The sequence below is a fragment of the Pontibacter litorisediminis genome, from assembly GCF_029360645.1.
In the GTDB taxonomy this organism is placed as follows: domain Bacteria; phylum Bacteroidota; class Bacteroidia; order Cytophagales; family Hymenobacteraceae; genus Pontibacter; species Pontibacter litorisediminis.
The window spans coordinates 1-57,671 of the sequence record NZ_JARDUA010000001.1 but is presented as its reverse complement, the minus strand read 5'-3'; the positions used below and the strand labels follow the sequence as shown (position 1 = coordinate 57,671).

Annotated in this window: 51 protein-coding genes and 1 tRNA gene (1 of these 52 running past the window's edge); 38 read left to right on the top strand and 14 right to left on the bottom strand. The window is 52.8% G+C overall.

The window, feature by feature from the left end; translation table 11 throughout:
- From yidC to PXG97_RS00195, 14 genes are all read left to right on the top strand, one after another.
- A protein-coding gene (gene yidC / locus PXG97_RS00260) for a membrane protein insertase YidC (protein WP_276495702.1) crosses the window boundary here: on the top strand, positions 1–660 show its 3' end. The gene continues 1,176 nt to the left of window position 1, outside the view; 660 of the gene's 1,836 nt are visible here — the last part of the coding sequence; its start codon lies off the left edge, out of view; it ends in the stop codon at positions 658–660.
- 145 nt (positions 661–805) lie between these two features.
- The gene (locus PXG97_RS00255; RefSeq protein WP_276495701.1) at positions 806–1,402 is read left to right on the top strand and encodes a hypothetical protein; all 597 of its coding nucleotides are present in this window, start codon (positions 806–808) and stop codon (positions 1,400–1,402) included.
- A 7-nt stretch (positions 1,403–1,409) separates the two neighbouring features.
- A complete protein-coding gene (locus tag PXG97_RS00250; RefSeq protein ID WP_276495700.1) occupies positions 1,410–1,907 on the top strand; it encodes a DUF6438 domain-containing protein in 498 nt (165 codons plus the stop codon).
- A 68-nt stretch (positions 1,908–1,975) separates the two neighbouring features.
- Positions 1,976–3,637: a beta-N-acetylhexosaminidase gene (locus PXG97_RS00245; protein WP_276495699.1), complete on the top strand. Its 1,662-nt coding sequence runs from the start codon at positions 1,976–1,978 to the stop codon at positions 3,635–3,637.
- Between the two features lie 257 nt (positions 3,638–3,894).
- Positions 3,895–4,398 (top strand): YsnF/AvaK domain-containing protein, encoded by a 504-nt coding sequence (locus PXG97_RS00240; RefSeq protein WP_276495698.1) that lies wholly within the window; start codon positions 3,895–3,897, stop codon positions 4,396–4,398.
- Positions 4,399–4,445: 47 nt separating this feature from the next.
- Positions 4,446–5,258 (top strand): YsnF/AvaK domain-containing protein, encoded by an 813-nt coding sequence (locus tag PXG97_RS00235; protein WP_276495697.1) that lies wholly within the window; start codon positions 4,446–4,448, stop codon positions 5,256–5,258.
- 398 nt (positions 5,259–5,656) lie between these two features.
- Positions 5,657–6,337: a metal-dependent hydrolase gene (locus PXG97_RS00230; RefSeq protein WP_276495696.1), complete on the top strand. Its 681-nt coding sequence runs from the start codon at positions 5,657–5,659 to the stop codon at positions 6,335–6,337.
- 7 nt (positions 6,338–6,344) lie between these two features.
- A complete protein-coding gene (locus tag PXG97_RS00225) occupies positions 6,345–7,124 on the top strand; it encodes a ParA family protein (RefSeq protein WP_276495695.1) in 780 nt (259 codons plus the stop codon).
- Between the two features lie 18 nt (positions 7,125–7,142).
- Positions 7,143–8,057: a ParB/RepB/Spo0J family partition protein gene (locus PXG97_RS00220; RefSeq protein WP_276495694.1), complete on the top strand. Its 915-nt coding sequence runs from the start codon at positions 7,143–7,145 to the stop codon at positions 8,055–8,057.
- Between the two features lie 5 nt (positions 8,058–8,062).
- A complete protein-coding gene (locus tag PXG97_RS00215; protein ID WP_276495693.1) occupies positions 8,063–8,737 on the top strand; it encodes a DUF5683 domain-containing protein in 675 nt (224 codons plus the stop codon).
- Positions 8,734–9,450 carry a 4-hydroxy-tetrahydrodipicolinate reductase gene (dapB, locus tag PXG97_RS00210; RefSeq protein WP_276495692.1) on the top strand — a complete coding sequence of 239 codons (717 nt, stop codon included), beginning with the start codon at positions 8,734–8,736 and terminating at the stop codon, positions 9,448–9,450. Before PXG97_RS00215 ends, dapB begins: the two co-directional genes overlap by 4 nt.
- A 15-nt stretch (positions 9,451–9,465) precedes the next feature.
- Complete coding sequence (lepB, locus tag PXG97_RS00205; protein WP_276495691.1) at positions 9,466–10,572, top strand: signal peptidase I; 1,107 nt, start codon at positions 9,466–9,468, stop codon at positions 10,570–10,572.
- A 254-nt stretch (positions 10,573–10,826) separates the two neighbouring features.
- A complete protein-coding gene (locus PXG97_RS00200) occupies positions 10,827–11,270 on the top strand; it encodes a hypothetical protein (protein WP_276495690.1) in 444 nt (147 codons plus the stop codon).
- A 140-nt stretch (positions 11,271–11,410) separates the two neighbouring features.
- A complete protein-coding gene (locus PXG97_RS00195; protein ID WP_276495689.1) occupies positions 11,411–11,824 on the top strand; it encodes a hypothetical protein in 414 nt (137 codons plus the stop codon).
- Between the two features lie 54 nt (positions 11,825–11,878).
- Here the strand turns inward: PXG97_RS00195 and PXG97_RS00190 are convergent, their stop codons facing one another.
- Complete coding sequence (locus tag PXG97_RS00190) at positions 11,879–14,275, bottom strand: endonuclease MutS2 (RefSeq protein WP_276495688.1); 2,397 nt, start codon at positions 14,273–14,275, stop codon at positions 11,879–11,881.
- Between the two features lie 200 nt (positions 14,276–14,475).
- Here PXG97_RS00190 and PXG97_RS00185 point away from each other — a divergent pair, with 200 nt between their 5' ends.
- The 11 genes from PXG97_RS00185 to PXG97_RS00135 all read left to right on the top strand — a co-directional run bounded on the left by PXG97_RS00185 (position 14,476) and on the right by PXG97_RS00135 (position 26,102).
- Positions 14,476–14,925 (top strand): NanQ anomerase/TabA/YiaL family protein, encoded by a 450-nt coding sequence (locus PXG97_RS00185; RefSeq protein ID WP_276495687.1) that lies wholly within the window; start codon positions 14,476–14,478, stop codon positions 14,923–14,925.
- Between the two features lie 277 nt (positions 14,926–15,202).
- On the top strand, positions 15,203–16,126 hold the full coding sequence (locus PXG97_RS00180) for a hypothetical protein (protein WP_276495686.1): 924 nt from the start codon (positions 15,203–15,205) through the stop codon (positions 16,124–16,126).
- Between the two features lie 37 nt (positions 16,127–16,163).
- Entirely contained in the window at positions 16,164–17,558 is a 1,395-nt protein-coding gene (locus PXG97_RS00175) for an MATE family efflux transporter (protein ID WP_276495685.1), read from the top strand.
- A 94-nt stretch (positions 17,559–17,652) separates the two neighbouring features.
- Positions 17,653–18,147, top strand: coding sequence for a GNAT family N-acetyltransferase (locus PXG97_RS00170; protein WP_276495684.1), 495 nt, complete (start codon positions 17,653–17,655; stop codon positions 18,145–18,147).
- Positions 18,137–18,937, top strand: a complete 801-nt coding sequence (locus PXG97_RS00165; protein WP_276496873.1) for a HipA family kinase — start codon at positions 18,137–18,139, stop codon at positions 18,935–18,937. Before PXG97_RS00170 ends, PXG97_RS00165 begins: the two co-directional genes overlap by 11 nt.
- Positions 18,915–19,298, top strand: coding sequence for a DUF3037 domain-containing protein (locus PXG97_RS00160; protein ID WP_276495683.1), 384 nt, complete (start codon positions 18,915–18,917; stop codon positions 19,296–19,298). The genes PXG97_RS00165 and PXG97_RS00160 overlap by 23 nt, the downstream gene beginning before the upstream one ends.
- Before the next feature lie 83 nt (positions 19,299–19,381).
- Positions 19,382–19,906 (top strand): hypothetical protein, encoded by a 525-nt coding sequence (locus PXG97_RS00155; RefSeq protein WP_276495682.1) that lies wholly within the window; start codon positions 19,382–19,384, stop codon positions 19,904–19,906.
- 99 nt (positions 19,907–20,005) lie between these two features.
- Positions 20,006–20,422 carry a PaaI family thioesterase gene (locus PXG97_RS00150; RefSeq protein ID WP_276495681.1) on the top strand — a complete coding sequence of 139 codons (417 nt, stop codon included), beginning with the start codon at positions 20,006–20,008 and terminating at the stop codon, positions 20,420–20,422.
- A 122-nt stretch (positions 20,423–20,544) separates the two neighbouring features.
- Positions 20,545–21,045, top strand: coding sequence for a DinB family protein (locus PXG97_RS00145; protein ID WP_276495680.1), 501 nt, complete (start codon positions 20,545–20,547; stop codon positions 21,043–21,045).
- 507 nt (positions 21,046–21,552) lie between these two features.
- Positions 21,553–24,672: a SusC/RagA family TonB-linked outer membrane protein gene (locus PXG97_RS00140; RefSeq protein ID WP_276495679.1), complete on the top strand. Its 3,120-nt coding sequence runs from the start codon at positions 21,553–21,555 to the stop codon at positions 24,670–24,672.
- A gap of 11 nt (positions 24,673–24,683) precedes the next feature.
- A complete protein-coding gene (locus tag PXG97_RS00135; RefSeq protein WP_276495678.1) occupies positions 24,684–26,102 on the top strand; it encodes a SusD/RagB family nutrient-binding outer membrane lipoprotein in 1,419 nt (472 codons plus the stop codon).
- 81 nt (positions 26,103–26,183) lie between these two features.
- On the opposite strand, the gene PXG97_RS00130 is transcribed toward PXG97_RS00135, so the two are convergent.
- From PXG97_RS00130 to PXG97_RS00115, 4 genes are all read right to left on the bottom strand, one after another.
- A complete protein-coding gene (locus PXG97_RS00130; protein ID WP_276495677.1) occupies positions 26,184–27,431 on the bottom strand; it encodes a glutamate-5-semialdehyde dehydrogenase in 1,248 nt (415 codons plus the stop codon).
- Between the two features lie 4 nt (positions 27,432–27,435).
- A complete protein-coding gene (proB, locus tag PXG97_RS00125; RefSeq protein ID WP_276495676.1) occupies positions 27,436–28,527 on the bottom strand; it encodes a glutamate 5-kinase in 1,092 nt (363 codons plus the stop codon).
- 266 nt (positions 28,528–28,793) lie between these two features.
- A complete protein-coding gene (gene proC / locus PXG97_RS00120; protein ID WP_276495675.1) occupies positions 28,794–29,624 on the bottom strand; it encodes a pyrroline-5-carboxylate reductase in 831 nt (276 codons plus the stop codon).
- Between the two features lie 364 nt (positions 29,625–29,988).
- Positions 29,989–30,768 carry a TIGR02757 family protein gene (locus PXG97_RS00115; protein WP_420851735.1) on the bottom strand — a complete coding sequence of 260 codons (780 nt, stop codon included), beginning with the start codon at positions 30,766–30,768 and terminating at the stop codon, positions 29,989–29,991.
- A gap of 233 nt (positions 30,769–31,001) precedes the next feature.
- Between PXG97_RS00115 and PXG97_RS00110 the strand changes: the two genes are divergently transcribed.
- From PXG97_RS00110 to PXG97_RS00090, 5 genes are all read left to right on the top strand, one after another.
- Complete coding sequence (locus tag PXG97_RS00110; RefSeq protein ID WP_276495674.1) at positions 31,002–32,255, top strand: glycosyltransferase family 87 protein; 1,254 nt, start codon at positions 31,002–31,004, stop codon at positions 32,253–32,255.
- Between the two features lie 140 nt (positions 32,256–32,395).
- Entirely contained in the window at positions 32,396–32,959 is a 564-nt protein-coding gene (gene efp / locus PXG97_RS00105) for an elongation factor P (protein ID WP_276495673.1), read from the top strand.
- A 3-nt stretch (positions 32,960–32,962) separates the two neighbouring features.
- Positions 32,963–33,463: an acetyl-CoA carboxylase biotin carboxyl carrier protein gene (gene accB, locus PXG97_RS00100; RefSeq protein WP_276495672.1), complete on the top strand. Its 501-nt coding sequence runs from the start codon at positions 32,963–32,965 to the stop codon at positions 33,461–33,463.
- 129 nt (positions 33,464–33,592) lie between these two features.
- The gene (gene accC, locus PXG97_RS00095; RefSeq protein WP_276495671.1) at positions 33,593–34,939 is read left to right on the top strand and encodes an acetyl-CoA carboxylase biotin carboxylase subunit; all 1,347 of its coding nucleotides are present in this window, start codon (positions 33,593–33,595) and stop codon (positions 34,937–34,939) included.
- Positions 34,940–35,042: 103 nt separating this feature from the next.
- Entirely contained in the window at positions 35,043–35,981 is a 939-nt protein-coding gene (locus PXG97_RS00090; RefSeq protein WP_276495670.1) for a DUF6340 family protein, read from the top strand.
- Between the two features lie 149 nt (positions 35,982–36,130).
- Here the strand turns inward: PXG97_RS00090 and PXG97_RS00085 are convergent, their stop codons facing one another.
- Complete coding sequence (locus PXG97_RS00085; RefSeq protein WP_276495669.1) at positions 36,131–36,712, bottom strand: DUF3109 family protein; 582 nt, start codon at positions 36,710–36,712, stop codon at positions 36,131–36,133.
- 164 nt (positions 36,713–36,876) lie between these two features.
- Positions 36,877–38,553: an ankyrin repeat domain-containing protein gene (locus PXG97_RS00080; RefSeq protein ID WP_276495668.1), complete on the bottom strand. Its 1,677-nt coding sequence runs from the start codon at positions 38,551–38,553 to the stop codon at positions 36,877–36,879.
- Positions 38,554–38,817: 264 nt separating this feature from the next.
- Here PXG97_RS00080 and PXG97_RS00075 point away from each other — a divergent pair, with 264 nt between their 5' ends.
- The 3 genes from PXG97_RS00075 (at position 38,818) to murA (ending at position 43,222) form a co-directional block, all read left to right on the top strand.
- Positions 38,818–41,067, top strand: coding sequence for an ATP-dependent helicase (locus PXG97_RS00075; protein WP_276495667.1), 2,250 nt, complete (start codon positions 38,818–38,820; stop codon positions 41,065–41,067).
- A gap of 193 nt (positions 41,068–41,260) precedes the next feature.
- Complete coding sequence (locus PXG97_RS00070) at positions 41,261–41,914, top strand: DUF4290 domain-containing protein (protein ID WP_276495666.1); 654 nt, start codon at positions 41,261–41,263, stop codon at positions 41,912–41,914.
- Positions 41,915–41,917: 3 nt separating this feature from the next.
- A complete protein-coding gene (gene murA / locus PXG97_RS00065; RefSeq protein WP_276495665.1) occupies positions 41,918–43,222 on the top strand; it encodes a UDP-N-acetylglucosamine 1-carboxyvinyltransferase in 1,305 nt (434 codons plus the stop codon).
- A gap of 78 nt (positions 43,223–43,300) precedes the next feature.
- On the opposite strand, the gene arsC is transcribed toward murA, so the two are convergent.
- Complete coding sequence (gene arsC / locus PXG97_RS00060; protein ID WP_276495664.1) at positions 43,301–43,642, bottom strand: arsenate reductase (glutaredoxin); 342 nt, start codon at positions 43,640–43,642, stop codon at positions 43,301–43,303.
- Between the two features lie 120 nt (positions 43,643–43,762).
- Between arsC and PXG97_RS00055 the strand changes: the two genes are divergently transcribed.
- On the top strand, positions 43,763–44,533 hold the full coding sequence (locus tag PXG97_RS00055) for a LolA-like protein (RefSeq protein WP_276495663.1): 771 nt from the start codon (positions 43,763–43,765) through the stop codon (positions 44,531–44,533).
- A 401-nt stretch (positions 44,534–44,934) separates the two neighbouring features.
- Complete coding sequence (locus PXG97_RS00050; protein ID WP_276495662.1) at positions 44,935–46,479, top strand: hypothetical protein; 1,545 nt, start codon at positions 44,935–44,937, stop codon at positions 46,477–46,479.
- 135 nt (positions 46,480–46,614) lie between these two features.
- Here the strand turns inward: PXG97_RS00050 and ung are convergent, their stop codons facing one another.
- Positions 46,615–47,277 carry a uracil-DNA glycosylase gene (ung, locus tag PXG97_RS00045; RefSeq protein ID WP_276495661.1) on the bottom strand — a complete coding sequence of 221 codons (663 nt, stop codon included), beginning with the start codon at positions 47,275–47,277 and terminating at the stop codon, positions 46,615–46,617.
- A 91-nt stretch (positions 47,278–47,368) separates the two neighbouring features.
- On the opposite strand from ung, the gene apaG reads away from it, so the two are divergent.
- Complete coding sequence (gene apaG / locus PXG97_RS00040; protein WP_276495660.1) at positions 47,369–47,755, top strand: Co2+/Mg2+ efflux protein ApaG; 387 nt, start codon at positions 47,369–47,371, stop codon at positions 47,753–47,755.
- A gap of 81 nt (positions 47,756–47,836) precedes the next feature.
- Positions 47,837–48,622, top strand: coding sequence for an O-methyltransferase (locus PXG97_RS00035; protein ID WP_276495659.1), 786 nt, complete (start codon positions 47,837–47,839; stop codon positions 48,620–48,622).
- A 139-nt stretch (positions 48,623–48,761) separates the two neighbouring features.
- Here PXG97_RS00035 and kdsA read toward each other — a convergent pair whose 3' ends face one another.
- Both kdsA and PXG97_RS00025 read right to left on the bottom strand, forming a co-directional pair.
- Positions 48,762–49,574 carry a 3-deoxy-8-phosphooctulonate synthase gene (kdsA, locus tag PXG97_RS00030; RefSeq protein WP_276495658.1) on the bottom strand — a complete coding sequence of 271 codons (813 nt, stop codon included), beginning with the start codon at positions 49,572–49,574 and terminating at the stop codon, positions 48,762–48,764.
- 171 nt (positions 49,575–49,745) lie between these two features.
- Positions 49,746–50,354, bottom strand: a complete 609-nt coding sequence (locus tag PXG97_RS00025; protein WP_276495657.1) for a class I SAM-dependent methyltransferase — start codon at positions 50,352–50,354, stop codon at positions 49,746–49,748.
- 110 nt (positions 50,355–50,464) lie between these two features.
- On the opposite strand from PXG97_RS00025, the gene PXG97_RS00020 reads away from it, so the two are divergent.
- Positions 50,465–51,406 carry a hypothetical protein gene (locus PXG97_RS00020; protein WP_276495656.1) on the top strand — a complete coding sequence of 314 codons (942 nt, stop codon included), beginning with the start codon at positions 50,465–50,467 and terminating at the stop codon, positions 51,404–51,406.
- 189 nt (positions 51,407–51,595) lie between these two features.
- On the opposite strand, the gene cphA is transcribed toward PXG97_RS00020, so the two are convergent.
- The 3 genes from cphA to rpsA form a co-directional block, all read right to left on the bottom strand.
- Positions 51,596–54,223 (bottom strand): cyanophycin synthetase, encoded by a 2,628-nt coding sequence (cphA, locus tag PXG97_RS00015; protein WP_276495655.1) that lies wholly within the window; start codon positions 54,221–54,223, stop codon positions 51,596–51,598.
- A gap of 381 nt (positions 54,224–54,604) precedes the next feature.
- A tRNA-Cys gene (locus PXG97_RS00010) sits at positions 54,605–54,675 on the bottom strand.
- 513 nt (positions 54,676–55,188) lie between these two features.
- Positions 55,189–57,072 carry a 30S ribosomal protein S1 gene (gene rpsA / locus PXG97_RS00005; protein WP_276495654.1) on the bottom strand — a complete coding sequence of 628 codons (1,884 nt, stop codon included), beginning with the start codon at positions 57,070–57,072 and terminating at the stop codon, positions 55,189–55,191.
- Positions 57,073–57,671 lie beyond the last annotated feature (599 nt).

Genomic DNA, 57,671 nt, shown 5'->3' with positions numbered 1-57,671 from the left:
ATGAAGGTGCTGAAGCCGGAGATTGACGCCATCAAGGAGCGCAACGAGGGCGACATGCAGAAGACGCAGATGGAGACCATGAAGCTGTACCAGGAGATGGGTGTGAACCCGCTGAGCGGCTGTATCCCTATGCTGCTGCAGATCCCTATTCTGTTCGCGATGTTCAACTTCTTCCCGAACTCTATTGAGCTGCGCCAGGAGGCTTTCCTTTGGGCGGATGACCTCTCAACTTACGACGTGTTCATGCGCCTGCCGTTCACCATCCCGTTCTATGGCGACCACGTAAGTATGTTCACGCTGCTGATGACGGCTTCCACCATACTTTATACCTGGTCTAACAACCAGATCAACACCTCTATGCAGGGCCCGATGAAGTTTTACAGCTACCTGATGCCTGTGATCTTCATGTTCGTACTGAACTCCTTCCCTGCCGGCCTTTCGTTCTACTACTTTGTGTCCAACATCGTGACCTTCGGCCAGCAGGCTGCTATCCGTTACTTTGTGGATGAGTCTAAGATCAGGACCAAGCTGGAGGACAACAAGCACAAGATTAAGGAGAAAAAGGCAAAAGGCGGCCCATCGTTTACAGAGCGTATGCAGGAGGCGATGCGTCAGGCACAAGACCGTGAGCAGCAAAAGCGCAACAAAGCCAAGAAATAAGCCCCTTGCTTCGACTAAAAAAAGCCTTTCCTAAACCGGAAAGGTTTTTTTTTGCCCCTGCCTTGTCCAACAACATCTATCAAAATTCGTGCTGCACACCTGTGATTTATACTTCAGGCGGCTTACGTGCGTATGTATACTATATATGAAGAAACACATCAAACGACTGACCCCGTACTTGCTCTTGCTGCTGCTGGCAAGCTGCCAGGAGCGCACAGAGCAGGAAAAGGGCTTGGCTGGCACACACCCGAAGCTGGCCGAAGACCTGGCCCAGGACTCGCTAACGGTTCCTTACAGCGACAGCAGCAAAGACAAAGACCTGTACAACCGCTACCTGATTACTACCGAACAGTACAGGAACAGCGGCAGTTATGATGTCAGCGACATGTACCGTGGCAACCTGGCACCGCTGGACGAAAGCAGCCATAACGATGCCCGCACCTACCGCACCATGCTTCGAAAAGGATTAGAGGAAGGGGTAAACTTTGCCAGGAAGTACACAGTGGTCAGCATCGGCTGCGGCACCGGCTGCCAGCAGCATCTTGTAGTGGACCGCGAAACCGGAAAAGTACTGGACAAAGTGCAGAGCAGCATGGGGGCCAGCTACAGCGCCGACAGCCGCCTGTTCATCATCAACCCACCCGACTCTGCCGTGAATTACGAAGCATGCAACAGCTGCACCCCGGAGGCTTATGAGTTTATTGGCGGGAAATTTCGTAAACTGGAGCAGGAACAGAACTAAAAGAAGCATGCAGCAGCCTCTGCCCTTATACTTGTTGATCGCCATCACCCTGCTCGGAACCGCAGTCTTAAGCAACTGCGCCACTGGCAGTGCGCAAAGCAGCCATCGGCAGGGGCCGCCGCAAAAGCTGCTGCTTTTCCAGAAAACTCCCTGCTACGGCACCTGCCCCACCTACAACGCCACCTTTTACAGCGACGGCACCGTGCTTTACGAGGGCTTCCGCTATGTACCCGTGCAGGACACGCTCCGCCTGCAGCTCTCGGAGAAGCAGCTAAAGCAAGTAGAAGCTACCCTTCAGGGCCTGGATTATACTGCGCTAGATAACAGTTATTTATCGCCTTACACAGATCTGCCTTCCTCCTACCTCACCTTCTATAAGCAAGGCAAGGAGGTGAAGCGGGTGAAGCACCAGCAGGGCGGGCCGGAGAAGCTACAGCAGGTCATCAAGCAGTTGCACGAGCTGGTCATCCCGTTGGTGGAGGCAGAGGCGCCGGAGAAGCAATAACCCATTGGGTGCTGTGCGCACCTCAAAAGTATTGCTTATACTTGCGCGTTACAACATCATTACCCAACATGAAGCACTACCCTGTCCGACTGCTGCTCCTGCTCTGCCTTGGCTTCTTTTCGGTTGCATGCCAGGCACAAAGCGCAGCCAACATTGTACCCAAACCGCAACAAGTAACACCGTTGCGCCTGAAACCTGTAAAGCTGACGGGCAAGAGCCACATTTACTACGATGCCACTTTTGTGCAGCAGGCGTCCTACCTAAAGGATTTGTTGAAGGCACAAACCGGCCTAGACCTGGCACTTAGCACGTTACCGAACAGTACATCCTTGCCAGAAGGCATCGTGCTACTCCATGACTCTGTGGCAGCCACCCGCCCTGAGATGTATGTGCTGCACTCCGGAAACGGAACCGTGAAATTACAGGCACGCGATAAGAACGGCATCGTGTACGGCATCCAAACCTTATTGCAGCTCTTGCCCCTAAAGCAGAAAAACCGGCTAAGCGTGGAGGCAGTTGAGATAAAAGATTACCCACAGTACGCCTACAGGGGGATGCACCTGGATGTGAGCCGCCACATCTTCCCACTGGCGTTCATCAAAAAGTATATAGATTACCTGGCCTTCCACAAGTTCAACAACTTCCACTGGCACCTGACCGACGACCAGGGCTGGCGCATCGAGATCAAGAGTTACCCGAAGCTTAACACCGTTGGCTCCTGGCGCGAGGCCACGCTTATCGGCCATTTTAAGGACGAGCCCGCCCGCTACGACTCCACCCGCTACGGTGGCTACTACACCCAGGATGAAATCCGCGAAGTGATTGCCTATGCCGCACAGCGGGGAATCAACATCATTCCAGAGATTGACATACCCGGTCACAGCCGCGCCACCATAGCCGCTTACCCGGAGTTTAGCACACACCCCGACACCACCTGGAACGTGGCTACCACCTGGGGCATGTACAACCGCCAGAACAACGTGCTGGCGCCGAGGCCGGAGACCTTCCAGTTCCTGCAAACTGTTTTTGAGGAAGTGGCCGACCTGTTCCCCTCCCCATACATCCACATCGGGGGAGACGAGTGCAGCAAGATGTGGTGGAAAGCCAGCCCTCAGGCACAGGAGTTCATCAAGACGCACAACCTAAAAGACGAGAAAGGCCTGCAGACCTACTTTATCGAGCAGGTGTCCGATTACCTGTCCGCTAAAAACAAAAAGGTTATTGGCTGGCATGAGATCCTGGAAGGAGACCTTGACTCCACTGCCATCGTCATGAACTGGTCCGACAGTAAAAACGGGGCAAATGCAGCCCTGCGCGGGCACCACGTGATCATGACGCCCGGCAAGCCAATGTACTTTGACCATTACCAGTCGCAGGACCCGAACGATAGCCTTGCCATCCACGGCTTTAACCCCCTGGATGCCGTGTACAACTTCAATCCTATGCCGGACGAGCTTCAGGGCAAACCGGAGAGCCGGTACATCATGGGGGCACAGGCCAATGTATGGACTGAGTACATAGGCTCGCCCGCCAAAGTAGAGTACATGGTCTTCCCGAGGATGACGGCCCTCAGCGAGGTACTGTGGTCTGACCCGCAGCAGAAGGATTACGAGAACTTTAAGCGCAGGCTGAAGAAAAATATCATTCCAAGGTATGAGCGCTGGGGAGCAGCCTACTTTAAGAAGTATGAGGACTGGACCACAGACAGCAAAAAAGAGCTGGCCCAATAACCAGCAAGAAGAAAAGAGCCGGAGCAGCAACTCCGGCTTTTTTATGCACTGCCCTGAAATGCTGCCCACCACTGATCAGTGGCCGTTCGCAATAGTTTAAGCCAGGTTCGCCAACAATACTCACCCTGCCGATAGCTTGGCTATGTTCCGTAAAAGCGGGAAAAAACTAACTACTCCGTGGGTACGCCGTAGGACTTACTAGGGATGAGAGACGAAATCTCCATCGGAAAAACTATATTCTAATATGGTTATAAACTATGAAAAAAGCTAAATCAGAAGATAAAGTACTAAAATCAGAATTTGAGCAGCACTACCGTAACACCAGCTCTGCTGCCGGAGTGGGGACTCCTCACGAGCCCTTGGCCCAGCGCGAAGGAGGAACTATTCCGGTGATAGAGGAACAGGTGCAGATCGGGAAAAAAGAGGTGGAAACAGCCAAAGTGCACATCTCCAAGCGGGTGCACGAAGAGTTGAAAGACGTAGACATCCCGGCGATGCATGAAGAGGTGGAGGTGGAACGGGTGGCCATGAATAAGATTGTGGAGGAAGCCCCGCCCCCAGTGCGCTACGAGGGCGATAAAATGATCATCTCCGTGCTGAAAGAAGAAGTGGTAGTGCAAAAGAAACTAGTGCTGGTAGAGGAGCTACACGTGACGAAGAAGCAGGTGGAAACTCACCGCACAGAAAAGATGCCGCTCCGCAAGGAGGAGGTGACGATTGAGCGGGTGAAACCACACCCAAACAACTCCAAGCAGGCCTAAACGCTAGGTTTGCCTTTATTTTTCACACTAAATAAATTTTATAAACTATGAAACAACAAACAGTAGTAGGAATATTCGACTATGGCGTAGACGCCCAAATGGCTGCGCAGCAACTAGAGAAAGCAGGTATCCCAAGCAATAAAATCGACGTGGCCGTGCATGGTGCCCGAGACAAATCAGGCGGCCACACACCGCAGCCCACAGCAGATAGAGACAACGATAGCCGCGTAGGCAATTTTTTCAATTCACTTTTAGGAAACCGTAACGAGTCGGCGATGTATTCTGAGGCAGCACGCAATGGCTCTGTAGTGACAGTGCACACTACCTCAGAGGAAGAATCCCGTAAAGTTTGCCAGATTCTGGACAAGGCTGGTGCCATAGACGTGAACGAGCGTGCAAGCCAGCAACGCGGCATGGCCTCCTCCAGCAAAGGTAACTGGACAGACTCTAAGGCCTCCATTCCTGTGGTAGAGGAAAACCTGAATGTTGGCAAGCGCGAGGTAGAGACCGGCGGCGTGAGAATACGCAGCCGCATTATTGAGCGCCCGGTAGAGGAAAACCTGCGCCTGCGGGAGGAACATGTAAATGTGGAACGTAGGCCAGTGAACCGCCCTGCCAATGAGCGTGACCTGCAGACCTTCAAGGATGGTGAGAAGACCATGACCGAGCATGCTGAGATCCCTATGGTGAACAAGGAAGCACGCGTAGTGGAGGAAGTAAGGCTAAACAAGGAAACCACTGAGCACACAGAGAAAATCCAGGACAAGGTGCGCAAGCAGGATGTAGAGGTAGATAAACTGAACCCGCGAAACGAGCGGCCAAACCCAACACAGCCTGACAAGGACACCGATCGACCCTAGACTTTGATTCTTTAGACAGCAAACATAAAGGCGCTAACTATAAATAGTTAGCGCCTTTATTTTACATCTTTACTTTAGCCTCCGACAAAGATTTAGAGGCGGAAACTTGCCCCTTCTAGCGCAAACGCTAGCCTATACTAAGCATCATGATTATGCGTTACCTGTAAAGCAGCAACTACAAACTCCGCCCCTACTCATGCCTTTCTTTCCTGCCCTGCCTGAGGCAAAAAAGGAATAGCCAAAACACGGCATTAACACGAATAAAAAACCTACAGTAATGTGGATAAATAAAGGATAACTGCCGTGGAACGTTCCGATAAAAGTGGCCAGAAAAGTGTATCTTTGTAGAAGTTTAAATTATCTTGCATAGCTATAGAAAAGCTAATTCTGATAAAATTATGAAAATAACGTACTACGGCCAGTCTTGCTTTTTATTCGAAATCGGAGAGAGTCGCGTGTTGTTCGACCCCTTCATCTCCCCTAACGAGTTAGCATCCAGCATCAACGTAGACGATATCAAAGCTGACTATATCCTGCTTTCGCACGGGCACCAGGACCACGTGCACGACGCGGAGCAGATTGCACGGAATAACAACAGCAACATTGTGGCTAACTTCGAGATCGTACAATGGTATGGCGCCAAAGGTATGGAGAACCTGCACCCGATGAACACTGGCGGTAAGGTTACACTGCCTTTCGGCACAGTGAAGATGGTGAACGCTGTTCATTCCAGTTCCCTGCCCGATGGCTCGTATGGCGGAACTGCCGCAGGATTCGTGGTGGAGACAGAGGACACGACGTTCTATTATGCCGGAGACACAGCCCTGACCTACGACATGAAGCTGATACCGGAGCAGTTCGATGTGGATTTTGCCTTGCTGCCGATTGGCGATAACTTCACCATGGACATCCACGATGCCATGATAGCCGCCGACTTTGTGCAGGTAGACAAGGTGATTGGAATGCACTTTGACACCTTCCCTTACATTAAGATCGACAAGGAGGAGGTTTTGGAAGTGGCGCAGATGGCAGATAAGGAACTTATTTTAATGGAGATAGGTCAAACTATTGAACTATAAGTATAGCATGGGAAAAATTATTGCGGTTGCCAACCAGAAAGGTGGCGTAGGCAAAACCACTACGGCCATTAACCTTGCAGCAAGCCTGGCAGCCCTGGAATATAAAACGCTTTTGGTGGATGCCGACCCGCAGGCAAATGCTACCTCCGGCCTGGGGTTTGACCCGGCCACTATTACCAGCAGCATTTACGAGTGCATGGTAGAGGACGTGAAGGCTGAGGAGATCGTGCTGCAGTCGCCTAACATTGAGTTTCTGGACCTGATCCCCTCGCACATCGACCTGGTTGGTGCCGAGGTGGAGATGATCAACATGCCTAACCGCGAGGAGAAGATGCGCGAGGCGCTGAAGGACCTGAAGCAGAAGTATGATTACATTATCATCGACTGCTCCCCTTCGCTGGGCCTGATCACAGTGAACTCCCTTACCGCCGCCGATTCCGTGGTGATCCCGGTGCAGTGCGAGTATTTTGCACTCGAAGGCCTGGGCAAGCTCCTGAACACGATCAAGATCATCCAGTCGCGCCTGAACACGGAGTTGGCCATTGAGGGAATCCTGCTGACCATGTATGACGTGCGCCTGCGCCTGAGCAACCAGGTGGTGGAAGAGGTGAAGACGCACTTCCAGCAAATGGTGTTCGACACCATCATTCCGCGTAACGTGAAGCTGAGCGAGTCTCCGAGCTTTGGCATTCCTGCCCTGCTGCACGACGCCGACAGCAAAGGTGCCCTGAGCTACCTGAACCTGGCGCGCGAGATTGCAGAGAAGAACAGCGTAGCGCTGGCTTAACAACAATTACGAGAGTACATGTCTGATAACAAGAATTCTGCAGCGAAACGTAAAGGCGGCCTCGGCCGCGGCCTTGGCTCTCTTCTGGAGGGCAACAAGTATACCGGCAAAACTGAGTCATCCACTACAAACGACGTTAATACCATCGCAGACATAGCCATTGACCACATACAGACCAACCCTTACCAGCCCCGCACCCATTTTGACCAGGCGGCGCTGGAAGAGTTGGCAGAGTCTATTAAAGTACAGGGCATCATTCAGCCCATCACGGTAAGGCAGCTGGGCCCGAACAGCTACCAGTTGATATCGGGTGAGCGCCGCTACCAGGCCTCCAAGATTGCCGGCCTTACCGTTATACCTGCCTACATCCGCAAGGCAGACGACCAGCAGATGCTGGAGATGGCCCTGATCGAGAACATTCAGCGCGAGAACCTGAATGCCATCGAGATCGCCCTCTCCTACCAGCGCCTGCTCACAGAGTGCAGCCTGAAGCAGGAGGAACTAGGCGACCGCGTGGGCAAAAAGCGCACGACCGTTACCAACTACCTGCGCCTGCTCAAGCTCCCACCGGATATCCAGATCGCCCTGCGCGACAACGTGATCAGCATGGGGCATGCCCGCGCCCTCATCAACATCGACACTATTGAGCAGCAGCTGGATGTGTTCAAGGAGGTGGTGGCCAAGGAGCTGTCGGTGCGGAAGGTGGAGGAGCTGGTGCGCAACCTGCAGAACGCGAAGAAAAAGCCGGATGCGCAACAAAAACTGCAGTTCAACAAGTATGAGGAGGAGCTGAAAACAGTGGAGAGCAAGCTTACCTCTCAGTTCGGCACCAAGATACAGGTAAAGGCCAACAACGATGGCAAGGGCGAGATCAAAATCCCGTTTGTGTCGGTGGATGAATTAAACCGTATCCTGGAAATACTAAACTACTAAGGCGAATGAAGCTGAAAGTGAGCGCGGCGGCATGGCTTGTGGGCATGGTCTTATACTTTGCCCCGGTACAAACCCAGGGGCAGGTCATAACCGCTGGCCCCGACTCGGTGCGTGTGCCGCTTACTCCCGTTGCCGATACCGCCGCAGCTGAACGCAAAGGTTTCTTTTTGAGCACGTGGGACAGACCAGCCAAAGCCGCTCTCTTCGCGGCGGTACTTCCCGGCGCAGGGCAGATTTATAACAAATCTTACTGGAAGCTGCCGATCGTGTACGGCACTGGCGCTGTGCTAACCTACTTCTTCATCGACAACAACAACAACTACCAGGATTACCGGAAGGCCCTGCTGCAGCGAACAGACGGTGACCCCAGTACGGTAGACAAGTATGCCAATAACCCAGACTACCCTTCTTTAAATGTGCAGTACGGCCGGGATGCCGAGAGCAACCTGCGCTACCGCCGCGATTATTACCGCCGCAACCGCGACCTGACGGTAATTCTTTCTGCGGCAGCCTATGCCTTGCAGATCGCAGAGGCCTATGTGCATGCCCACCTGAAGGAGTTTGACGTGGGGGAAGAACTGGCACTGCGCGTGCAGCCAAATCTGATGCATCTCCAGTCACAACCAGGCAGCTATACCCCCGGCGTGTCTCTAACACTATTCACACGTTTCAGCAAATGAGAATTCTTTTGATAGGCTACGGCAAAATGGGCAAAACCATTGAGCAGACAGCCATGGCCAAAGGCCACCAGATCGTCGGCAAAATCACCCACAGCAACGCCCACGAACTACAAAACTATACGGCTGCCAACACCGACGTAGCCATAGAGTTCACGCACCCCGACTCCGCCTTCGGCAACATCACCTATTGCCTGAAAAACGGCATCCCGGTTGTGTCCGGCTCTACCGGCTGGCTGGACAAGTATGAGGAAGCCAAAGCGCTCTGCGCTGAAAATAATGGGGCTTTCTTTTACGCCTCCAACTTTAGCGTGGGCGTGAACCTGTTCTTCCATTTTAACGAGTACATCGCCAGTAAAATGAAGGACTACCATGAGTATGGTGTGGCCATACGCGAGGTGCACCACCTGCAGAAGGTAGACAAGCCAAGCGGCACAGGCATCACAACGGCCGAAGGTATACTGGCCAGCTATAAAGATTTAAGCGGCTGGGTTAGCGATAATCCCGAAGAAAAAACTAAATTAAACATCGCTTCGGAGCGAGAGCCAGAGGTAGTAGGCACACATATTGTTACCTATGCCTCCGAAGTGGATACCCTTGAGTTAGGACACATTGCCCACACCCGTGCCGGTTTTGCAGATGGCGCCGTGATGGCCGCCTCGTGGCTGCAAGGCCGCCAAGGTGTGTACGGCATGAAGGACATGCTGAACCTGTAACCCATAGCTTAGCAGATGAACGTAAAATTTTGGGAAAAGAAGCCCGAGACGAAGGAGCCTAAGAAAAAGAAAAGTTTTGCCCGCGAGTGGGGCGATGCCATTCTTTTCGCCGTAATTGCCGCCAGCCTTATCCGCTGGGCTACTTTCGAGGCTTACACGATTCCTACCCCATCCATGGAGAAGTCCTTGCTGGTCGGCGACTTCCTCTTTGTGAGCAAATTGCATTATGGCCCGCGCACCCCCATGACGCCGCTGCAGGTGCCGCTCACGCACCAGACCATCTGGGGAACCAACATCCCCTCCTACTCCGATGCCATACAGCTGCCTTCTTACCGCCTGCCGGGCTTTTCCGAAGTAAAGCGCAATGACGTGGTGGTTTTTAACTATCCGCCAGAGGATGAGCACCCCGCTGACCTGCGCACCAACTACATCAAGCGAGCCATTGGCATGCCCGGCGACTCGCTGGAGATCCGGGACGCACAGGTGCTAATCGATGGCCAGGCCATTGAGAACCCGGAAGAGATGCAGTTTAAGTACGTGGTTATTCCCACCATGCAGCTTTCCGACAAGTTCTTCCAGGACCGCGACATCAGGCTAAGCGAGGTGCAGATGTTTGACAACGGGTATGTGATAGACATAACCCCTGCAATGGCCGAGGAAATCTCCAAGCTGGACTTCATTAAGGAGGTGATCATGTACAAAGGCACCGCAGGTGAGGCTGAAGCTGGCGTTTTCCCGCACGTGCCAAGCAAGTATAAGTGGAACAAGGACTTCTACGGTCCCATCTATATACCACAGGAAGGCGCCACGGTGGCTATTACACCGGAGTCCTTGCCGTTTTATGAGCGTGTGATCCTGGAGTATGAGCACAACGAAAACGCGGAAGTGCGTGATGGCAAGCTCTACCTTGACGGGCAGGAGGTGAAGGAGTATACCTTTAAGCAGAACTACTACTTTATGATGGGCGACAACCGCCATAATTCCCTCGACTCGCGCTACTGGGGCTTTGTACCGGCAGACCACATTGTAGGAAAGGCCGTGATGATCTGGATGTCGACCAATCCGGAAGGCAGCATGTTCAGCAAGGTTCGCTGGAACCGCCTCTTCAACATCATCGACTAAACGCTTTCACAGGAAGTATAAAATAACAAAGCCAGCCTCTCAAGGGCTGGCTTTGTTATTTTATACTTCCTGTGCTTGGATAGCCTCGCTTACCCTGCGTCTCCTGCCCCAGCTTTTAGTCCAATAAAAACTCACCCTATATTGCTAAATCTCATTTTTATAGATAACACAGAAGAAAATACAGTGCAACTCTCATTGCAAGTATACATGAGCCTATATATTTGCAACATCTAAATATTAAAACCTTTTTATTTATGAACAAACTTAAACTCCTTACGCTTTTCTTCGCCTCCCTTTCCCTGCTGACACTGGTTAGCTGTGATAAAGATGATGACCAGGATTTATCAAAAACTGAAATGCTCACCGGAGGTGAATGGACTGGTAACCAGGTTTACTCCGGGGGCGTTAACGTCACCACGCAAGTAGAAGCGCTTCTTGAAAGTGACATAAGCAGTGCAAAGTTCAACTTCGCGAAAGACGGCTCTTACACCATAAAGTTTGACGGAAATACCATATCTTCTGGTGATTGGCAATTTGGCAGTAGTGAGAAAACCATTGTGCTTGATGAAGGGACAGAAGATGAAAACACCTATACGGTAAACAAGCTTACTCCCTCTGATTTGTACTTAGAAGGTGATCTTCCGGTTGACGAAGAAGGCTTCATGACAATTGAAGGAGAGATCCGATTGAAACGATAAAGTTCTTCCTCATATCAGAAACAGCAAAGGCTCCTACCTATAGGAGCCTTTGCTGTTTCTGAAACGCATCTTTTATCGTAGCAGGCGTAAACCTTTCAGCCATTTATACTTATAACAAGAAAATACTTATGTATATCTCTATGCACAAATTTAAACTCCTGAATTTAATATTTGCGGCCATGTGTATGGTAGCCTTCACGAGCTGCAAAGACGATGACGACGATGTATCGCCGAACGTATCGCTGCTAACAAATGGCGAATGGACTGGTAATGCGGTCTATTATCTAGGTCAAGACGTTTCAGCCGAGTATGAAGAACAAACGGGGATGGATATTTTGCAATACACCTCCCTATTTAATAGAGACGGCACTTACTCGGACCAATATGCTGGTGCCCCATTAGTAGATGGAACCTGGGAATATGGCAACGATGAAAGGGTCATCATATTCGATGAAGGAACACGAAATGAGTATACCGTAGTTATCTCAAAGTTGGAGGAGAACGAGCTATGGTACCTGCAGGGCGGAATCGAATACAGGTTTACGAGGCAGTAAAACAGCGAAGGCTCCCAAATTTCGGGAGCCTTCGCTGTTTCGACTAACACATGCTTACTTCAGCACAGCCAGGGTAGCGCCGTCGCCGCCACGTTCCTCGGCTTCGTTACCCAGGCTGGCCACCTCCGGAACTGAGTACAGGTAATCGCGCACCACCTGGCGCAGCACCCCGTTGCCGCGGCCGTGTATGATCTTGATCTCCGGAATACCGAGCATCAGCGCCTCGTCGGTAAAGTTCATCACTTTCGTGAGGGCATTCTCGGCATACTCGCCGCGGATATCGAGCGTACTGGTAAAGTCAGCCATGCGTTGCGTCATGTTCATGCCACGGCTGTAGCCACCAACGTTGCTTTCTGCTTTAGCTTTTTTCTGCTTGGCCACCTGCCCCTCTACCCGCTCCAGGTTGTTTACCTTCACAATGGTCTTGAGACCTCCGAAAAGCACTTCCGCGGTTTTACCTTTTATACTTACCACCTGCCCGATCGAGTCCTGCCCTACCAGCGCCACGTTATCGCCTTCTTTTATACTTCCGTTGGCAATGCGCTTGTGCGCCGGGCGGGGCTCCTCTTTACGCACCTCCTGTGCAAACTCCTCCAGCTCGCGTCTGGCCTCCTTCGTTTTCTCTTTCTCGGCCTGGCTCTGCTTGATCTGCTGGATCGTGGATTCGATCTTCTGGTTTGCATCCTTCAGAAGCAGCTTGGCTTTGCCTTTGGCCTCACGCATAATCTCCTGCTTGCTATCTTCCAGGAAGTTCTTCAGGTCGCTATAATCCTTTACCTGGCGCTTTAGTTTCTCTTCCAGCTTGGCCGCCTCACGTGTCTTCTTCTCCAGCTCCTGCTTCTCCGTCTCCAGCTCTTCCAGCAGACGGTCGTAGCGAATCTTATCCTTACCCACCAGCTTGCTGGCCCTGTCGATAATATGCTTAGGCAGACCGATTTTCTGCGCGATCTCTATAGCAAAGGATGAACCTGGCTTACCGATCTCCAGCTGGTATAGCGGCTGCAGGTGCTTATGGTCGTATCGCATGGCACCGTTCACAATACCCGGTGTGCGCTCGGCATAGTTCTTCAGGTTCGTATAGTGCGTCGTGATGACGCCATACACATGGCTGTCGTTCAGGTTCTGCAGCACCGCCTCGGCAATGGCCCCACCTAGTATAGGCTCCGTACCGGTGCCGAACTCGTCTATCAGCACCAGGCTCCGCTTATCGGCCACCGTAACAAACTTCTTCATGTTGGTCAGGTGCGAGCTATACGTACTCAGGTCGTTCTCTATCGACTGCTCATCCCCAATATCAATAAAGATATCATGGAAGATACCGGCTTCAGAGCCATCCGCGGCCGGAATCAGCAAACCGCACTGCAGCATGTACTGCACCAGGCCCACAGTTTTCAAGCTGACAGACTTACCGCCGGCATTGGGCCCCGAGATAAGCAGGATGCGCTGCTCCCGGTTCAGCTCCAGGTCCATAGGCACCGTAGGCTTATTTGCCTGCTTGTGCGCCAGGTACAGCAGCGGGTGGAAAGCCTGCTTCCAGTTAATGAGAGGGTATTTGTGCAGCGTCGGCTTGCTGGCCTCTATGCGGCGGGCAAACGCCGCCTTGGCACGGATAAAATCCAGCAGCCCCAGGTATTGGTAAGCTTTGCGAAGCTCCGGTATGTGGTGGCGCAAAGTGTTCGTCAGCCCCATCAGGATACGGATCAGCTCGCGATGGTACGCATTCTCCAGGTCCTTGATGTCGTTGTTAAGCTCAAAAATAGACTCTGGTTCGATGTACACCGTTTGGCCCGTGTTCGACTCATCATGGATCAGGCCTTTGATGCGGCGCTTGTGCTCGGCGATAACCGGTATCACCAGGCGGCCGCCACGTATAGTTGGCTCCACGTCTGACGGTGTCCAACCTTCTTTTTTGGCGTGGCGCAAGATAGAGCTGATCGTTTTCCGGAGTACCGCCTGCTGGGCGATCAGCTCCCGCTTCAGGCGCTGCAGCTCCGGAGTGGCATCGTCGCGGACGGCGCCGGCGTCGTCTACCACTTTATCCAAAGCAGCCAGCAGCGAGCGCTCTACGCTCACGTTGGCACCTAATTCTTTCAGTGCCTCGTACTTCCCTTCCTCCGCCTCCGAAATAAAGCGAAGCGAGTCACGGATCGTGCGCAACGACATCTTGATCTCGAAAAACTGCGTCACGTCCAGGTAGGTGCCTTCAATGGCCGCACGGTCAAGAGAGGTGGTCGGGTCATAATAGTGCTGAAGCGGAATCTCAGCGTCCGACTCCAGCAATTGTTTAAATTCGTCTGTCTGTTGCAACAGCCTCTCTACCAGGTCGTGGCGGTTCAGGAATTGCATGCGGTTTACAAAGTTGCGTCCCAGCGGGCTCAGACATAGGTCCAGGAGCATTTCGCGCACTTGTGCAAAGCCGATTTTTATTTCAAAGTTTTCTGGGTAGATCAATGCTTATGGTTTAATTTACTGCAAAATTAGCAATATCTATAACAAGTATGCAGGGCAGTTTTGTTCGTTTTGTTCAATATATGTAGCAGCTGTGGAAAGGATCAGAATTCACTTTCTTTTGGCGCTTTTTATGCCGGCAAATCCTGAAAGCATAGCTTGTCCACACCACCTGTAACCCTTTTGTACTTAACACATTCAACATGATTCTAGACAAACTAACCAACGCCACGCGCTACACTTGCCTACACCCGCTCTTCGAGCAAGCCTTCCGCTACCTGCAGGAGACTGACCTGCTTAACGAGCCAACGGGTGTGCATGAGCTAAACGGGAAGCAGCTGCTTGCGATCGTTTCGGAAGGCAAAGGGATTACAAAGCAGGAGGCGAAGCTGGAGGTACACCGCAAGTATATCGATATCCAGTACATCATCTCCGGCACAGACCACATGGGCTGGAAAGACCTGGCGCTGTGCAGCGAACCAAACGACCCCTATACCGAAGAGCGGGATGCCGCCTTCTTTCCCGACAAGACGGACAACTGGTTCCATGTTCCAACAGGATCCTTCACGATCTTCTATCCCGATGATGCCCACGCTGCCATGGTAACAGAAGAGGTGGTGCGGAAAGTGGTGCTGAAGATCGCAGTGCTGTAGGTAGTGTAGAGGCTTATCAGGGATCTGCAGGTGAAGCCAAGGCTTACTTTAGTTCTCGCTTCCTAACCGGTTGCTCATTAAAGCGAAATAGTACCTAAAAATTCTAAAAATACTGCTTAGCTTCGCGCTCCAATCTCAAGTTAAGCTTAGTAGTTATTAGATGTTTAAGTCTGCAATCGTTGCGCTGGCGCTTTGCTTAGGTGCATTACATGGTTATGGCCAAACCGAGAATGTTGTTTTTGGTCCTGAGCCTATAGAAGGAATCGGTAAAGTTGCTTTGCCCTTCTACAAAATCAACTTCTCAAAAGAGCAGCAGGAACTGCTCCAGGAGAAGGAAATCGAGCTCATATTCTTTATTGATGTAGACGGGACGCCTGTACTGGAAGATGTGAAGGGTATAGACGATGCAGCCATCCTGGACAGCCTGCAGCAGGCCGCCACCAGCGTGCCCATGTTTTATCCTCGTACGGTGAATGGCGTAAAGGAAAGCGCTCTGTACTTTCTCCAGTTCCAGTTGCCCAAGTATGAGACAAAGGAGGTAAGCATACAGCACCAGGGCATCTTTCGAACAAAGTATAAAGAGCCGACCTACGAAGATTTTGAATACATCCACAAGTCCGGCCAAAGGTTAGATGTGCTTCTTGGGCTGACGGGCAACGCTTTCCTTGGCAAGCCAGGAGAGTACCTACACCCAGGCGGCGGCATGAAGGTGGACCTGATGTACACCGGGAAAAAAGGCATTGGCGGCGGCATGGTGATGAGCTTCTACGGCAACAAGCTAAAACAGAGCTACCCCATTAGCTCCAGCAGAGAGCAAAACAGCGCACCTCCAACGCTGCTCTTAGGCCTTGCCGCGAACAAGGCCTTTGCTGTAAAAGACCGTACCGAATTTAAGGCGCAGGTGGAGCTCGCCTACGCGATACAAAACGTGACACCCAAACTGGAAAACGAAGATAAGGACTGGGTACAACTGGAGGGGTTCAGCCCGGGCCTAGTGCTGAGTTATCTTGTCAAGTTGGGCAAAGACAAGCCAAGTATCAACTATGGCACCCCCTCTATCACGAACCATTACCTCAACATCCATGCGGCACTCCGGCCGGTTATCTTTAACCTGAAGCAAGCTACCGGTGTCATGGCAGAGGTAGGCGTGTCGTACAGGCTCAGCAGCCACTTTGTGGATGAGTACCGCCTCAAACCGTAAGGCCATCCGATAGTTTATAAAGACAACCCGTGCTCCTATGGCTAACTTTCAGAACTTTATGCAGCTCGTCTGGTCTGCCGTGAAGGGCAAGGAGCAGGATTATACCACCCTGGGTATCAGGCACAGCGTAATCCTGCTGGCTATCCCCATGATCCTGGAGATGCTGATGGAGTCGCTGTTCGCGGTGGTGGACATTTTCTTTGTGGGCCGGCTGGGCGCCAACGCACTGGCCACCGTGGGGCTGACTGAGTCTATCCTGATGATCATCTACTCGGTGGGCATGGGCATCAGCATTGCGGCAACGGCCATGGTGTCGCGGCGGGTTGGCGAGAAGAATTTCCGCGAGGCTGGTAGCATTACTTTTCAGCTGATCGTGACGGGCGTGGTGCTTTCGCTGCTGATGGGTGGCGTGGCCACCTACTTTGCGGAAGAAACATTGACCCTGATGGGCGCCGCACCGGAGGTCATCAACGAAGGGCTAAGCTACGCCCAGATCATTTTCGCCGGGAATGTGGCCATAATCCTTCTCTTCCTGATCAACGGTGCCTTCCGCGGGGCAGGGCAGCCGCACCTGGCCATGCGGGCGCTCTGGCTTGCCAATGGCGCCAACATCATCCTGGACCCGCTCCTGATCTTCGGCATCGGCAACTGGGAGGGGCTGGGGCTGGCGGGCGCCGCCTGGGCCACCTCCATTGGCAGAAGCCTGGGCGTGGTATATCAGCTCTACCACCTGTTTAATGGCAGGAACATCCTAAAGATCACAAAGGATAACCTGGTGGTAAGCCTCTCCGTGATCTACCGCATCCTGAAATTATCCTCCGGGGGCATGGGGCAATACCTCATCGACTCCGCCAGTTGGATCTTCCTTACCCGCATCATCGCTGAATTCGGAAGCAATGCACTGGCCGCCTACACCATTGCGTTCCGGGTCATCATTTTTACCCTGCTGCCTGCCTGGGGCTTATCGTCGGCGGCCGCTACGCTGGTGGGGCAGAATTTAGGTGCGCTAAAGGCAAAGCGCGCCGAGCTGGCGGTGTGGCTTACGGCCCGCTACAACATGGTGTTTATGGCGTCCGTCACGGTCGTTTACCTGGTCTTTGGCGAGCAGCTGTCGCGCTTATTCACAGACGACCCGGAGGTGATTGGCATTACTGCGGAAGCGCTCCGGATCATCACGCTGGGCTATATCTTCTTTGGGCTGGGCATGGTGATGGTGCAGGCCTTTAATGGCGCCGGCGACACCCGCACCCCTGCCCTCATCAACATCGTGGTGCTGTGGCTGATCGAGATTCCGTTGGCGTACCTGCTGGCCATGCATTTGGGCTTTGCCTCCACAGGTGTGTTTATCGCCATCGCTTTTTGCCACTCCTTCCATGCCCTGGTAAGCTGGCGCCTCTTCCGGCGGGGCACCTGGAAAAAGGTGAGCGTATAACCGTGCTTTACACCCTGCAGCCTTGGGGTTTGGCGGCATTTTACACATTTCTGCTTATACTTGCCTATCCAAAGTATAAGCAGCGTAGCCAAATATGATCAACCTTCTCCGCACCGATTCAGATAACCCCGACTTCCGGGAGCTGGTGGCCCTACTCGACCAGGACCTGCAGCGCCGGGATGGCGACGAGCACGCCTTTTATGCCCAATATAACAAGCTCGACAAGATCCGGCATGTTGTGGTGGCATACCTTGATGGAAAGGCCGTGGGTTGTGGCGCCATTAAGGAATACGAACCGGATACTGCGGAGGTAAAGCGTATGTTTGTGCGGGAACAGCACCGCGGTAGAGGCATTGCCGGCCAGGTGTTGCAGGAGTTGGAGCATTGGGCAAGGGAGCTGGGGTTTGCTGCCTGCATCCTGGAAACAGGTGTAAAACAGCCGGAGGCCATACGGCTCTACCAGAAAAGCGGCTACGGCACCATCGCCAACTACGGGCAGTATGCCCGTGTCGAAAACAGTGTATGTATGCAGAAAACCCTTACCGCGTATACCGCAAAGGCATCAAAAGAAAGAAATGATGAAGTATAATCCACCAGATATAAGGACCGTGGAGGTAACACGCTACGTGACGCCGCTGCGGGAAGGCGGCTCGTTACCTGCCATTGTGGAGGCCGATGACGAGTTCATGTACGTGCTCAAGTTTCGGGGTGCCGGCCAGGGTATCAAAGTGCTGATCGCCGAGCTGTTGGTGGGTGAGATTGCCCGCGCCCTAGGCTTTAAGCTTCCGGAGATTGTTTTTGCCACCCTCGATGAAGCCTTTGGAAGAACAGAGCCGGATGAGGAGATACAGGACCTGCTGCGCGCCAGCGAGGGGCTAAACCTGGCGCTGCACTACCTCTCGGGCGCCATCACCTTCGACCCTGTCGTGACGACGCTCGACGCTCGGCTGGCCTCGCAAATTGTGTGGCTCGATAGCCTGGTGCTGAACGTGGACCGCACCGCCCGCAACACCAACCTGCTCATGTGGAAGAAGGAACTGTGGCTTATAGACCATGGCGCCGCCTTATACTTCCATCACTCCTGGAGTAACTGGGAAGAGCAGGCAAAGCGGCCATTCCCGCAGGTAAAAGACCACGTGCTGCTGCCGCTGGCCACCGAGCTGGACGCCGTGGACGAGGCGTTCCGCACTATACTTACCCCGGAGGTGATACGCGCTATACTTGCCGCCATTCCGGATGCCTGGCTCCTGGAGGCAGAGTCGCCGTTTGCCACGGCCGAGGAGCACCGGCAAGCCTACGCCACGTTTTTAGAGACACGTCTCGCCCATTCTGAAACCTTTGTCAAAGGAGCGCAACATGCCAGAAAAGCACTTATTTGAATACGCCGTCATCCGGGTGGTGCCGCGGGTGGAACGGGAGGAGTTTCTGAATGTGGGCGTTATACTTCTCTGTGCATCGCAGGGCTTTCTGCAGACAAAGTTTGTACTGGATGAAAACCGCCTGCGCGCCCTCTGCCCTGCCATTGACATGGAAGAACTGCAGCAGCGGTTAGGAGCATTCGAGAAAGTGTGCGCCGGCCGGAAAGAAGGCGGGCCCATCGGGCAGCTGGGCACGGCCTCTCGCTTCCGCTGGCTTACGGCCAACCGCAGCACCATCGTGCAGACATCACCGGTGCACCCTGGCCTGTGCCGCAACCCGCAGGAGACCTTGGAAAGGCTGATGCAGCAACTCGTTTTATAGCATCGTGAATCATGTTAACTTTAACAAGACCGAATCAGACTGTTTCTGCTGAGGCACTTATATCGTTCCCTTAACCTTTATTTATGAGATCAACTTTACTATTTGCATTGCTGTTCCTGGCCACCGTCACCACCTCCCTTGCGCAAAAGGCCGACCTTACCAAAAGGCCATCGGCGGCTAAAATTCAGGAGGCAAAAAATATGGCCACCACCATTTTTGCCGACTTGAAGAACGAGCGCCACGACAAGATCGCTGATTTTATGGTCGAGAGCCTGGGCAAAAGCTGGGACTCCTCCACCCGTATCAAGAACAAAAACGATTACAAGGGCAAAATGGAGATCATCAGCATGAGCCCGCCCAACGGTGTGTATGGCGACATGGGCGGCTACGACCTGATTGAGGAGGCGTACCTGCCTGGCAGCGACAGGTACTTCCGCCACACCTACATCACCTACCACGAGGGCAGCAAGCTGGTGTGGGAGTTCCGTTTCTACATCAACAACAAGCAAGAGGTAACCTTGGATTACATCGGCTGGAGCGAGAAGAATCCGTTTGAGTACCTGAGCACTTCAGACATGCTTGTGCCGCGCTACTATAACAATTACTAGAGGCACGAGTTGCTTTACGGTCCCACCCTGTTTGGTTAAAACTAGTATAAACCAATACTGGGTGGGGCTTTTTTGCAAGTATGAGAAACCTTAGATGATATGAGCCTGAAGAAAGAGCTAGCGGACTTCCTGGCCAGGGAGTTTCCGCAGACCAAGGTAACTGTGGAGGAGGTTGCGCCTATGGCAGCCACGGTGCGGCACAAGATCGGTATAAATGAGCTAAGGCCTGGAGGCACTGTGTCCGGCCCGGTGCTGATGGCTGTGGCGGACGTGGCGCTTTATGTGGCGATACTAGGGGAGATTGGCCTGGAGCCGCTCACCGTTACCACTAACCTCAGTATGAACTTTCTGCGGAAGCCGTCAGCGGATAGTGACATTATTGGGGAGTGCCGCCTGCTGAAATTGGGCAAGCGGCTGGCCGTGGGCGAGGTTACCATTTATTCCGAAGGCATGGCAGAACCTGTAGCCCATGCCGTTGGAACCTACTCCATACCTTCCACAAGTAGTAATACTTGAGCTGCAGCACCTAAGGCTTACCCCCACCCCGGCTGGCATCTCCACAGTGCCCCTGCAACACAACCAATCCACTTGCAGTACAAAGCTTTGCATCAGTGTTTAAGTCACCTTAAGTTAAAGCTATGGAGATCGTATCGGTATCGTCTTTTCTTGACTACTATACCCGTATCCGGGAGCGCACCAACCGGATTATTCAGGTTATCCCTCCCGACAAGATGGACTGGAGCTACAAGAAAGGCAAATTTACCATAGCAGATGTGGTGCGGCACATTGCCTGCATTGAGCGCTACATGTATGCCGAAACCGTGTTGGGTAATCCCAGCCGCTACCACGGCTGCGGAAAAGAACTGGCAGACGGCTATGAGCAGGTGCTATCTTTGTTTGAGGAGCTGCACCAGGAGTCCATGGCCATCTTTGGAAGCCTGCATGATAGCGACCTGAACCGGAAATGCATGACGCCGGCGGGCGTGCAGATTACGGCCAGGAAGTGGCTGCGCGCCATGGTGGAGCATGAAGTTCATCACCGGGCACAGCTGTACATCTACCTGAACTTGCTGGATGTGGCTACCCCTCCCATTTTTGGCCTCACGGCAGAAGAAGTGCAGGCAAACTCGCAGCAATAGTACCGTTCATACCACAACCCGTCGCAGCTCTCCAGCTTTGACTACACCGCACCAGTTATTTCTGCTTCTGCCCCCTTCCTTTGTTGCCAACCCGCGTCTGTCACAGGTCATTTAAACCAGCACCTCAGGCGCTTACCTAAATTTCCCTAATCACTTTGGCAGCTTTCGCTCAGGGTGATTGGTGCATGCAAACGGCTGCTAAGTACAGTAAGTGCAGCCAAAACCTGCCACTGTTGGCTTCTTACCCTTAAATATATCAATATAAATGCAACTTTATTCTGTCATCATGCTATAAATACCGTATAAAGATTGCAAGTATAAATCAGATATTAACAATACTTGTCCGCCCGGTATTGCCTTACATCACCCTTCATTTAGCCGTGCCACCTTACATTAGGGGCTTCATGGGCTATTGCTTCACCCTCTGTAGGCCGGTGCTTAATGCCCGCAAGGCTTTGTCGCACCAGCAGGTTTGCATATCCTAATCATCATTAAGCATAGATCCATATGAAAAACAGTTTTACCCTGCTTGTTTTGCTGCTGATGTGTTGCTGGGCACCTGCCATGGCCCAAGACAACATAGTGAGTGGCCAGGTTACGGGGGCCGACGCGGGAATGCCGCTGCCAGGCGTTAGCGTAACCATAAAAGGGACCACCACCGGCACCACCACCGATGCGAATGGCAATTACCAGATAAGGGTACCGGACAGCGAGGCCGTGCTCGAGTTCCGCTTCCTGGGTTACCAGGACCGCGAGGTACGGGTGGGTAACCAGCAGCAGATTAATGTTACGCTCAGCACCGATACCCAACAGTTAAGTGAAGTTGTGGTGACGGCCTTGGGCATTACCCGCGAGAAAAAGGCCTTGGGCTACGCAGCGCAGGAGGTACAGACGGAGGAGCTGGTGCGAAACCGGCAGCCAAACGTGCTGAACGCGATGCAAGGCAAGGTAGCGGGGGTAACCATCTCCAGTACCGGCGGCGCACCCGGCCAGGGCTCCAGCATCCAGATACGGGGTATCAACTCTATCGACCCCAGCCGGCCTAACCAGCCGCTCTTTGTCATCGATGGCATCCTGATGGACAACTCCACCTCAACTTTCGGCGATGGGGCCGAGCTGCGGGGCATGAGCAACCGTTTGGCCGACCTGAACCCCAATGACATTGAAAGCATCAACATCCTGCGCGGGGGTGCGGCCACGGCGCTCTACGGCCTGCAAGGTGCCAACGGGGTGGTAGTCATCACCACGAAGTCGGGCAGGCAGGGCGAGATGCGGGTTAACTTCACCTCTACTGCTGGTTTTGAAGAGGTAAACAAGTTTCCGAAGATACAGGACACCTATACACAAGGCTACGCTGGAGAATATGACCCGGAGAGTTTCTGGCCATCCTGGGGACCAACCGTGGAGGAGGCAAGGCAGCTAGACCCGACGCACCCGGCAGAACTCTACAATCATTTTGAGGATGCCTACGAGAAAGGCCATCAGGTTCGGAACACCATATCGTTCTCCGGCGGCGGCGAGGCCCTTAGCTTCTTCACCTCCCTCTCCCACCTTTACCACGAAGGCGTGCTTCCGTTCACCGATTACCAGAACATATCAGCCCGTTTGAATGCCGACGCGAAGATAAGCGAGCGGATACGCATTGGTGGTAACTTTAACTACGTGAACTCCGGCGGCGACCGCTACAATGCCGACCGCTTCAACGAGATGCTCAGCTACTGGTCGCCGCGGTGGGATGTGACGGATTACGTGAAGCCGGACGGCACCATGAAAACCTACGGCAACGACAACCCGATCTACGCGGCATCAACGAATAGAATGGAGGACGAGGTGAACCGCTTTATCGGCGGCCTTACCTTCGGCTATGATCCCCTGGATTGGCTGAACTTTACTTACCGCATCGGCCTGGATACGTATAGTGATGACCGCACCCGCACGGCCCCTGGCCCGCGCGGCGTGCCGGACGAGCAAGTGCTGGAAGATAACGGACGCGGGTTCGTACATGAGTATACCACCAGGTTCAGGGCAATCAACTCGACGTTCATCGCTACCCTCAACACCGACTTCGGCGAGGATATCTCCGGAACCCTGCGCCTCGGCCACGATCTGCTCGACCGCCAGTCCAAAAGTTTCGGGGTTATGGGCGAGGAACTGGCCGTGTTCGATTACTTCAGGCTGTCGAACGCCAGGTTCCTGTCAACGGTTGAGGATGAGTTGGAGTACCGTCTGATGGGCATTTTCGCGGAGGCTTCCCTAGACTATAAGGACTTCCTGTTCCTGACGCTGACCGGTCGCAACGACATCACATCCTCGCTGGCGAGCGATAACCGCTCCTTCTTCTACCCTTCGGCAAGTATAAGTTACATTTTCTCGCAGCACCTGGAGCTTCCGGAGTTTATCAACCAAAGCAAGCTGCGCTTTTCTTATGCGCAAATGGGCAAGGATGCACTGCCTTACTCCACTTCCTCTGGTTCTGCACCATATACGCAGCTGCCAACAGGCTACACCGGTGTCACCAGAGCCGCGCTGTTAGGTAACCCGGAGCTCAAACCGGAATTCACCAACACGTTTGAGGCAGGCCTGGAAATGTCTTTCCTGGATAACCGGATCGGTTTCGACTTCACCTACTATTACTCCCTCAGCAAGGACCAGATCCTGAACATTGATGTCGCCAATTCCACCGGCTTTATGAGGGCTGCGGTAAACTCCGGCAAAATGCGCAACCGTGGCGTCGAGCTGGTACTTAACGCAACGCCTATCCGTAGCAATGATTTTAACTGGGACACGAAGCTGGTGTTTTCGGCAAACCGCAACAAGATCCTGAGCATCCGTGAAGGACTTGAAGAAATAGTGTATGCCTCCCAGTTCGGGTATGTTGGCTCTACGGTTAGCCTGCGTCTAGTACCGGGAGAACCCTACGGCAACATCTACGGCTCCCACTGGCAGCGCTACTATGGGCCGGGCGAGGAGGAGGACCCGCTGTTCATCGACGAGTCGCGGCCGATCGTGATCGGGGAAAACGGCTTCCCGGTACGTGCCCCGCTGTCGAGCCAGAAAATACTCGGCAACTCGCAGCCGGACTGGATCGGCGGTTTCACGAACACATTCAGCTACAAAAGCCTTAGTTTGACAGCCCTGCTGGATGCCCGCGTGGGCCAGGAGAAGTATAACCAAATGGACAACTTCTTCGCCGCCTTTGGCATTGCCGAGTATACCGAGAACCGAAACCAGACCAAGGTGTTTGAGGGGGTGCTCTCCGACGGAACTCCGAACACGAAGGAAGTATGGCTGGGCCAGGGCATTGGCCCTGATGGTGTAGACTACGGCAACGGCTATTACCGTAACTTCTACCGAGGTGTTTCTGAGAACTTTGTGGAAGATGCCTCCTGGGTGCGCCTGCGCTCCCTGACGCTAAACTACAGCCTGCCGCAAAAGTGGTTCGAGAGCATCTTTATTCGCGACGCCTCTGTATCGCTAACTGGCAACAACCTGTGGCTGCACACCGATTACAAAGGCTTTGACCCTGAAACCAGCTTCAGCCCCAGCGGAAGCAACGTAGACGGCTTCTCCGGCTTCACGTATCCGGCCGTCCGAAGCTACCTGTTCACCCTAAATGTTGGATTTTAAATAACAGCGGTATGAAAAAGATCTTGAGATATATGCTTGCCCTGATGCTGGTTGGGGCCGCCACGACACTGCAAGGCTGCGAGGACTACTTTGACCTGGAGGATAACCCTAACCTGGTGAATGAACGGCCCTTGAGCACCTTGCTCTCCACCACCACCCATAAAACAGCGATGAACAGCTACCGCGTGTCCAACATCACCTCCTACTTCGTGCAGTACCTGGCCAGTCCCACCGCCGGAGGCTCTACCGATACCTACCAGGTAACGGACTACTCCAGCACCTGGGATGCGCTGTACCTGGCCATGGCCGACATATATGACATGCGGCAAGAGGCCATGGAGCAGGGTGCCTCGGCCTACGTTGGCGTGGCAGATGTGTTGATGGCCTATAACCTGTCTCTGGTCAACGACTTGTGGGGGGACGCACCCTACACCGAGGCCTTTGGTAACATCACCCTGACGCCCGGATTCGATGAAGAATCCAGCTTGAACAACAGGATCTTAGACCTTCTGGACGAGGCTATTGCGGAGCTTTCCGGACCGGAGTCCCCTATTGAGCTGGATGCACAAAACGACCTGATCCATGGGGGCAGCAAAGCGAACTGGATCAAAACGGCCTATGCCCTAAAGGCACGGCAGCTGAATAAACTGAGCGAGACCTCGGCTTATGACCCTCAGGCAGTGCTCGCAGCCGTGGAGAACTCCTACACCTCTAACGCCGACAACGCCGATATGGGGGTTTTTGTGGATCGTAACCCCTGGGCCCAGGTGGCCATTGACAATGCAGACCTGTTGCTTGGGGGTTGGCTTTCGGAGCAGTTGATTCAGCACTTAGACGGCACCAGCAACGGCATCATGGATCCACGACTGGAGCAAATCGCGGACACCACCAGAACAGGCACCTATGTGGGCACACCAAACGGTACCGGCAACGTAGGCCCCGGCAGTAGCACGGTGGTAGATGAATCGTATATTTCGCTCCGCTCCCCTCTCACCGGCGAGGACTCTCCGCTTATCATTGTTTCCTACCCAGAGGTAAAGCTTATAGAAGCTGAGGCGGCTCTCCGCGCCGGCCAGAACGACAGAGCCTACAGCGCCTATCTGGAAGGCATCAGGGCCAGCATGGAGCTGTACGAGGTAAGCACAGCTGAGGCAGAGGACTATCTTAACAGCTCCCTGGTGGCAGTTGGCGCTGCAGACCTGACTCTCGCCGACATCTTCCGGGAGAAGTTCGTGGTAACTTACCTGAACCCGGAGGCCTGGAATGACGCCCGCCGCTTCGACTATCAGTATGCCGGCTTCACGTTGCCTGCCAACGCTGCCCTGCCCACCTTTATCCGCAGGGTGGCTTACCCTAGTGGGGAGGCGTCAAAAAATCCCAACACACCTGATGCCGATGACCTTTCTCTACCAATCTGGTGGGACCAATAGGATATACTTTGCCATAGTATAAAAAAGAGAAGCCGCTGCATAACACAGCGGCTTCTCTTTTACACACAGATAAAAAATCATTTACGCCCTCACCTGCCCCGAGCCTTTCACTACCCATTTGTAGCTGGTCAGTTCATCCAGCGCCATCGGTCCGCGGGCGTGCAGCTTCTGGGTGCTGATGCCGATCTCTGCGCCCAGGCCAAACTGCGCCCCGTCGGTAAAGGCCGTAGAGGTGTTGGCATACACGGCGGCGGCATCCACGGCTCTCAGGAAATGCTCCACATGCTGCTCATTCTCCGAAATGATCGCCTCGCTGTGCTGCGAACTGTAGGTATTGATGTGCTCAATGGCCTCATCCAAACCTTTCACCGTTTTCACGGACATCCTCAGCGACAGGAACTCGGTGCCAAAGTGCTCCTCCGTAGCCTGCTGCAGCTGCTCTGCCGGATAACTACCTTTAAGAGCGGCGAAGGCAGGGGCATCGGCAAACACCTCCACTCCTTTCGCGGCCAACTCCTTGCCGATCTCGGCCAGGTCCGGCAGGCGGTCTTCGTGGATCACCAGGCAATCCAGGGCGTTGCACACACTCACGCGGCGGGTCTTGGCGTTCACCACGATCTCTTTGCCGCGCTGCAGGTCGGCAAACGCATCGAAGTACGTATGCACGATGCCTGCACCCGTCTCGATCACAGGTACTTTGGAGTTCTCCCGCACATAATTGATCAGGCCCTGGCTCCCACGCGGGATGATGATGTCCACGTACTCCACGGCCTGCAGCATCTGCTGCGTTGCCTCCCGGTCCGGGGGCAGCAGCTGCACAATGTTCCTGTCCACGCCATGCTGCTCCAGCACCTGATGGATCAGTTTTGCAATGGCTGCATTGGAGTCCTTGGCATCGCTGCCGCCCTTTAGCAACAGCGCATTGCCGGAGCGCAGGCACAGGCTGAACACATCAAAGGTCACGTTGGGCCGTGCCTCGTAGATAATGCCAATCACGCCCAGCGGCACCGACACTTTCTTCATCTCCAGCCCGTTCTCCAGCGTCCGTTCCGACAGCACCTTGCCCAGTGGCGAAGGCAGGCTCGCCACGTTTCGAATATCAGCGGCTATATTTTGGATGCGCTCCCCGGTCAGCTTCAGGCGGTCATATTTCGGGTCACTGGGGTCCATGCGCCCGAGGTCCTGCTGGTTAGCGGCAAGTATACTTTCTGTTGCTGCTTCTGCCTTCGCTGCCAGGTCCTCGAGTATGTGCTTTATTTTATTTTCCGGGAGCAGGTTCAGCTTGCGGCTGGCCTGCTTTACGTTCTTAAAAGTTTGTTGCAGTTCCATAGTTTTAGATCGTGTGATATTTAAACAAGTATAGATAGTCGTAGTGGATGATCGGCTTCTGCTTGCTCAGGCCGATCGTGGCCAGCGCTTTCCGGGAGCCATACTCCGCTTTCCCAAGGCCCAGCTTCTCTCCTTGCTCATCCTTTATCCGGATTACGTCGCCCTTAGAGAAATTGCCCCGGATGCCCACCACGCCCACAGGTAGCAGGCTGGCAGCTTCGTCGGCATGCAGTGCCTCTCTGGCTCCGGCATTCACGATCACTTCTCCTTTAGTGTAGTTATCGCTATGCGCCACCCATTTCTTCGGGTTGGCCTTGCACGACTCCGGCTCAAAATAGGTGGCCTTGAGTTGGCCGTTGTAGAAATCGTGCAGCACGTTGTCGCGGTTGCCGTTGGCAATGAAGACATGTATGCCCAGGTAGGCTGCTTTTTTGGCCATTTTCATTTTACTGCCCATGCCGCCGCGGCCAAAGCTCGACTTGGAGGAGGCAATATAGCGGCTCACGCCGGAGGTTTTGCTTCCCACCCGCTCAATCAGCTTCGCGTTCGGGTCGTCGGGGTGCCCTTTGTAGATGCCGTCCACGTTGGTGAGCAGGATCAGGGTATCGGCATCGATCATGGCGGCGGTCATGCTGGCCAGTTCGTCGTTGTCGGTGAACATGAGCTCGGTCACGGCCACGGCATCATTCTCGTTGATGATCGGAATGATGTCGTGTTGGAGCAGGCCCAGCAGGCACTCTTTAATATTCAGGTAGTGACGGCGCGACAGGAAATCCTGCGGCGTAACCACAATCTGGGCAATCTGCCGCCCCACTTCCTGAAACAGCTCCTTGTAGGACTGCACAATGTCGATCTGCCCCACCGAAGCCAGGATCTGCTTTCGCACCACCGACTCGGTTTTATCTTCTATTTTGATGTTGTTTCTCGCAAAGGCCACCGCCCCCGACGAAACCAGCACCACCTGGATGCCCTGCTTCCTCAGGAAATCGATTTGCTTGACGAGTGAAGCCATGCGTTGCCTGTCGGGTGTTCCGTCCTCCTGCGTGAGCACGTTGGAGCCGACTTTGACGACAACTAGCTGTGGCTGATAATCCATAGTTATATTGGTTTGTTAGACAATAGTTGAGCTGCGACAACAGCATCGGCTGTTGCGCAATGGGTATAGCTGTAAAATCGAGGGGAGTTATACTTTGGGTAAGGAAGAACCAGCTAAACAAAGTATAAAGTCAGGACTGGCGTAACCTCCCTTAGTAGGCTCTCGCCCATGGGGTTATTCGCCAGAAAAAGAGAAGCTGTTCTGCAGCGTAAAGGAAGCCAACAGCTACCGAACCCGCCACAGAACAGCCTGTATACTTTAGGGTATTAAACAGCGGCTGCCTCTTTCTCGCGCTGCTCCTTCAGGTCCAGGATTCTTTTATGGGAGCCCACCAGTCCTTTGATCACGGCAGAGCTCAGGCCCTGGTGCTCCATTTCGTTCAAACCCGTAATGGTGCACCCTTCCGGCGTGGTCACTTTGTCGATCTCCTGCTCCGGGTGCGATTTATTAATCGTGAGCAAGGTAGAGGCGCCTTTGCTTACCTGCACGGCAATCTTCTGGGCATCCTCGGCATCCAGGCCCAGCTGAATACCACCCTGTGTTACCGCACGAATAAAGCGCATGTTAAAGGCAATGCCGCTGGAGCAAAGCACGGTAGCGCCTGCCATGAGCTCTTCCTCAATCACCAGGGTCTCGCCCACGCAGTTAAAGATATCCTTTATCTCCTCCTCCACTGTGGCGGCCTTTTCATTAAAGGCCAGGCACGTCATCGACTGCTGCACGGCGATAGCGGTATTGGGCATGCTACGCACAATGGCAAAATCGCCCACCAACTCGCGTATGAAGTCGATGGTGATGCCGGCGATTACGCTCAGCAGCACATGGCGTTCCGGGTCAAGGTACGGCCTGATCTCGTTCAGCACGTTTTCGAGGTGTGCCGGCTGCACGCACAGTAGTATAAAGCGGCTGTTCTTTACAGCAAACTTGTTGTCGCTGGTAACCTGCACGCCTTTGTCTTTTAAGTATTGTAATGATTTCGTGTTTCTCCTGGTCACGTAGATGTTCTCCGGCTGATACTGGCCGTTGCTCAAAAGTCCTTCTGCAATTGATTTTCCGAGATTTCCTGTGCCCAAGATGGCTACGTTATCTGTGTGCATTCCGTGTGTTTTGTTTGTTCCTGGCAGGGGCCAAATACCTGGGCACCTGCACTGCAATTGATTATCTACTGATGCAAAAGTACAATATCCATCTTAAAGACCCAAATCCACAAAAAGCCACTTAGACAAACAAAACGAAATAAAATAGTACTATCTGCACATCACACACATCGGAAAAATCACAAAACAAAGCGCACCTATATAGTATTTTGGCAACGTACAGAAACAGGCGATTTTACACCTTAGCAGCCGCTGGGGCGCGATATTGAAGCCGCTTAAAAACCCGTTACACATACTTGGTTTCTTATTTCGCCAGCGTCCTCCCAACTTGGGATATCTGCAGATAGCAGCGTTGCCAAAAAAGTCAGAACTTTTCTTCTATCCCCAAGCCAAAAAGGGCATAATCATACTTTACCGGGTCCGCAGGATCGAAGGTGCGCAGGTGGGCCGTAAGTTCCTCGGCCGTTTCCCAGTCCATTCCTTTTCTGGTGATCAGGCCCAAGCGGCGGGCCACGCGCTCCACATGCACATCGCAGGGGCAAATAAGGTCGCTCATGGGCATGTTACGCCAAATGCCGAAATCCACGCCCCGGTCATCCCGGCGCACCATCCACCGCAGGTACATGTTCAGGCGCTTGCAGGCAGACTTGCGGGCGGGCGTGGCAATGTGCTTGCGCGTGCGCTGCGGGGCATCCTCCAGGCTAAACACCAGGTTATGGAAATGCACAAGACGCTCCTGCTGCGTCTGTAGCTCATGCTGCTCCCCCGCAAAAGCGGTTTCCAGGCTCTCGTGCCGGCTGTAGTACCACCTGAAAAAGTGCAGCAGGTAGAGCAGATCGGTGTCGTTGAAGGTCCGGTGCTTAAAGCCGAGAAACCGCTGCAGGTCCTGCTCCTGGTGATGAAGTATAAAATCGTGCGGGGCATTGTCCATCAGGTCCATCAGCTTCATGCAGTTGTTGATGATAGTCTTGCGCTGGCCCCAGGCAAGTATGGCTGCAAAAAAGCCGCTGATCTCAACGTCCTGTTTCTTAGAGAACCGGTGCGGAATTGAAACCGGGTCGTTCGGTATAAAGCTGGGGCGGTTATACTTATCCACCCTGTCATCAAGCAGGGCTTTTACAGAAGAAATTTCGGGGTGCATCATGCAGGAAGTATACTTGATTTCTACTCGATTTGATGTGTCAGGCTTAAACCTGCGATGGCAGCAAAGCATATGCAACAAATTTACACGTTTCGGCGACAGAGTAAATCGCAAGGGCCCGCAAAGCCTTTTAACTTTAAAGCAAAGTATTTGAACTATACTTTGTAACTTGGCCAACTTTAGAAGCAGACCACCGAGGTCTGCAGGTAAAACGCACAACCCTTACAAACTTAATCATGCGATTGAAAACGCTGTTCCAACCAAAACAGATCTGGGCTCTAGCTATACTGCTTGCCGGCCTGCTGCTGCTCCTGGGCGAAATCATAAACGACCGGTTCTGGATGCATGACCTGGAGGTATATTACAGAACCGCAGAGAGAATGCTCCGCGGAGGCGAAATCTACCGCATTGCATCAGACGGCCATTACGTGTACAAGTACTCGCCCACGGCCGGGCTTTACTTTATACCCTTCACCCTTTTGCCTTTTATGGCAGCTAAGACCATGTACTGGTTGCTGCTGGTGCTGCTGGCCATTGCTGTCTTGCATACCTTGTTTCAGCTAACAGCCTCACCAACTCAGGAGTATACCGTAAAGCAGCGGAACACGGTGTTGCTCCTGTCTTTCCTGGCGGTGGGCGCCCATGTGCACCGGGAGTGGCACCTGGGGCAGGTAAATTTTGTGTTGCTGGCGTTATACGTGTGCGTGGTGCTGTTGTGGCAGCGCAAGCGCCCCGTGGCCGCTGGCGTTGTGTTGGCTGCCAGTGTTTTCATCAAGCCATTCGGCTTCATTCTGCTGCCCTACCTGCTGCTCAAGAAGCGGTTCGACATACTTGCCTCCACGGCGGTAGCCATCGTGCTGCTAGGCCTGTTGCCTTTTTTTCTTTACCCTTCCCTGGATGCCTTCACGGCGCTCTATAAAGGATGGTTCCAGGAGCTTGTCATTGAAATGAGCGCCAAGCAGGAACTACTCAAGAGCGGGAACCACACCATCTTCTCCGTGCTTGCCCGCTACACCCCTATCCAGTACCTCCTGCAGAGCGAGGCAGCCATCAAAGTATACCAACTCTCGGTATTGGCGCTCATCGGCGGGTTTGTTTTATACTTTGTGCAGGCCGGCGCAAGGCTTAAGCAAACCTTGTTAGCTGATGTAGCACTGCTTGTTGCCCTGATACCGCTTTTTGCCGTCACCAGCCTAAACGCCTTCCTTTTCACGTTGCCATGCATCGTGCTGCTGTTGTGCCGTTTCTACGAACTTCATAAAGTGGCAAGGGTACTTACGGTGGCAGGCTGTGTGTTAGTTGGCATCAACATCCGGGATTTGATGGGAGGCGATCTGTACCGTCTGCTGGAGAGCCTCTCAGTCTACACGTTCGGAACATTGGCGCTGCTTGCCGCCCTGACCAGCCTGCGCCTCACCCAAAGCAGGCGACACAGTAACACGGAAGAGCAGCCCGAGCGTGCCAAAGTGCTGGAGGGGCTGCTTAAATAGCCCCGGCTAAGCGTTTAAGTGTTTTAACAAGCATCTTTTTTAGCGCATTTTTCAGCAGATTGCGTAATTTTGTTTTGCAAGACAGCAAAAACAAACATAGTTTTACCCCCTTATTAAGGAGACAATAACGTTAATTATATATGGCAACCACAGCTGATATTAAAAACGGCGTAGTGCTTGAGTTTAACAACGACCTGTATCAGGTAATTGACTTCCAGCACGTAAAGCCAGGCAAAGGCCCTGCGTTTGTGAGAACAAAGCTCAGAAACGTAAGATCCGGCAAAGTGATCGACAACACTTTCTCGGCTGGTCATAAAATAAGCACTGCCCGTGTTGAGCAGCGCCCGCACCAGTTCATCTACAAGGATGACATGGGTTACAACTTCATGGACATGAACACTTTTGAGCAGGTAACGCTGCCAGAAGAGATGGTTCCGTTTGCCGACCTGTTGAAAGAGGGCCAGGAAGTAACGATCCTTTTCCACGCCGAAACAGAGACTCCGCTTACCTGCGAGATACCGCCGTTTGTGGAACTGACCATTACCTACACTGAGCCGGGACTTAAGGGCGACACGGCCACCAACGCCTCAAAGCCAGCCATTGTGGAAACAGGCGCGACCATTCAGGTACCGTTATTTATTGGCCAGGATGAAAAAATCAAAGTAGACACTCGTACGTACTCATACGCTGAAAGAGTTAAATAACACATGAAAGCTAAAGAAATCCAGGAACTCATCGACTTTATCGCCAAATCCGGCCTGAATAAAGTTAACATTGAAACAGAAGAATTTAAGATCTCGGTTAAGCGCGACCCAGACCAGAAGGTAACGTACGTGAAAGGCGCTGAGCCTGCCCCACAAGCGGCCCCTGCTCCGGCTGCTGCCCCTCAGGCCGCTCCGGCCGCCGCAGCCCCTGCTGCCGCACCGGCACCTGCCGCCGCTCCGGCCCCGGCTTCCGACGACAGCAAGTATGTTGCTATCAAAGCCCCAATGATCGGAACATTCTACCGTTCATCCAGCCCGGAAGCACCAGTATTTGTGAATGTAGGCGATGAGGTGAAAAAAGGTCAGGTGATCTGCATTATCGAGGCGATGAAGCTGTTCAACGAGATTGAGTCTGAAGTATCAGGCAAGATCGTGAAGGTGCTGGTGGATAATGCCTCTCCTGTGGAGTATGACCAGCCACTGTTCCTGGTAGACCCAAGCTAAAACTGCCATTTGAAAATTTGAAAATGTGAGGATGAGAAATTGGAGGTAAACCGTACTTGCTCCGCTTTCTCATCTTTTACATTTAGAATTTCCACATTTCCAAATCTTCAAATTCCCTAATCAGAACCTATGTTTAAAAAGATATTAATTGCCAACCGTGGCGAAATCGCCCTGCGCATCATCCGTACCTGTAAGGAGATGGGCGTTAAAACGGTGGCTGTGTACTCTACTGCCGACAAGGAAAGCCTGCATGTGCGCTTTGCAGATGAGGCCGTGTGCATTGGGCCAGCCCCAAGTGCGCAGTCATACCTGAACATCCCGAACATTATCGCTGCGGCTGAAATCACCAACGCCGACGCCATACACCCGGGTTACGGCTTCCTGTCTGAGAACGCCGAGTTCTCCCGCATCTGTGCCGAGAACGGCATTAAATTCATTGGCGCTACCCCCGAGATGATTAACGCCATGGGCGACAAGGCCTCCGCCAAAGACACCATGAAAAAAGCGGGCGTGCCTACCATTCCTGGCTCTGATGGCCTGATCAAGAACGTGGAGGAGGGCATTAAGCTTGCCAAGAAGGTTAAGTACCCGGTCATCATCAAGGCCACTGCCGGTGGCGGTGGACGCGGTATGCGCATCATCAAGAGAGAGGAAGAATTTGAGAAAGCTTGGAACGATGCCCGTACCGAAGCGAAAGCAGCTTTCGGCAACGACGGCATCTACCTGGAGAAGTTCGTGGAGGAGCCCCGCCACATCGAGATCCAGCTGATCGGTGACCAGCACGGCAACGTGGCGCACCTGTCGGAGCGTGACTGCTCCATCCAGCGCCGCCACCAGAAACTGGTGGAGGAAACTCCTTCCCCGTTCATTACCGATGAACTGCGCGACGCCATGGGCCAGGCAGCCATCGCCGGTGCCAAAGCCATCAACTACGAGGGCGTAGGCACAATCGAGTTCCTCGTGGACAAGAACCGCGACTTCTACTTTATGGAGATGAACACGCGTATCCAGGTGGAGCACCCGATCACGGAGGAAGTAATTGACTACGACCTGATCAAGGAGCAGATAAAGGTAGCTGCCGGTGAGAAGATCACGGGCAAAAACTATTACCCTAAGATGCACGCCATCGAGTGCCGCATCAACGCAGAGGACCCGAAGAACGGCTTCCGCCCTAGCCCAGGCAAGATCACTACCTTGCACACGCCAGGCGGCCACGGCGTTCGAATCGACTCGCACGTGTACTCCGGCTACACCATCCCGCCAAACTACGACTCTATGATCGCGAAGCTGATCGTGAGTGCGCAGACGCGCGAGGAGGCCCTGGTGAAAATGAAGCGCGCCCTGAGCGAGTTCGTGATAGAAGGCATCAAAACCACTATTCCTTTCCACCTGAAGCTCATGGACGACAAAGGCTTTAAAGAAGGAAACTTCACGACGAAATACCTCGAGGACTTCGACTTCGGTTCAATCGAATAAACACAGCCAGTACAGGCAAAATAAGAAGGCCCCAGCTTTTAGGTTGGGGCTTTTTTTATACCTTCATGCTCCGTAAAACAACCCTTTCTCCCCTGACATAGGCATGCCAAAGAAGATCATACTTTTGCTGTACGGTGCCCTGGCTTCTACACTCGTTAGCTGTACCTCCGTTCTGTTTGTCGACGCAACCAAGCCTCCAGCCGTGGCGGTGACCAATGAGCAGTGGAAGGTGGCGGTTATAAATAGGTTTAACCCGGCGCTGCTGGACTTTAACCAGGAGAAAAAGGTTGAGGTTTTTGCAGACGGGGCGAACCATGCTTTTCTGGGTGCCATAGACGCTGTTCTTCAGGAAGACACCTATGACCTTGTTTTCACAGACTCGATCAGCTACAGAACGCCTACTTTTAACGGCAAGCTAAGTCCGGTGCAGGTACAGGAGTTATACATGCAGCAACCGCACCACCTGCTGCTGTCGCTGGAGCACTTTGACACTTACTTTAAGCAGGAGACCGTGCGGGAGGAGGAAGAAGATGGCAGCGTCTCCAAAACAGCTTTTTACGATTTGGCAGTTGCCTCTACCTGGGTGCTTTACGATAGCACGGGACAGGTTCTGGATAGGTTCATACTGGCAGAGGAGGCCCCTTACCAGTCGAGGACGGTGCTGAGCGGTTTACTGGCCATCGGGCCTTCCATGGGCAACGCCGGTGCCGCTGTAAACGACCTGGCCTGGCGCACCGGCAACAGGTATTGGAGCCGTTTGTCGCCGCAGCCGGTTTCCTTTGCCCGCCCCTACTACTCGAGTCAAAGCTTTTTTGCTGCTTCCACTGCTATGGCTACCGGCAACTGGGAAAATGCCCTTGCCCTGCTGGAGCCACTCACCCAAAGCAGCAACAAGAAAGAAGCTGCACGGGCCTCCTACAACATGGCCGTCGTATATGAGGCGATGGGTGACATAGCACAGGCGAAATACTGGGCAAAGGAGGCCATGAGCCGGAAAGAGAAGCTTGCTGCTATCCTACTGCCGGAGTTGGAGAAGTACTGATAGTATGAACATGTGCTGCTAAACTAACTGTCCATACCACATGCCCGTAGCTATGGGTGCCGCCACAAACAGAAACTGCCGTCGGCAAGACGGCAGTTCGGGTAAAGCATCAGGATAACTCCTGGCAGCTCGTATAACAATAAAGTGCTTTACTTTTTAGCAGCGGCCTCCTCACTTTCCATGAGTTGCTCCAGCTCGCTGTACCAGCCCTCGCCATACTTGCGGATAAGCGGTTCTTTCAGGAACTGGTACACGCGCACGCCCAGGTCCTGGCCAAAGCTGCAGGCAGCGCTGCAGATGCCCCAACGGTCGTAATTCAGGGCCTCAAACCCATCATACTTGGTAATGCGGATCGGGTATAGGTGGCAGGAGATTGGTTTCTTCCAGCCAATCTTTCCGTCGTAGTAGGCCTGCTCGATCGCGCACTTCAGGGTGTTGTCCTTATCATAGATGGCGTAGGCGCACTCACGGTTGCCGATGGTTGGGGTAGAGTAATCGCCTTCCCAATCCTTGATATATAGCCCCTGCTCCTCCACAGCCTTCACGCCGGCCTCCGACATGTAAGGCTTTACGTGCGCATAGCTGTCCTTCAGCACCTCCAGTTCGTCCTCATCCAGCGGGGCTCCCAGGTCGCCTTCCACGCAGCAGGCCCCCTTGCACTTCTCAAGGTTGCAGACAAAAAACTGGTCGCGCACATCGTCGCTGATAACGGTATTCTGAAGAACTATCATAAGTGGTATAAATCAAAATCAGGCAAAGGAGGCATCCTCTGCAAAGGAAAGACAAAGGTAAGTATAAAATAGTTTAAATGGCGGATGCCTGGGCCGCAGTAAAAACGCGCTAAATAAAAGAGGCGCCCTTGAGAGCGCCTCTTCCTGTGAGTGTAGCACAACTTCTATTCCTGTTTTGGAGGAGAGCCGGCAGCCAGCAGCATGTTCTGCACATTCTCATGCTTGGTATAGTCTATGGCCGCCCTGCCTGCATTGTCTGTAATGGTAACGTCTGCATTTGCCTGCACCAGGGCAAGTATGATTTCGAAGTTGGCGTCTATCTCACAGGCCAGCATGAGCGGGGTTTTGCCCTCGTTGTTGGCGATGTTCGGGTTGGCGCCGGCTTGCAGCAGCTTCTCCAGCTCCAGAATGCCAATGTGCTGCCCGATGGTGGCGTTCAGCGCCTGCGCCAGCACGGTGTTTCCTTCCTTGTCTTTGATATCAGGGTTGGCGCCGTGGGCCAGCAGGGTATCCAGCAGCTGCACCTGCTCATTTTCGTAAAACTCTGTCCGGATGCGCAAACTGCTCACCACGTAATGCAGCGCAGTCTTCCCGTTTTTATCCTGCGCATTCACATCGGCTCCTTTTCGCAGCAACAGGCTAGCCGCCTTCAGGCGCGCTTCCGGCTCATACTCCACGCCGTAGTCTTCCAGCAGCATCGGCACATATAGTGCGTGCATCAGCGGGGTGCGGCGGTAGAGGTTGGCTTCGTAATCCTCCGGCTCGGCCTGCGTGTTAGGGTCACCGCCAGCGGCAAGCGCGCGGTTAAGCATCTCGGGGTCACGGTGAATGGCGGCGATCACCACCTTCTGGTTCGGCGTCTGGTTAATGTAAATCAGCTGCTCGTAAGCATTTCGGCTTCCTTTCTCCACGGCCTCGCGGTACAGGTCCCGGGCCTCTTCCACCCTCACCTCCCCCAGTGTGCCTTCTTCTAGTAAAAGCGCCAGCGTATACATCGCCTCGCGCTCACCGGCCTCAACGCCCTTCTGCAGCCAGTGCACTGCTTTCTGGTAATCCTTGCCGACACCCTCCCCGTTCAGGTACAGGTTAGCCAGCGAGGTATACGCCACCACATCTCCCGCCTCAGCAGCCCGGCGCAGGTAGTTTGCCGCCAGCGCGTGGTTCTGCATCTCGCCGTAGCCGGTGTAGTACATGCTTCCCAGGATGCGGTTGGCAAAACCGTCGCCATCCACTGCTTTCTCGCGAATGGTGATGGCGGCGTTGCGCATGCGCTGCAGAAAGCGCTGCTCGTCATCCTTGTTGCGCAGGGTCATCAGCTCAGCCATACCCAGGTTGGCCAGTACGCTGCCACTGTCCAGGGCAGCACTATAGTAGTACTGGGCGGAGTCTCGGTTGGCGGCAAAGTAGGTGCGGGCGTTCTCTATCTGCTGCACCGTGTCTATCTCCACCGAGTCATACTTCAACTCCCGGTACTGGTGCATGCGGCCCAGGAAGTACAGCGCATCATGCTCTCCCTCCGCGGCGGCCTGTCTGAACTTCTCCTGCGCCTTCTGGAAATTCAGGGAAGTATAGTAGTGCATGGCCTCGTCCATGGCCAGCGTGCGCCAGACACGGCGGATAACCGGTGCCGGTGCTGCGGCAGCGCTTTTGGCAGGAACCACTTTAGTTGCCTTCTTGGCAGCGGCCACGGCAGAATCCTTGGCGGCTGTGCTGGCCTTCGTGGAGTCAACCCCTCCGGAGCCTTGCGCCAGGCCTAGTTGGCCTACGCCCAGCAGCAGGCAAAGCAGCAAGAGCCTCTTTGCACTAAAGGGACGTTTGTATATGGTATCGTGATGTCTCAAGTTATTCAGGTTTATGTTCCGGCATCCCTGCAAAAGTACGCGCTACAGCCTATTAATCAAAAATGACACCAAAACAGCTTCTTAACCCTTCGGCTACGGCAAATGTTATACTTGCCCAAAGCTAAACGCTTTAGGCCCAGCAGGTGTTCCTTGTATAGTCGCTTTATACTTTCGCCTGCCTGGGCATAAGTTGTATGGCGGCGGTTCTTAAAAAAGAATTGTATTCGTAAATTGCATAGATTTTTAGCACGCGGAAGAGAAGAAATGGATTATATCAGCTTACTGAACGAGTCGCAGCGCGCGGCGGTACTGCACATCGACGGACCAGCCATGATCATTGCCGGCGCCGGCTCCGGCAAAACACGAGTATTAACTTACCGGATCGCGCACCTGATCAGCCAGGGCGTGGACCCTTTCAACATACTGGCCCTGACTTTTACCAACAAGGCGGCCAAGGAAATGCGCCACCGTATTGAGAAGGTGATCGGCAACGAGGCCAAGAATATCTGGATGGGAACTTTCCACTCCGTGTTCTCGCGCATTCTCCGGGCCGAGGCCGAGAAGATCGGCTACCCGAAAAGCTTCACCATTTACGATACCGATGACTCTAAAACACTAATACGTAATATTGTAAAGGAGCTGAACCTGGATGATAAGCTGTATAAGCCGAACGTGGTATTAGGCCGTATCTCGGCTGCTAAAAACAAGCTGATCTCGGTGCGCCAGTACCTCAACGACGCGGTGATCCAGGCCGACGACGAGGCAGCCATGCGTCCTAAGATCGGCAAGATCTACGAGATGTACCAGAGCCGCTGCTTCCGCGCCGGCGCCATGGACTTCGACGACCTGCTGTTCAACACCAACGTGCTCTTCAAGGACCACCCCGACGCGCTGAACAAGTACCAGAACATCTTTAAGTTTGTGATGGTGGACGAGTATCAGGATACAAACTACTCGCAGTACCTCATTACCCGTAAGCTGGCGGCCCAGAACCGTAATATTGTGGTGGTGGGAGACGACGCGCAGTCAATTTACGCCTTCCGTGGGGCGGATATCCAGAATATCCTCAACTTTGAGCGCGACTACCCCGAGCTGCAGGTGTTTAAGCTGGAGCAGAACTACCGCTCCACCAAAAACATTGTGAACGCGGCCAACTCCGTGATCAAGAACAACTCGGCGCAGCTGAAGAAGGATGTCTACACCGATAATGAGCAGGGCCCGCTTATTGAGGTGATAAAAGCCAACTCCGACAACGAGGAGGGCAAGCTGGTAGCCACCACTATTTTCGAGGAGAAGATGAGTAACCACCTCTCCTACGACGACTTTGCCATACTTTATCGGACCAACGCGCAGTCCAGGGCCATGGAAGAGGCCCTGCGCCGCATGAACATCAAGTACAAGATCATCGGGGGCCTGTCCTTCTACCAGCGCAAGGAGATCAAGGACCTGATCGCCTACCTGCGCCTGACGGTGAACCCGAATGACGAGCAGGCCCTGCGCCGCGTGATCAACTACCCGAAGCGCGGCATTGGCGAGACAACCGAGCAGAAACTATTCGTAACGGCTAACGATACCAACCACAGCGTGTGGGAGGTGGTGCAAAACGCTACTGAGTTCCTCGGCAACCGCGTGGGCACGGCCATCGAGAACTTCTCGATCATGATCCGCGACTTTGCCCGCATTGCCGAGAACAGCGACGCCTTTGAAGTGGCCAAGCACATTGCCAAGCACTCCGGCATTGTGGACGAATTGTACCAGGATAAAACCGTAGAAGGCCTGGCACGTTATGAGAACATACAGGAGTTGCTGAACGGTATAAAGGAGTACGTGGATGACCCGGAGAAGGAAGACAAAAGCCTTTCTGCCTTCCTGCAGGACATTGCCCTGGTGACCGATGCCGACACCAAGGCTGATGACGGTGGCGAGTTCGTGACATTGATGACGATCCACTCGGCCAAGGGCCTGGAGTTTAAGAACGTTTTTATTGTCGGTATGGAGGAGAACCTCTTCCCGAGCCAAATGATGCTCAACTCCCGGGCCGACCTGGAAGAAGAGCGCCGCCTGTTTTATGTGGCCATTACGCGCGCCGAGAAGAAATTATACTTAACCTACGCCACCAGCCGTTACCAATGGGGTAACCTGCGGGCCTGCGAGAAGAGCCGCTTCCTCGACGAAATCGACCCGAAATACCTTAACTTTAAGTATGGGGAGAGCCACGCCACCGGAGGCAACGTGTTCGACCGGGTGCTGGAGCGCAAGAGCAGCATCAGCAGTCTAGTGCAGCCGCAGGCACGCAAGCAGGCCGCCACCAGTTATACCGCTCCTGCCGATTTCAAGCCCAGCGATACCTCTAACTTGGCAGCAGGCATGAAGGTAGAGCACCCTAAGTTCGGTTTCGGCGTAGTAACCAAAATGGATACGCAAGGCAACAGCACCAAAGCCATCATCAACTTTGAGGAGGTAGGCGAAAAAACCCTGCTCCTGAGCTTTGCCAAGCTACGCATACACGGGTAATGGTGCATGAGTGCATGAGCGAGTGAGTGAATATTTTCACCTCATGTTAATTTAGTCTTTGACGAATTGCAGCAGTGATTCCTTTTGTTTTTTCTGAAGGACAGGAGTAGCGTAAGTAAATTCACTCAGTTGCTCATTCTCACATTCAAAACTGATTTTTATTCCTAATTTTGAAATTCATATATTGATATAAATGGAAGCGAGTACCACATTTAAACAAGAGCTCCTGCTGCGCGAGTATGGCCGCAACGTGCAAGACCTGGTAAACTATATCACCAAGGTGGAGGACCGCAAAGAACGTACGCGCCTGTCGCAGTTGCTCATCAACCTGATGGCGAAGCTAAACCCGCAGCTGCGCGACACGCAGGACTACCAGCAGAAACTCTGGAACCACCTGTTCGTGATGTCCGGCTCTACCCTGGATGTGGACTCCCCGTACCCGCTGAGCGCCATGGAGTACCTCAACGACAAGCCACAGCCTATGGAGTATCCGCTGGAGACACCCAGGTATAAGCACTATGGCCAAAACGTAGAGTTGCTGATAGAGCGTGCCACAGAACTTACAGACGTCAAGGAGCGTGAAGCGGCCATCATATCGATTGGCAAACTGATGAAGACGCTCTACAAGTCCTACAACAAAGAAAATATCACGGACGATGTGATCCTGGGGGATATCCGGGAGATCTCAAAGGGGCAGCTGGACATGGATTTGGCTTACATTGAAAGCAATAACCTGTTTGAGTCTAACGCGAAGCAACAGGAAAGCAGCCATCAGCAGCAACGCTCGCAGAACCAGGGCCCAAGAAACAAGAAAAGTAACCGATCCTCTAATCAAAGAAACAAGTAATACATGGCTTCTTTCGAAGTAATTGGCGGCAACAAACTCAGAGGCGACATTTATCCGCAGGGAGCTAAAAACGAGGCCCTGCAGATACTGTGCGCCGTGTTGCTGACCTCAGAACCAGTCGTAATTTCAAATGTGCCGGACATCCGGGACGTGAATAAACTGATCGAGCTGCTGCGCGACATGGGCGTGAAGGTGGCGCGCAACGCGCCCGACACTTACACTTTCCAGGCCGATGACGTTAACCTGGACTACCTGAACACAGAGCAGTTTGTGGAGCAGGGCCGTGCTATCCGTGGATCGGTGATGATCGTGGGCCCGTTACTGGCCCGCTTCGGGGAAGCCAAGATGCCAAAGCCGGGTGGAGACAAAATTGGACGCCGCCGCCTGGACACGCACTTTATCGGCCTCGAAAAATTGGGTGCAAGGTTTAACTATGATACCCCGGATGAGTTCTATAGCGCAAAGGCAGACCGCCTGAAGGGCGCCTACATGCTGCTGGACGAGGCATCTGTAACCGGCACCGCCAATATTCTGATGGCAGCTGTGCTGGCCGAAGGCACTACCACCATCTATAATGCTGCCTGCGAGCCGTACGTGCAGCAACTGAGCCGCATGCTCAACCGCATGGGCGCCAAGATCAGCGGCATCGGCTCTAACCTGCTGGTGGTGGAGGGTGTGGAGAAGCTAGGTGGCACTGAGCACCGCATGCTACCCGACATGATCGAGATTGGCTCTTTTATAGGCATGGCCGCCATGACGGGTTCTGAGATTACTATCAAAGACTGCCAGATCCCGGAGCTTGGCCTGATACCGGACACGTTCATGCGCCTTGGTATCAAAATGGAGTTCCGCGGCGATGATATCTTTATTCCGGAGCAGGACCATTACGAGGTGGACACCTACATCGACGGAAGCATCCTGAACATATCAGACCATACCTGGCCTGGCCTGACGCCGGACCTGCTGAGCGTGGCGCTCGTGACAGCCACACAGGCCAAGGGCACCGTGCTGATCCACCAGAAAATGTTCGAGAGCCGCCTGTTCTTCGTGGACAAGCTCATTGACATGGGCGCGCAAATTATTCTTTGCGACCCGCACCGTGCTACTGTTATCGGGCAGAACAAGCAGATCCCGCTTCGTGGCATCCGCATGACGTCCCCTGACATTCGCGCCGGCGTGGCCCTGCTCATCGCAGCCCTCTCTGCCGAAGGCAAGAGCATCATCGATAACGTAGAGCAGATCGATCGCGGCTACCAAAACATCGACGGCCGCCTGAACGCCCTGGGTGCGCAGATCAGAAGGGTATAACAACATACTGAAGTATAAAAGCATGAAGGGCAGCCTACATAGGCTGCCCTTCATGCTTTTATACTTGGTACGAAGTTTCTACAGCAACTCCTGTACCTTCTCCGGCGGGCGGCCCAGCACGGCTTTATCCCCCTTCACCACAATCGGGCGCTCGATCAGCACAGGGTGCTCGACCATGGCTTGTATCCTCTCCTCATCCGTGAGTTCTTTGCCTTTATACTTTTCTTTGTAAATGCTCTCGCCTTTGCGCAGTAGTTGCTCCGGCTTCATGTTCAGCTTGCGCAGGATGTCGCGCAGCTCTTCGGCGGTGGGTGGCGTTTTCAGGTACTCCACCACCTCTACCTCCTGCCCTGCCTGGTTTATCAGCTCCAGCGTTTGCCGGCTTTTGCTGCAGCGGTTGTTATGGTATATCTTCAGCATATCATCATTGGTTTACACGTATGAAGTTACAAAAAACTCAGGTATAGCTGCCACTAAAGTATAGCATTGCAACAGGGGAATTTAGTAATTTGGCGCAATAATTTTACACATATAACAACTATGAAAAAACACAAGTTTACCTGCGGCAGTTTGCTGCTGCTGTGCCTTGCCCTACTGCCCCTGCTCGCTAATGCGCTGGCCCCCAAACCCAAGTATAAAAATGGCACTGACGTGGTAAAGGCCATGTACAAGCGCTGGCAAGGCAAGTGGTACCCTAATTTCCAGTTTGAGCAGCGCGCTATCTTTTACAAGGACGGGCAAGTTACGAAAGAGGAAGTATGGCAGGAGCTGTATAGCCAGCCGGGGCTGCTGCACATCCGCTTTGGCGGCTTTGAGAGTGGCAACGGTGTAGTGTTCGCCATGGATTCTGTGTATCATTTTAAAGAGCACAAGCTGGTAGCCAACATGCCGCAGGTGCACCCGCTGGTGCTGCTCTCCTTCGACGTGTACTTTCTGAAGCCGGAAGAGACGGTAGGCAAGCTGAACCAATTAAATTTTGACCTGAGCAAAGTATATGAAGCCGATTGGCAAGGCCGCAAAGCCATTGTGGTGGGAACGACCGACCCTGCCGATGGCAGCAGCCCTCAGTTTTGGGTAGACAAGGAGCGCCTGTATGTGCTGCGCGTGCTTACCAACAACAAGGGCAGCGTGCGCGATGTGGAAATGAACAACTACCAGCAGTTGGAGAACAAGTGGGTAGCCACAGAAATCATCTTCAAGACGGACGGAGAGACTACCCTGCGCGAGGAATACTTTAACATGAGTTTCCCGAAGAGCACCAACACGAGCTGGTTTGATCCGGAAAACTTCAGCAACACCCGCTGGCAGTAAAAAAAGAAGCCGCTGAAACCCATATCAGCGGCTTTTTTGTGCAACAAGCGTTACACCATGTCAGAAAACTACACTCCAGTGGCATGCAGCTTAATCAATCTGGAATTAAAAACTAATCAAAACTATTTCCTTTATCTTAAAATCAGGAGCATTGCTGCCTGATCTAAATATCTGTTACGAAAGATGTTTTACCATCCTGCTTTGGTAAGGCTGTAAGCTGGCCCGCTTCAAAAGATGTCTTTTTTAACTTTTCGGCCTATCTTTACAACTCAACCTGTTGCTAAGTAGCGCATTTAATTCCGGCACCGGAAATTTATTTTTGAGGTTTCTACTATTTCTAAGTAGCAAACTTTTGCTTACAAAGCACTAATAATCAAATATATACACAATACAACGATACAATGCCTAACCCTCCGCAGGATGCTGTATTTCAGTTAATAAAATCACTGGCACGCTCCGAAAAGCGGCACTTCAGGCTGTTTGCCACCCGCCAGGGCTCCAGCAGTGACATTAAGTTTCTGCAGCTCTTCGATGCCCTGGATAGTATGGCCGTGTATGACGAGGAAAAGGTGCTGCGGCAGGTACCGGGTATCAAGAAAGTGCAGCTTGCGAACCAGAAGGCCAACCTGTACAAGCAACTGCTGGCCAGCCTGCGCCTTTACCACGCCAACCAGAACGCCGACATCCAGCTGCACGAGCAATTGGATTACGCCCGCGTGCTCTACAACAAGGGCCTGTATCAGCAAAGCCTGAAAATGCTGGAAAAGGTGAAGGTAGCGGCCAGGCAAAACGCGCACCTGCACGTGGCGCTCACAGCCCATACGTTTGAGAAGCAGATAGAGCAACAGTACATTACACGCAGCCTCGAAGGACGTGCCGAGGACCTGACCGAGGAAACGCATGACCTGCTGGGGCACTTGGGACGCATTCACCACAATTCTGACCTGGCGCTGCGCCTGTACGGCCTCTATATTAAAATGGGCCACACCCGTACTCCGGAGGAATGCGAGGAACTGAAGGCTTTTTTCAAGGCCAACGTGCCGACACTTAACCCAAAAGCTGCCAGCTTCAACGAAAAACTAAGTTACTACCAGTCGCATGTGTGGTACCACTACATTTTGCAGGACTTTAAGGCCTGCTACCGCTATGCGCAAAAATGGGTGGATTTGTTTGAAGAGGAGCCGCAGATGAAGCAGCAGCAGACCACCAACTACATAAAAGGCCTGCACAACCTGCTGCTGGCGCTCTACAACACCCTGTACTACAGCAAGTTCATAGAAGCGCTCAAGAAACTGGAAGACTTTGCGGCAGACAGCAACCGGCGCAGCAACCCTAACATCGAGATGCTGCTGTTCCTCTACATTTACACCAACCGGATTAACGCCTACTTCATGGAGGGCCGCTTTACCGATGGGCTCCGAATCGTGCCGGAGATCAGACGCAACCTGAACGTGTTTCAGCAGCAGTTGGACCCGCACCGCCAGTTGGTCTTCTATTACAAGATCGCCTCCCTATACTTTGGCAGCGGCGACTACAAAAGCACGATTCTATACTTGCAGAAGATCATTCAGTACAAGGACGTGAACCTGCGGGAGGACATCCAGTGCTTTGCCCGCATTCTGAACCTGATCGCACATTACGAAGCTGGAAAAGATGAGCTGCTGGAGTATCAAATAAAATCTGTCTACCACTTCTTGGGTAAAATGAACGACCAGCAGCCCATGCAGGTGGCCATTTGCGAGTTCCTCCGCAATTTGCCCGACATCAAGCCGCTTGACCTGAAGTCGGCCTTTGTGGCCCTGAAGGAGAAACTGCTGCAGATATCGGATAATCCGCTCTACCGCCGCCCATTCCTCTACCTGGACATCATCTCCTGGCTCGACAGCAAGATCACCAACCAATCGGTGCAACAGGTGATGCAGCAGAAGTTTAGAACGATGAAATAACCATTTCCCTCTCAAAGCAAGAAGGGCTTACCTAAATAAAACCTGGCGCCGGTATCCAACCGTTGCCGCACAGTGCGTGCGAGTCTCCAGACTCGCTTCCAAGTATAGCCAGCTCAAAGAAAGGCATCCTGGGAACTACCAGTCAATCGGCTTTTTACCGTGCTTGGCAAGGTAAGCATTGGCTTTGCTGAAGTGGCGGCTGCCAAAGAAACCGCGGTCGGCGGCGAACGGTGAGGGATGCGCAGCTTTCAGCACCAGGTGCCTGCGCTCATCAATAAAAGCCCCTTTTTTCTGCGCGTACGCCCCCCACAGCATAAACACCACGTTTTCTTTTAGTTCGTTCACCTTCTGCACCACCGCATCCGTAAACTCCTCCCAACCCTTCCGCTGGTGGGAGCCCGCGTTGCCGGCGCGCACGGTAAGAGTGGCGTTCAGCAACAGTACCCCCTGCTGTGCCCAACGCTCCAGGTTGCCGTTTGGCGGAAGGTCCTTGCCCAGATCGCTTTTTATCTCCTTAAAAATATTGAGCAACGATGGGGGCGTGCGCACTTTCTCATTCACCGAAAAGGCAAGCCCGTGTGCCTGGTTGGGTCCATGGTAAGGGTCCTGGCCCAGAATCACGACCTCCACCTTATCAAAAGGACACATCTCGAAGGCGCTGAAAATCTGGTTACCGGCCGGATAAACTTTTTGGGTCGCGTACTCGTCTTTTACAAATGAAACCAGCTCCTTAAAGTATGGTTTTTCAAATTCATCTTGTAAGACTTTTTGCCAGCTTTCTTCTATCTTTACATGCATGGGTTAGTTTGGCTAGTTAGGTTAAATTAACAGAAGCTACAGCACGCGCAGCCGCCGCAATGGATTCTAAGTATACAATAAACGCTGGAACATGGATACAAAAACAACGGAAGGTGTAAAAGTTACGGTTACAACCAACTACTTGCCGGACTACTCAAGTCCGGTACAGCAGCACTTTGTTTTTGCCTATAGGATAAAGATAGAGAATAACAGCGAGTTTACGGTTAAACTGCTGCGCCGCCACTGGTACATACACGATGCCACTGGCCAAATGCGTGAGGTGGAAGGCGAAGGCGTGGTGGGCCAGCAGCCAACCTTAGAGCCTGGCGAGATGCACGAGTACGTGTCGGGCTGCAACCTGAAAACCGGCATTGGCAAGATGCGCGGCACTTACCTGATGGAGCGCATGGTGGATGGCCGCAAGTTTGATGTAACCATACCTGAGTTCACGCTTGTAGTGCCTTACAAACTTAATTAGCCCCGACCAGCTTAGGCTTATATTTGCCCGAAGCGCTGCACCTAAAATCATACTTTTGCCCTTCCCACAACGATAGCCCTTGTGTCTTACCTGAGTTTAGCCGCTGATTACCTGCTGTACCGGATGCGTGCCTTTAAGCTGCACGGCGTCCACTCCCCTTTCGTTTTCGACCTGTACCACAACGTGCTGCACCATACCGGCCATTTCCTGGCGTATGATAACGTGGAGGCGCTGCGCCACGAATTGCTGCACGACGAGCGTCAGCTGCAGGTAACCGACTTCGGCGCCGGCTCACGCAGGATAAACCAGAGGACCCGGAAAATAAAGGACATTGCCCGTACCTCGGCCAAACCCGCCAAGTATGGGCAGCTGCTTTTCCGGCTGGTCAACCACTTTCAGCCCACAACGATAGTAGAGCTCGGCACCTCCCTTGGCCTTACTACCTCCTATTTTGCCGAGGCCCGCAAAAACGGTCAGATTTATACGTTTGAGGGATGCCCCAACATTGCCCGCACCGCCCGGGAGAACTTTAACAAACAGGGATACCACAACATACAGGTAATAGAAGGCAACCTGGATGAAACCCTGGAACCGCACCTGCGGCAGCTGGAGAGATTGGATTTTACCTTTCTGGACGGTAACCACCGCTACAAGCCCACCTTGCGCTACTTCGAGAGCTGCCTGAAAAAAGCCCATGAGGGCACGGTGCTGGTGCTGGACGACATTTACTGGTCTGGCGAGATGAAGCGGGCGTGGCAGGAAGTTAAACGCCACCCGCAAGTGCGGCAGACTGTGGATTTATACTTTGTAGGACTAGTTTTCTTCCGGCCGCAGCAACCGAAGGAGGACTTCACTTTACACTTTTAGCCATTCACGTGGCTCGTATCAAATGCCACGACCCGGGTCAATAGCCAATTTAATAAAGGACAAAGGGTTAATAAATAAAGGACAAAAGAGGCTGCGAAAGCGTCTTTTGTCCTTTGTCTAGTTTTCTTTTGTCAGAAGTTTAGCTGATGGCTTGGCGGATGCGCACGAGCTTTTGCAGCAGCGCCTCCAGTTGGTCGAGCGGCAGCATGTTGGCCCCATCAGACTTGGCGATACTTGGCTGTGGGTGCGTTTCGATAAATAGACCATCCGCCCCTACGGCAATGGCCGCTTTGGCAATCGTTTCGATCAGGGCTGGCTTGCCGCCCGTTACACCGGAGCTTTGGTTCGGCTGCTGCAGCGAATGCGTCACGTCCATCACCACAGGAACCCCTGAGGCACCTTGCATGGCGGGGATATTACGGAAATCCACCACCAGGTCGGAGTAGCCGAAGCTGTTGCCACGATCAGTAAGGATAACCTTGTCGTTTCCAGACTCGCGCACCTTATCCACGGCAAAGCGCATGGCCTCGCCAGACAGGAACTGGCCCTTCTTGATGTTCACCACCTTACCGGTTTTAGCGGCAGCTACCAGAAGGTCCGTCTGGCGGCAAAGGAAAGCCGGAATTTGCAGCACATCCACGTATTCGGCGGCCATGGCAGCCTCTCCGCTCTCATGTATGTCAGTTACGGTCGGCACATCAAACTCTTTGCCCACCTTCTCCAGTATGCGCAGGGCTTTTTCGTCGCCGATGCCGCAGAACGAGTCGAGGCGCGAGCGGTTTGCCTTGCGGTAAGACCCTTTAAAGATCCACGGAATCTGCAGCTTGTCTGTGATTGTTTTGATGCGCCCGGCAATATCCATGGCCATCTCCTCGCCCTCTATGGCACAGGGGCCGGCCATCAGAAAGAAGTTGCCGCTGTCTGTATGCTTCAGTTTTGGTATCTCGAACATAGGTTTTTATACTTTAAATCTTGCCACAAAGGTAACTAGAAAGTTAGAGAGTTTGGGAGTTTAGGGGTTAGAGGGGCAGTAAGTCCAAACGATGAACTTCACCCCAACCTATTCTTGTAATTTTCTCCTTTCACAAATGAAACTTCCCTGCAGTATGCCCCATCCGAACTTCTAACTCTTTAACTCTCTCACTCCCAAACTTTTTAACTCGATAAACAGCTCCTTGCCTTGCCGGGGTGGTATGGAGCTATAGGCGGTGTCGAAATGCAGAAAATCGAAGTACGGTGCAAAATAGGTTTCATACTCTTCGCGGCTGCCGCCAAAAGGTGGGCCATCCTTCTCAAATGTAGTATCAAACAGCAGGCCCATCAGTATACCTTTTAGCTGAAGCAGTTCAGCGCATTTTCGGGCGTAAGCAGGGCGCAGGCTTGGGTCAAGGGCGCAGAAGAAGGTCTGCTCCACGACAAGGTCATAGGTCCCCTCCAGAGCAAAGAAATCCTGGTGCAGCAGGTGCTCTTCCTGGAAGCCGGAAACCCGATCCAGCAGGTTCTGGAGAGGAGCTTCCGCCACATCCGCTACGTAAACGTTCCGGAAGCCGTTTTTATGCAAATATTCCGCCTCATAGGCGTTGCCGCATCCCGGAATTAAAATACGCTGGTTTTTGTTTTTAAGCTGATCAAAATAATGCTTTAGCGGCGGCGTTATACCTCCGACATCCCAGCCCGTCTCGTTCTGCTGGTAGCGCTGCTGCCAATAGGCGGCGTTAAAATCTTGATTCATCTTGCTCCTATTATAAAATCTAATTTATATATTTGACTTTTGCACTAAGTATGATTTTAGTGAGCTTCCTAAAGCTAATGTATAACATCGGTTAATCAAACAGATAATATATGTCTACAAACACTCCTGAGAATCGCAGTAACCGCAAACTCCTGATCGGAGGCCTTTTAGTGGTGCTCATCAGCATCAACGGCATTCTGATCTACATGAACTATCAGAAAAAAGAAAAAACCGAGGAGCAGGCTGAGATCATCAATGTTAAGAACAAGGAGCTGGAAAACCAGATCAAGGTGTATGAGGCATTGAAGGCTGATTTCGAGCGTCAGAGCCAGGAGTTGAGTGCCATGGGCCTGGAAAACGATTCACTGGAGTCGCAGATTGCCAGCATCACGGCCGATCTGGAAGAGCTGCGCGGTTTCAGAAAGAGAAGCTATAGCCTGGCAGACCAGCGCCGCTTCCGCGACAGGGCAGCGGCCTTCGAGAAGCAACTGCAGGAGAAGGATAACGAGATAGCCCGCCTGAAGCAAGACAATGAGGTGCTCTTCACGGAGAATACGGAGCTGAAGACGACGCAGACCCGTATGGCCGACAGCCTGACCACTATGCGCTCCACCAACCAGGAACTGAACCAGCAGGTTCGTGTGGCTTCTAAACTGGAGGCGCAAGGCCTGAACGTAAACATCATTAACCAGCGCGGTAAAGAGAAAGAGGATAGCGACAACGAGTTCCGTGCCAAGCGGGTAGACAAGCTGCGTATAGACTTCAAACTGGCCAAAAATGATGTGGCTAAGAAAGAGCCTAAAACCGTTTACATGCGCCTGATAGAGCCGGACGGCGCGGCGCTTTATAACCTTTCCACCGGTTCTGGTACTTTCCAGATCGATGGCGAAGACATGTACTACACTGCCAAGCGCGACTTTGTGTTTGATAACACTCAGCAGGCCCTGAGCTTTACCTACGATAAGAACGCGGAGTACAAGAAGGGTGAGCACACCGTTGAACTGTACGCTGAAGGCTTCCTGATCGGGAAGACCACTTTCGTGCTGAAATAAGGATTTTATACTTTAGCCAAAGTATATAGCCCCTGCCACTGCGGCAGGGGCTATTTTTATGAGCAGTTTTTGGTGGTGATGGTTTTGTTGGGCCCAGGCAATAAAAAAAGCCCTTACCTGGGGCAGGGGCTTTAGTCCATCGTTCACATTTATATCAATCTTTTTTCTTCTAACGCGATGCCGGCCGGTTTATTCTACAAACACCTTCCTGTCCTGAATAACCTTGAAACTCTCTACCATTTTCACTGATTCGTGCACATCTTCGGTAAAGATCGCCACCATGGAGCCGGGCTCAGCGTTCTCCAAGGCATAGGCAATGGCCCGCATCTCTTCTGGTATCTGCCGAACCGGCTTGCCTGCACCCGTCTCCTCAATGCCCTTTAACACCGGCCCCAGAATTTCCTTTGGCGTTTTGCCGCGCAAATCTGCATCCAACCGCACGATGATCTCATCGAAGATCTCCCCCGATACTCGGCCTATTTCATAAAAGTCCTCCTCCCGGCGGTCCCCTACCGCAGCCACGATGCCTACCTTCTTGGTCACATCCAGCGCATTCATGTAATCGCCTACAGCTTTCAGGCCGCCCACGTTGTGAGCGTAGTCCACCAGCACCTCAAACGCAGGAAACTTAAAGAGGTTCATGCGGCCCGGCGTTTTGCTCGGCGATGGTATAAAGGTGCGCAGCGAAGTTTTGATGTCCTCTATATAAAAATGCGAGATATAGCCAGCTAGCGCCGCCGCCAGGATGTTCTCGATGTTAAACCGTGCCTTGCCACCAAATGTCAGGGGCACGTCCGCCACGCGGTCTATCCTGATCTTGTAACTGTTTTTGAAGATGGAAATGTAGCCGTTCTCAAACACCGCGGCCAGGCCTCCTTTGGCGATGTGCTTCAGGATGCGTGGGTTCTCCTCATCCATACTGAACAGGGCTACTTTACAGCTCATGTCCTCGGCCATGGCGTACACCAGGTCATCATCGGCATTCAGCACTGCGTAGCCATCCTTGCTCACACTCCTTGGCACAACCGATTTCAGGCGCGCCAACTCCTCCAAAGTATGAATGTCGCCTAGGCCCAGGTGGTCAGAGCTGACGTTAGTCACGATACCAATATCGCACTGCTCAAAGCCAAGGCCCGAGCGCAGCAATCCGCCTCTGGCGCACTCCAGCACCGCGAAGTTCACCGTCGGGTCCTTCAGCACGAACTGGGCACTGTAAGAGCCGGTGGTGTCACCTTTCTCCAGCAGCTTGTCCTGTATGTAAATACCTTCTGTTGTGGTGTAGCCCACCTGGTATCCCTTGTGCCTCACCATGTGTGCGATGAGGCGGGTGGTGGTAGTTTTGCCGTTGGTACCGGTTACCGCGATTATCGGGATACGTGCCGGCTTGTTGCGCGGGAAGAGCATGTCTACCACCGGCTCGGCCACGTTCCGTGGCAGACCGTAGGTTGGCGAAATGTGCATCCGGAAACCAGGGGCCGCATTTACCTCCAGCACAGCCCCTCGCGCCTCGTTCAAGGGAATGGCAATGTCCGTGGTCATCACATCGATGCCGCATATATCCAGGCCGACAAGCCCGGCGATGCGCTCTGCCATGAGCACATTATAAGGGTCTACCAAGTCAGTAACGTCTGTGGCCGTGCCCCCGGTGCTGATGTTGGCGGTACTCTTCAGGTAAAGGACCTCCCCTGCCGGCAGTACCGATGCGGTGGTTAGGTTCTGCTGTTTCAGGAGGTTCTGGGTATGCTTGTCCAGCTTTATCCGGGTGAGCGCTTTTTCGTGCCCTATGCCGCGGCGCGGATCTTTGTTTTCCTTTTCGATGAGTTGCTTGACCGTGGAAACACCGTCACCGGTGACCATAGCCGGGGTGCGCTTGGCAGCCGCTACAAACTTGCCGTTTATCACCAGCAGCCTGAAGTCGAAGCCTTGTATGTACTGCTCCACCATCACGCCCTCAGAGTATTTCCTCGCTTCCAGAAAGCCCTTCTGCGCATCTTTTAGGCTGGAGATATTGATGGTCGCACCTTTGCCGTGGTTGCCATCAATCGGCTTGATCACGATCGGAAAGCCCAGCCAGTTTACCGCCTTCTTCAGCTCCTCTGAAGAGTAAATGGTACGGCCCTTTGGCACCGGTATACCGGCATCTTCCAGCAAGTCCTTCGTTGCCTTCTTATCGCCGGCGATCTCAACGGCAAAACAGGCGGTGCTCGATGTCATGGTGGCCTGTATGCGCTTCTGATTCACGCCATAACCCAACTGTATGAGCGAGTGGCGGTTCAAGCGAATATAAGGAATACCCCGGCTTACCGCCTCCGACACAATGGCATAGGTGCTAGGGCCAAAATACTCATCCTCCCGAATTTCGTGAAGCCGTACAATATCCTCGCTAAGTTTGTATTGCTGCCCGGTGGCCAGCGCTTGGGTGATGCGCACGGCTGCGTAGGCGGCATACTCCCCGGCCCGTTCCTCCTGGTAAGAATACACCACGATCATGTGCCCGTCCTCATGCGCCGGATAGCAACGGCCATAGCCGCTTTCCATACCGGCCATGGTTTGGAGTTCCAGTGCCACATGCTGCACAACGTGTGCAAACGTGGTGCCCTCCTCCACCGAGTTAAAGAAGCCGCCCTCCACGCCCTCTGCTGCCCGGTGGCTCTGCATTTCAGGGAACATTTTCTTCAACCTGGTAATAAAATGGGGGATATCGCTGGTCGACTGCTGGCTAAACTCTTCCAGGTCTAACTTAATTACGATAAGCTTAGGGTGTTTTACTGACCAGTAATTTGGTCCGCGCATGATGCGCAAATCTATGATCTTCATCTTTGTTCGCTGGATAAGCTGTGTGTTTAAGCTTGTGCAGGGATTTCTCCCTCATCACGTATGCTGCTTTTGTCTCTTGGGATCTGCGTTGTTTCTGATGTGGCTCCTGTAGTGTGCAATTCCTTAAGTTTATGAGAATGAGCTATTCTGTTGCTTATTTAGAATTCCGGCCGGTTTAGGTGCTCTTTTTGGAAGCGACCTATACCAACCTTGGCTATGGACATTACGGATTTAGGTACTAAAAGATTAAGAAGATCTGCATAAAATAGGCCGGCGGTTGCCTAGCAGAGGCGAAACAGTCTTAGCCGAGAAGGCAAAACAGACGGAAATAAGAAGAGGATAAAAAAAAGAAACCCTGCCAAGTATACTTAGCAGGGTTTGAGGTAACGAGCGGATTCGAACCGCTGTAGCAGCTTTTGCAGAGCTGAGCCTAGCCACTCGGCCACGTTACCGTGTTGTTCGATTGGAGTGCAAATATACATAGAGAAGTATACTTGTCAAACTTTAGGAGCTTATTTTTTCAATTTCAGGGGCACTTCTGAGGGTATAGGTTGAGCACCAGATAATTACTGTGTGGAGGCTTAAGCCAGTTTCAGCGCGCCAACAGCAGTTACTCAAATCGCCCCCGCCCAACTCTTTGTTAAAACAGCTTTCCAAAGACTTTACTGCTACAGGCTCACCCGGCGCCGGGCTTGTGTGAGTGGCACAGCAGCAAGCAGGGGCGTCAATCTATTCTTGGCTATACGCGGGGCAGAAAGCCCCGAAACAGACGAAGTCATAGAACAGGTTGAGCACCCATGTCCGCCACTTCCGCTACGACTGCAGTAGCTGTGAAAGGCAAGTAGGCCCCATCGCTTATTGGCAGCCTTACAAGAGCGATCTTTAAACGGCGGGCAGGGCATAGAAACAAAAAAGCCCCGGATTGCTCCGGGGCCTTCTTGTTGTATAACAAGCTTAAAGATTAATTAAGCGTTGTTCTCCTCGTCAGAAGCCTCGCCTTCGTTAGTGTCTTTTGCTTTTTTAGCAGCAGCAGCCTCTAACTTCTTCACGCCAGCTTCCTTCTCGTTCTCCAGCATCTGCTCTTTCAGGGCAGAAAGGGCATCCAGGTCACCAAGAGTAGACTTGTTCTCAGCCTCTTTCTGAACTTTAGGAGCTTTCTCCTTTTTATCACCAGCTGGGGCAGCCTTCTTCGTAGCTCTTGCAGCTCTTGCAGACTCTACCTCTGAGTGCGTAGCAGTGTGAGACAGGATGATCTTACGATCATCTTTCGAGAACTCAGTTACTCTGAAGTCAAGTGTTTCGCCAGCTTCTACCTGAGAACCGTCTTCTTTCTGAAGGCCTTTAGGGAATGTAAAGCCTTCGATACCGTAAGGCAGCTCCAGCGTAGCGCCTCTGTCCGACTTGTCAAGAACAGTAGCTTTGTGAACTGAACCTACATTGAATACAGACTCAAACGTATCCCATGGGTTCTCTTCCAGCTGCTTGTGGCCTAGTGCCAGTCTTCTGTTAGCTACGTCCAGCTCCAGAACAACTACGTCCAGGTTCTCACCAACTTTCACGAACTCAGATGGGTGCTTGATCTTCTTCGTCCAAGACAGGTCAGATACGTGTACCAGGCCGTCAACACCTTCTTCCAGCTCCAGGAACAGACCGAAGTTTGTCAGGTTACGAACGATGCCAGTGTGCTTAGTGCCAACCGCATACTTCGTGATAACGTCTTCTTTTGTCCATGGATCTTCAGTCAGCTGCTTAATGCCCAAAGACATCTTACGCTCTTCGCGGTCCAGTGTCAGCACTACTGCCTCAACCTCGTCGCCTTGCTTGATGAAGTCTTGTGGGTTGCGCAGGTGCTGTGACCAGCTCATTTCAGAAACGTGGATCAGACCTTCAACACCTGGCATCAGTTCCAGGAATGCGCCGTAGTCAGCCACGTTAACGATTTTACCTTTCACTCTAGAGCCAACCTCAATCTCAGCCGGAAGCGCATCCCACGGATGTGGCGTCAGCTGCTTCATGCCCAGGGAGATACGCTTCTTGTCGTCATCAAAGTCAAGTACTACTACCTGTACTTTCTGATCAAGCTGCAATACTTCCTCTGGGTGGTTGATACGGCCCCAAGAAATATCTGTGATGTGAAGCAGACCGTCTACGCCACCAAGGTCGATGAACACACCGAAGTTTGTCATGTTCTTGATAACGCCTTCCAGTACCTGACCACGCTCCAGGTTGTTCAGGATAGCGGCACGCTGCTGCTCCAGGTCTTTCTCGATAAGTACTTTGTGAGATACAACCACGTTGTCGAAAGCGGCGTTGATTTTCACAACTTTCACTTCCATTTTCTTGCCTACGAACACATCGAAGTCGCGGATCGGCTTCACGTCGATCTGTGAACCTGGCAAGAAGGCCTCCACACCATGGATGTCCATGATAAGACCACCTTTGGTTCTTCTCTTCACCACACCCTCCAGAACGTTGTCGTTCTCAAGCGCGTCGTAAATTTTAGCCCAAGCGCTAACGATTTTCGCCTTCTTGCGAGACAGGATCAGCTGACCGTTCGGGTCTTCCTGGTCTTCAATGAACACTTCCACCTCGTCGCCAGGCTTCAGGTCAGGCATGTCTCTGAATTCAGAAACCGGCACCAGACCGTCTGATTTGAAACCGATGTTCAGGATCACGTCACGATCAGTGATACCAACCACAGTTCCTTTAACAACCTCCTGCTCCTGTACGGTAGTCAGGGTGTCGTCATACATTTTTTCCATTTCGGCTTTCTCAGCTTTGCTGTAGCCAGCACCGAAACCCTGGGACTCAAACTTGTCCCAGTCGAAATTTTCTGGAGAATTACTCATATTGTTTTACTGCTCTTGCGTAGCCACCGGCTTAGAGCAATGTGGCCGGTTTGGTTTAGTTATACATACCCGTAGCACCTGCCCGGGCTCATTCAACCGAATGAACCGCAAAAGTAAGGAAATAAATCAAGAAATACCAGTTTCCCCAGATATTGTAAATAGCTTTTTGTGAGCTGTTTAAGAAAACAAGTTGAGGTGCTTGAGAAGTTAGTGGCCGGCGTAAAAGCACACCTATTTTACTGAATGAACCTGTACTATACTTTGGGAGAACAGTTCGTCAGCTGAGGGACTGCATCAGGACATTGCTTACAGCTGGATGTATAGAATGCAACAGTCAATAGAAAAGTAGCTTGTGATGGACCAAGTATGGTACGTATGAAACACACTGTGCAGATGTTATATGCATTGGCTCCACAAGCTGTTGATTTGGAGTCCTACACAATCCTTTACCATCAACGAACACTCTACCTTTGATATCTATGAAGCTGTTTAAAGTTTAAAGAAACTGCCAAAGAATTAGAAGTGTAAAAGAGTTTGCAGACTCACTTTTACACCTTACTCTAACTCAATGGCAGCTCTAGATGAAGATACGATAAATC

Bases quoted from the DNA above. Each gene is read 5' to 3' on its own strand.
- PXG97_RS00025 (WP_276495657.1), bottom strand. From the start codon at position 50,354: ATGAATCAAGATTTTAACGCCGCCTATTGGCAGCAGCGCTACCAGCAG.
- PXG97_RS00085 (WP_276495669.1), bottom strand. From the start codon at position 36,712: ATGATAGTTCTTCAGAATACCGTTATCAGCGACGATGTGCGCGACCAG.
- efp (WP_276495673.1), top strand. From the start codon at position 32,396: ATGGCAACCACAGCTGATATTAAAAACGGCGTAGTGCTTGAGTTTAAC.
- PXG97_RS00220 (WP_276495694.1), top strand. From the start codon at position 7,143: ATGTCTGATAACAAGAATTCTGCAGCGAAACGTAAAGGCGGCCTCGGC.
- PXG97_RS00250 (WP_276495700.1), top strand. From the start codon at position 1,410: ATGCAGCAGCCTCTGCCCTTATACTTGTTGATCGCCATCACCCTGCTC.
- apaG (WP_276495660.1), top strand. From the start codon at position 47,369: ATGGATACAAAAACAACGGAAGGTGTAAAAGTTACGGTTACAACCAAC.
- PXG97_RS00240 (WP_276495698.1), top strand. From the start codon at position 3,895: ATGAAAAAAGCTAAATCAGAAGATAAAGTACTAAAATCAGAATTTGAG.
- dapB (WP_276495692.1), top strand. From the start codon at position 8,734: ATGAGAATTCTTTTGATAGGCTACGGCAAAATGGGCAAAACCATTGAG.
- PXG97_RS00110 (WP_276495674.1), top strand. From the start codon at position 31,002: ATGCGATTGAAAACGCTGTTCCAACCAAAACAGATCTGGGCTCTAGCT.
- PXG97_RS00195 (WP_276495689.1), top strand. From the start codon at position 11,411: ATGCACAAATTTAAACTCCTGAATTTAATATTTGCGGCCATGTGTATG.
- PXG97_RS00140 (WP_276495679.1), top strand. From the start codon at position 21,553: ATGAAAAACAGTTTTACCCTGCTTGTTTTGCTGCTGATGTGTTGCTGG.
- accC (WP_276495671.1), top strand. From the start codon at position 33,593: ATGTTTAAAAAGATATTAATTGCCAACCGTGGCGAAATCGCCCTGCGC.
- PXG97_RS00115 (WP_420851735.1), bottom strand. From the start codon at position 30,768: ATGATGCACCCCGAAATTTCTTCTGTAAAAGCCCTGCTTGATGACAGG.
- PXG97_RS00150 (WP_276495681.1), top strand. From the start codon at position 20,006: ATGAGCCTGAAGAAAGAGCTAGCGGACTTCCTGGCCAGGGAGTTTCCG.
- PXG97_RS00215 (WP_276495693.1), top strand. From the start codon at position 8,063: ATGAAGCTGAAAGTGAGCGCGGCGGCATGGCTTGTGGGCATGGTCTTA.
- PXG97_RS00090 (WP_276495670.1), top strand. From the start codon at position 35,043: ATGCCAAAGAAGATCATACTTTTGCTGTACGGTGCCCTGGCTTCTACA.
- proC (WP_276495675.1), bottom strand. From the start codon at position 29,624: ATGCACACAGATAACGTAGCCATCTTGGGCACAGGAAATCTCGGAAAA.
- PXG97_RS00170 (WP_276495684.1), top strand. From the start codon at position 17,653: ATGATCAACCTTCTCCGCACCGATTCAGATAACCCCGACTTCCGGGAG.
- arsC (WP_276495664.1), bottom strand. From the start codon at position 43,642: ATGCTGAAGATATACCATAACAACCGCTGCAGCAAAAGCCGGCAAACG.
- PXG97_RS00075 (WP_276495667.1), top strand. From the start codon at position 38,818: ATGGATTATATCAGCTTACTGAACGAGTCGCAGCGCGCGGCGGTACTG.
- PXG97_RS00055 (WP_276495663.1), top strand. From the start codon at position 43,763: ATGAAAAAACACAAGTTTACCTGCGGCAGTTTGCTGCTGCTGTGCCTT.
- PXG97_RS00130 (WP_276495677.1), bottom strand. From the start codon at position 27,431: ATGGAACTGCAACAAACTTTTAAGAACGTAAAGCAGGCCAGCCGCAAG.
- PXG97_RS00160 (WP_276495683.1), top strand. From the start codon at position 18,915: ATGCCAGAAAAGCACTTATTTGAATACGCCGTCATCCGGGTGGTGCCG.
- PXG97_RS00175 (WP_276495685.1), top strand. From the start codon at position 16,164: ATGGCTAACTTTCAGAACTTTATGCAGCTCGTCTGGTCTGCCGTGAAG.
- accB (WP_276495672.1), top strand. From the start codon at position 32,963: ATGAAAGCTAAAGAAATCCAGGAACTCATCGACTTTATCGCCAAATCC.
- PXG97_RS00155 (WP_276495682.1), top strand. From the start codon at position 19,382: ATGAGATCAACTTTACTATTTGCATTGCTGTTCCTGGCCACCGTCACC.
- cphA (WP_276495655.1), bottom strand. From the start codon at position 54,223: ATGAAGATCATAGATTTGCGCATCATGCGCGGACCAAATTACTGGTCA.
- PXG97_RS00145 (WP_276495680.1), top strand. From the start codon at position 20,545: ATGGAGATCGTATCGGTATCGTCTTTTCTTGACTACTATACCCGTATC.
- PXG97_RS00070 (WP_276495666.1), top strand. From the start codon at position 41,261: ATGGAAGCGAGTACCACATTTAAACAAGAGCTCCTGCTGCGCGAGTAT.
- PXG97_RS00165 (WP_276496873.1), top strand. From the start codon at position 18,137: ATGAAGTATAATCCACCAGATATAAGGACCGTGGAGGTAACACGCTAC.
- PXG97_RS00135 (WP_276495678.1), top strand. From the start codon at position 24,684: ATGAAAAAGATCTTGAGATATATGCTTGCCCTGATGCTGGTTGGGGCC.
- PXG97_RS00230 (WP_276495696.1), top strand. From the start codon at position 5,657: ATGAAAATAACGTACTACGGCCAGTCTTGCTTTTTATTCGAAATCGGA.
- rpsA (WP_276495654.1), bottom strand. From the start codon at position 57,072: ATGAGTAATTCTCCAGAAAATTTCGACTGGGACAAGTTTGAGTCCCAG.
- ung (WP_276495661.1), bottom strand. From the start codon at position 47,277: ATGCATGTAAAGATAGAAGAAAGCTGGCAAAAAGTCTTACAAGATGAA.
- PXG97_RS00235 (WP_276495697.1), top strand. From the start codon at position 4,446: ATGAAACAACAAACAGTAGTAGGAATATTCGACTATGGCGTAGACGCC.
- lepB (WP_276495691.1), top strand. From the start codon at position 9,466: ATGAACGTAAAATTTTGGGAAAAGAAGCCCGAGACGAAGGAGCCTAAG.
- PXG97_RS00225 (WP_276495695.1), top strand. From the start codon at position 6,345: ATGGGAAAAATTATTGCGGTTGCCAACCAGAAAGGTGGCGTAGGCAAA.
- PXG97_RS00200 (WP_276495690.1), top strand. From the start codon at position 10,827: ATGAACAAACTTAAACTCCTTACGCTTTTCTTCGCCTCCCTTTCCCTG.
- PXG97_RS00255 (WP_276495701.1), top strand. From the start codon at position 806: ATGAAGAAACACATCAAACGACTGACCCCGTACTTGCTCTTGCTGCTG.
- murA (WP_276495665.1), top strand. From the start codon at position 41,918: ATGGCTTCTTTCGAAGTAATTGGCGGCAACAAACTCAGAGGCGACATT.
- PXG97_RS00020 (WP_276495656.1), top strand. From the start codon at position 50,465: ATGTCTACAAACACTCCTGAGAATCGCAGTAACCGCAAACTCCTGATC.
- proB (WP_276495676.1), bottom strand. From the start codon at position 28,527: ATGGATTATCAGCCACAGCTAGTTGTCGTCAAAGTCGGCTCCAACGTG.
- PXG97_RS00185 (WP_276495687.1), top strand. From the start codon at position 14,476: ATGATTCTAGACAAACTAACCAACGCCACGCGCTACACTTGCCTACAC.
- PXG97_RS00245 (WP_276495699.1), top strand. From the start codon at position 1,976: ATGAAGCACTACCCTGTCCGACTGCTGCTCCTGCTCTGCCTTGGCTTC.
- PXG97_RS00050 (WP_276495662.1), top strand. From the start codon at position 44,935: ATGCCTAACCCTCCGCAGGATGCTGTATTTCAGTTAATAAAATCACTG.
- kdsA (WP_276495658.1), bottom strand. From the start codon at position 49,574: ATGTTCGAGATACCAAAACTGAAGCATACAGACAGCGGCAACTTCTTT.